General features: G+C 70.5%; 45 protein-coding genes and 3 pseudogenes (2 of these 48 only partly in view). 23 read left to right on the top strand and 25 right to left on the bottom strand.

Going from position 1 to position 57,182, the window contains the following annotated elements:
• Positions 1-1,252: the 3' portion of a polysaccharide lyase family 1 protein gene (locus ACFUPX_RS13570; protein WP_383320512.1), read on the top strand. 38 nt of this gene lie to the left of the window's left edge; only the last 1,252 of its 1,290 coding nucleotides appear in the window; the start codon falls outside the window, past its left edge; its stop codon occupies positions 1,250-1,252.
• Positions 1,253-1,309: 57 nt separating this feature from the next.
• A complete protein-coding gene (locus ACFUPX_RS13565) occupies positions 1,310-2,407 on the top strand; it encodes a pectinesterase family protein (protein ID WP_383320510.1) in 1,098 nt (365 codons plus the stop codon).
• On the opposite strand, the gene ACFUPX_RS13560 is transcribed toward ACFUPX_RS13565, so the two are convergent.
• The 4 genes from ACFUPX_RS13560 to ACFUPX_RS13545 form a co-directional block, all read right to left on the bottom strand.
• The gene (locus ACFUPX_RS13560; protein WP_383320508.1) at positions 2,328-3,551 is read right to left on the bottom strand and encodes an MFS transporter; all 1,224 of its coding nucleotides are present in this window, start codon (positions 3,549-3,551) and stop codon (positions 2,328-2,330) included. The genes ACFUPX_RS13565 and ACFUPX_RS13560 overlap by 80 nt on opposite strands.
• A gap of 127 nt (positions 3,552-3,678) precedes the next feature.
• The gene (locus tag ACFUPX_RS13555) at positions 3,679-4,539 is read right to left on the bottom strand and encodes a pectate lyase (RefSeq protein WP_383320506.1); all 861 of its coding nucleotides are present in this window, start codon (positions 4,537-4,539) and stop codon (positions 3,679-3,681) included.
• Positions 4,540-4,663: 124 nt separating this feature from the next.
• Positions 4,664-5,425: a hypothetical protein gene (locus tag ACFUPX_RS13550; protein WP_383320504.1), complete on the bottom strand. Its 762-nt coding sequence runs from the start codon at positions 5,423-5,425 to the stop codon at positions 4,664-4,666.
• Positions 5,425-5,958, bottom strand: a complete 534-nt coding sequence (locus ACFUPX_RS13545; RefSeq protein WP_383320502.1) for a SigE family RNA polymerase sigma factor — start codon at positions 5,956-5,958, stop codon at positions 5,425-5,427. The genes ACFUPX_RS13550 and ACFUPX_RS13545 overlap by 1 nt, the downstream gene beginning before the upstream one ends.
• A 291-nt stretch (positions 5,959-6,249) precedes the next feature.
• Between ACFUPX_RS13545 and ACFUPX_RS13540 the strand changes: the two genes are divergently transcribed.
• Complete coding sequence (locus ACFUPX_RS13540) at positions 6,250-8,172, top strand: rhamnogalacturonan lyase (RefSeq protein ID WP_383320500.1); 1,923 nt, start codon at positions 6,250-6,252, stop codon at positions 8,170-8,172.
• 111 nt (positions 8,173-8,283) lie between these two features.
• On the opposite strand, the gene ACFUPX_RS13535 is transcribed toward ACFUPX_RS13540, so the two are convergent.
• From ACFUPX_RS13535 to ACFUPX_RS13525, 3 genes and pseudogenes are all read right to left on the bottom strand, one after another.
• Complete coding sequence (locus ACFUPX_RS13535) at positions 8,284-9,378, bottom strand: LacI family DNA-binding transcriptional regulator (protein WP_383320498.1); 1,095 nt, start codon at positions 9,376-9,378, stop codon at positions 8,284-8,286.
• 41 nt (positions 9,379-9,419) lie between these two features.
• The gene (locus ACFUPX_RS13530; protein WP_383320496.1) at positions 9,420-11,744 is read right to left on the bottom strand and encodes a xyloglucanase; all 2,325 of its coding nucleotides are present in this window, start codon (positions 11,742-11,744) and stop codon (positions 9,420-9,422) included.
• Positions 11,741-13,624, bottom strand: a pseudogene (locus ACFUPX_RS13525) (glycoside hydrolase family 48 protein); the annotation flags it as partial. The gene ACFUPX_RS13530 and the pseudogene ACFUPX_RS13525, both read right to left, overlap by 4 nt.
• 421 nt (positions 13,625-14,045) lie before the next feature.
• Between ACFUPX_RS13525 and ACFUPX_RS13520 the strand changes: the two are divergent.
• The 4 genes from ACFUPX_RS13520 to ACFUPX_RS13505 all read left to right on the top strand — a co-directional run bounded on the left by ACFUPX_RS13520 (position 14,046) and on the right by ACFUPX_RS13505 (position 18,943).
• Complete coding sequence (locus ACFUPX_RS13520) at positions 14,046-15,236, top strand: glycoside hydrolase family 5 protein (protein WP_383320494.1); 1,191 nt, start codon at positions 14,046-14,048, stop codon at positions 15,234-15,236.
• Between the two features lie 68 nt (positions 15,237-15,304).
• Entirely contained in the window at positions 15,305-16,687 is a 1,383-nt protein-coding gene (locus ACFUPX_RS13515) for a glycoside hydrolase family 6 protein (protein WP_383320492.1), read from the top strand.
• A gap of 145 nt (positions 16,688-16,832) precedes the next feature.
• Positions 16,833-17,825 carry an arabinan endo-1,5-alpha-L-arabinosidase gene (locus ACFUPX_RS13510; RefSeq protein ID WP_383320565.1) on the top strand — a complete coding sequence of 331 codons (993 nt, stop codon included), beginning with the start codon at positions 16,833-16,835 and terminating at the stop codon, positions 17,823-17,825.
• A gap of 110 nt (positions 17,826-17,935) precedes the next feature.
• Positions 17,936-18,943, top strand: a complete 1,008-nt coding sequence (locus ACFUPX_RS13505) for a polysaccharide lyase family 1 protein (RefSeq protein WP_383320490.1) — start codon at positions 17,936-17,938, stop codon at positions 18,941-18,943.
• A gap of 10 nt (positions 18,944-18,953) precedes the next feature.
• On the opposite strand, the gene ACFUPX_RS13500 is transcribed toward ACFUPX_RS13505, so the two are convergent.
• The 6 genes from ACFUPX_RS13500 to ACFUPX_RS13475 form a co-directional block, all read right to left on the bottom strand.
• Positions 18,954-20,468, bottom strand: a complete 1,515-nt coding sequence (locus ACFUPX_RS13500; RefSeq protein ID WP_383320488.1) for an alpha-N-arabinofuranosidase — start codon at positions 20,466-20,468, stop codon at positions 18,954-18,956.
• Positions 20,469-20,579: 111 nt separating this feature from the next.
• Positions 20,580-21,614 (bottom strand): amidohydrolase family protein, encoded by a 1,035-nt coding sequence (locus tag ACFUPX_RS13495; RefSeq protein WP_383320486.1) that lies wholly within the window; start codon positions 21,612-21,614, stop codon positions 20,580-20,582.
• Complete coding sequence (locus ACFUPX_RS13490; RefSeq protein WP_383320484.1) at positions 21,611-22,366, bottom strand: ABC transporter permease; 756 nt, start codon at positions 22,364-22,366, stop codon at positions 21,611-21,613. The genes ACFUPX_RS13495 and ACFUPX_RS13490 overlap by 4 nt, the downstream gene beginning before the upstream one ends.
• Positions 22,363-23,160, bottom strand: a complete 798-nt coding sequence (locus tag ACFUPX_RS13485) for an ABC transporter ATP-binding protein (RefSeq protein ID WP_383320482.1) — start codon at positions 23,158-23,160, stop codon at positions 22,363-22,365. The genes ACFUPX_RS13490 and ACFUPX_RS13485 overlap by 4 nt, the downstream gene beginning before the upstream one ends.
• Positions 23,157-23,984: an ABC transporter permease gene (locus ACFUPX_RS13480; protein ID WP_383320480.1), complete on the bottom strand. Its 828-nt coding sequence runs from the start codon at positions 23,982-23,984 to the stop codon at positions 23,157-23,159. The genes ACFUPX_RS13485 and ACFUPX_RS13480 overlap by 4 nt, the downstream gene beginning before the upstream one ends.
• A complete protein-coding gene (locus ACFUPX_RS13475) occupies positions 23,981-24,970 on the bottom strand; it encodes an ABC transporter substrate-binding protein (RefSeq protein WP_383320478.1) in 990 nt (329 codons plus the stop codon). Before ACFUPX_RS13475 ends, ACFUPX_RS13480 begins: the two co-directional genes overlap by 4 nt.
• A gap of 255 nt (positions 24,971-25,225) precedes the next feature.
• On the opposite strand from ACFUPX_RS13475, the gene ACFUPX_RS13470 reads away from it, so the two are divergent.
• On the top strand, positions 25,226-26,251 hold the full coding sequence (locus ACFUPX_RS13470) for a LacI family DNA-binding transcriptional regulator (protein ID WP_383320476.1): 1,026 nt from the start codon (positions 25,226-25,228) through the stop codon (positions 26,249-26,251).
• Between the two features lie 37 nt (positions 26,252-26,288).
• Here ACFUPX_RS13470 and ACFUPX_RS13465 read toward each other — a convergent pair whose 3' ends face one another.
• From ACFUPX_RS13465 to ACFUPX_RS13455, 3 genes are read right to left on the bottom strand one after another with little or no spacing between them, the layout of a single operon-like run.
• Positions 26,289-27,149, bottom strand: a complete 861-nt coding sequence (locus ACFUPX_RS13465; RefSeq protein ID WP_383320474.1) for a carbohydrate ABC transporter permease — start codon at positions 27,147-27,149, stop codon at positions 26,289-26,291.
• A complete protein-coding gene (locus tag ACFUPX_RS13460; protein WP_383320472.1) occupies positions 27,146-28,093 on the bottom strand; it encodes a carbohydrate ABC transporter permease in 948 nt (315 codons plus the stop codon). The genes ACFUPX_RS13465 and ACFUPX_RS13460 overlap by 4 nt, the downstream gene beginning before the upstream one ends.
• The gene (locus ACFUPX_RS13455; RefSeq protein ID WP_383320470.1) at positions 28,090-29,442 is read right to left on the bottom strand and encodes an extracellular solute-binding protein; all 1,353 of its coding nucleotides are present in this window, start codon (positions 29,440-29,442) and stop codon (positions 28,090-28,092) included. Before ACFUPX_RS13455 ends, ACFUPX_RS13460 begins: the two co-directional genes overlap by 4 nt.
• 264 nt (positions 29,443-29,706) lie before the next feature.
• On the opposite strand from ACFUPX_RS13455, the gene ACFUPX_RS13450 reads away from it, so the two are divergent.
• The gene (locus ACFUPX_RS13450) at positions 29,707-32,196 is read left to right on the top strand and encodes an alpha-L-arabinofuranosidase C-terminal domain-containing protein (RefSeq protein ID WP_383320468.1); all 2,490 of its coding nucleotides are present in this window, start codon (positions 29,707-29,709) and stop codon (positions 32,194-32,196) included.
• A 127-nt stretch (positions 32,197-32,323) separates the two neighbouring features.
• Positions 32,324-32,821 (top strand): peptidylprolyl isomerase, encoded by a 498-nt coding sequence (locus ACFUPX_RS13445; RefSeq protein ID WP_383320466.1) that lies wholly within the window; start codon positions 32,324-32,326, stop codon positions 32,819-32,821.
• Between the two features lie 64 nt (positions 32,822-32,885).
• On the opposite strand, the gene ACFUPX_RS13440 is transcribed toward ACFUPX_RS13445, so the two are convergent.
• The gene (locus tag ACFUPX_RS13440) at positions 32,886-33,542 is read right to left on the bottom strand and encodes a ThuA domain-containing protein (protein WP_383320464.1); all 657 of its coding nucleotides are present in this window, start codon (positions 33,540-33,542) and stop codon (positions 32,886-32,888) included.
• Between the two features lie 127 nt (positions 33,543-33,669).
• On the opposite strand from ACFUPX_RS13440, the pseudogene ACFUPX_RS13435 reads away from it, so the two are divergent.
• The 3 genes and pseudogenes from ACFUPX_RS13435 to ACFUPX_RS13425 form a co-directional block, all read left to right on the top strand.
• A pseudogene (locus ACFUPX_RS13435) lies at positions 33,670-34,857 on the top strand (pyridoxal phosphate-dependent aminotransferase); the annotation flags it as partial.
• A 95-nt stretch (positions 34,858-34,952) separates the two neighbouring features.
• Positions 34,953-35,105 (top strand): annotated as a pseudogene (locus ACFUPX_RS13430) (ABC transporter permease subunit); the annotation flags it as partial.
• Between the two features lie 155 nt (positions 35,106-35,260).
• Positions 35,261-36,544 (top strand): D-arabinono-1,4-lactone oxidase, encoded by a 1,284-nt coding sequence (locus ACFUPX_RS13425; protein ID WP_383320462.1) that lies wholly within the window; start codon positions 35,261-35,263, stop codon positions 36,542-36,544.
• Here ACFUPX_RS13425 and ACFUPX_RS13420 read toward each other — a convergent pair.
• Positions 36,537-37,586 carry a family 43 glycosylhydrolase gene (locus tag ACFUPX_RS13420; protein WP_383320460.1) on the bottom strand — a complete coding sequence of 350 codons (1,050 nt, stop codon included), beginning with the start codon at positions 37,584-37,586 and terminating at the stop codon, positions 36,537-36,539. The two genes, ACFUPX_RS13425 and ACFUPX_RS13420, sit on opposite strands and share 8 nt — an antisense overlap.
• A gap of 185 nt (positions 37,587-37,771) precedes the next feature.
• Positions 37,772-38,695 (bottom strand): LysR family transcriptional regulator, encoded by a 924-nt coding sequence (locus ACFUPX_RS13415; protein ID WP_383320458.1) that lies wholly within the window; start codon positions 38,693-38,695, stop codon positions 37,772-37,774.
• 102 nt (positions 38,696-38,797) lie between these two features.
• Between ACFUPX_RS13415 and ACFUPX_RS13410 the strand changes: the two genes are divergently transcribed.
• Positions 38,798-39,628, top strand: a complete 831-nt coding sequence (locus ACFUPX_RS13410; protein WP_383320456.1) for an oxidoreductase — start codon at positions 38,798-38,800, stop codon at positions 39,626-39,628.
• Positions 39,629-39,647: 19 nt separating this feature from the next.
• On the opposite strand, the gene ACFUPX_RS13405 is transcribed toward ACFUPX_RS13410, so the two are convergent.
• Positions 39,648-40,835 carry a methyltransferase gene (locus tag ACFUPX_RS13405; protein WP_383320454.1) on the bottom strand — a complete coding sequence of 396 codons (1,188 nt, stop codon included), beginning with the start codon at positions 40,833-40,835 and terminating at the stop codon, positions 39,648-39,650.
• Between the two features lie 125 nt (positions 40,836-40,960).
• Here ACFUPX_RS13405 and ACFUPX_RS13400 point away from each other — a divergent pair, with 125 nt between their 5' ends.
• From ACFUPX_RS13400 to ACFUPX_RS13390, 3 genes are read left to right on the top strand one after another with little or no spacing between them, the layout of a single operon-like run.
• Positions 40,961-42,430: an aldehyde dehydrogenase family protein gene (locus ACFUPX_RS13400; protein WP_383320452.1), complete on the top strand. Its 1,470-nt coding sequence runs from the start codon at positions 40,961-40,963 to the stop codon at positions 42,428-42,430.
• Entirely contained in the window at positions 42,427-44,016 is a 1,590-nt protein-coding gene (locus ACFUPX_RS13395) for an APC family permease (RefSeq protein WP_383320450.1), read from the top strand. The genes ACFUPX_RS13400 and ACFUPX_RS13395 overlap by 4 nt, the downstream gene beginning before the upstream one ends.
• Before the next feature lie 22 nt (positions 44,017-44,038).
• Positions 44,039-45,601, top strand: a complete 1,563-nt coding sequence (locus ACFUPX_RS13390; RefSeq protein WP_383320448.1) for a GMC family oxidoreductase — start codon at positions 44,039-44,041, stop codon at positions 45,599-45,601.
• 18 nt (positions 45,602-45,619) lie between these two features.
• On the opposite strand, the gene ACFUPX_RS13385 is transcribed toward ACFUPX_RS13390, so the two are convergent.
• Positions 45,620-46,093 carry an NUDIX domain-containing protein gene (locus tag ACFUPX_RS13385; protein ID WP_383320446.1) on the bottom strand — a complete coding sequence of 158 codons (474 nt, stop codon included), beginning with the start codon at positions 46,091-46,093 and terminating at the stop codon, positions 45,620-45,622.
• Positions 46,094-46,103: 10 nt separating this feature from the next.
• Positions 46,104-47,711 carry an apolipoprotein N-acyltransferase gene (lnt, locus tag ACFUPX_RS13380; RefSeq protein WP_383320444.1) on the bottom strand — a complete coding sequence of 536 codons (1,608 nt, stop codon included), beginning with the start codon at positions 47,709-47,711 and terminating at the stop codon, positions 46,104-46,106.
• A gap of 254 nt (positions 47,712-47,965) precedes the next feature.
• Here lnt and ACFUPX_RS13375 point away from each other — a divergent pair, with 254 nt between their 5' ends.
• Positions 47,966-49,033, top strand: a complete 1,068-nt coding sequence (locus ACFUPX_RS13375) for an O-antigen ligase family protein (RefSeq protein WP_383320442.1) — start codon at positions 47,966-47,968, stop codon at positions 49,031-49,033.
• Here ACFUPX_RS13375 and ACFUPX_RS13370 read toward each other — a convergent pair.
• Together ACFUPX_RS13370 and ACFUPX_RS13365 are read right to left on the bottom strand one after the other, a co-directional pair.
• Positions 48,990-49,544 (bottom strand): hypothetical protein, encoded by a 555-nt coding sequence (locus tag ACFUPX_RS13370; RefSeq protein ID WP_383320440.1) that lies wholly within the window; start codon positions 49,542-49,544, stop codon positions 48,990-48,992. The genes ACFUPX_RS13375 and ACFUPX_RS13370 overlap by 44 nt on opposite strands.
• A gap of 129 nt (positions 49,545-49,673) precedes the next feature.
• The gene (locus tag ACFUPX_RS13365; RefSeq protein ID WP_383320438.1) at positions 49,674-50,459 is read right to left on the bottom strand and encodes a glutamate racemase; all 786 of its coding nucleotides are present in this window, start codon (positions 50,457-50,459) and stop codon (positions 49,674-49,676) included.
• Between the two features lie 58 nt (positions 50,460-50,517).
• Between ACFUPX_RS13365 and ACFUPX_RS13360 the strand changes: the two genes are divergently transcribed.
• Positions 50,518-51,693 carry a glycosyltransferase gene (locus ACFUPX_RS13360; protein ID WP_383320436.1) on the top strand — a complete coding sequence of 392 codons (1,176 nt, stop codon included), beginning with the start codon at positions 50,518-50,520 and terminating at the stop codon, positions 51,691-51,693.
• Positions 51,694-51,707: 14 nt separating this feature from the next.
• Here ACFUPX_RS13360 and ACFUPX_RS13355 read toward each other — a convergent pair whose 3' ends face one another.
• Positions 51,708-53,021, bottom strand: coding sequence for a TerD family protein (locus ACFUPX_RS13355; RefSeq protein WP_383320434.1), 1,314 nt, complete (start codon positions 53,019-53,021; stop codon positions 51,708-51,710).
• A 293-nt stretch (positions 53,022-53,314) separates the two neighbouring features.
• Between ACFUPX_RS13355 and ACFUPX_RS13350 the strand changes: the two genes are divergently transcribed.
• The 4 genes from ACFUPX_RS13350 to ACFUPX_RS13335 form a co-directional block, all read left to right on the top strand.
• On the top strand, positions 53,315-53,746 hold the full coding sequence (locus ACFUPX_RS13350) for a DUF6643 family protein (protein WP_383320432.1): 432 nt from the start codon (positions 53,315-53,317) through the stop codon (positions 53,744-53,746).
• A gap of 46 nt (positions 53,747-53,792) precedes the next feature.
• Positions 53,793-54,617 carry an MOSC domain-containing protein gene (locus ACFUPX_RS13345; RefSeq protein WP_383320430.1) on the top strand — a complete coding sequence of 275 codons (825 nt, stop codon included), beginning with the start codon at positions 53,793-53,795 and terminating at the stop codon, positions 54,615-54,617.
• A 141-nt stretch (positions 54,618-54,758) separates the two neighbouring features.
• On the top strand, positions 54,759-55,364 hold the full coding sequence (locus tag ACFUPX_RS13340) for a hypothetical protein (RefSeq protein ID WP_383320428.1): 606 nt from the start codon (positions 54,759-54,761) through the stop codon (positions 55,362-55,364).
• A gap of 175 nt (positions 55,365-55,539) precedes the next feature.
• Positions 55,540-57,182, top strand: the 5' portion of a protein-coding gene (locus ACFUPX_RS13335; protein ID WP_383320426.1) for a right-handed parallel beta-helix repeat-containing protein. Its footprint extends 793 nt past the window's final position; the window shows 1,643 of its 2,436 coding nt (coding positions 1-1,643); the start codon lies at positions 55,540-55,542; its stop codon lies beyond the right edge, outside the window.

The following is a 57,182-nucleotide window of genomic DNA, read 5'->3' as shown; positions in this document are numbered from 1 at the left end:
CGTACTGGCGGGCTGCACCGCCCTGGTCGTGGCCGTCACGAGCGCCCCGGCCTCGGCCGCCGCCACCCGTGACGTGCTGCCGCCCCGCGACGGCTGGGCGTCCGCCGGCGGTGGCACCACCGGCGGCGCCAAGGCCGACGCCGCCCACACCTACACGGTCACCACCTGGGAAGAGCTGCGGACCGCGCTCGCGGCGGACCCGGGTGCTCCTCGGATCATCAAGGTCAAGGGCACCCTGAACGCAACGGCGGCGGGCTGCCCCGCGTTCGAGGCCGACGGCTACGACTTCGAGCGGTACCTGGCCGACTACGACCCCGCGGTCTGGGGACACGACACACCGGTCAGCGGCGCCCAGGAGGACCTGCGGGCGGCGTCGGCGACGCGGCAGGGCGCGGCCATCAAGGCGTACGTACCGGCCGACACGACCATCGTGGGCGTCGGCAGGCAGGCCGGGATCGTCGGCGGCAGCCTGCAGATCCAGGGCGTGGACAACGTCGTCGTACGCGATCTCACCCTGGAGAGCCCGCTGGACTGCTTCCCGCAGTGGGATCCGACAGACGGTGCCACGGGCGCCTGGAACTCCGAGTACGACAGCATGGTGGTCCACGGCTCGACGCACGTATGGGTCGACCACAACACGTTCACGGACGGCGAGCACCCCGACAGTTCGCTGCCGTCCTACTACGGAGAGCTGTACCAGCAGCACGACGGCGAGCTGGACGTCGTACGCGGCGCCGATCTGGTCACCGTCTCCTGGAACGTCTTCGCCGACCACGACAAGACCCTGATGATCGGCAACAGCGACAGCGCGGGCGACACGGACCGCGGCAAGCTGCGGGTCACCCTGCACCACAACGTCTTCCGGGACATCGTCGAGCGGGCGCCGCGCGTCCGCTTCGGTCAGGTCGACGCCTACAACAACCACTACATCGTCCCCGCGGGCGGCTATCAGTACTCCTTCGGCATCGGCCAGGAGTCGCGGCTCGTCGCCCAGCGGAACGCGTTCACGCTTCCCGCCGGGGTCAGCGCCGCGAAGATCCTGAAGAAGTGGAAGGAAGCACCGGTCACCGCCGACGCCAACTACGTCAACGGCAAGCGCGTCGATCTCATCGCCGTGCACAACGCGGAGCTGCCCGGGGAGGTCCTCACGCCGGACGCGGGCTGGACTCCGAGCCTCCGGACGCGGGTGGACGACCCGCGCAGGCTGCCGGGACTGCTCCAGCGGCAGGCGGGCGCCGGCAAGCGCCACTGATCTCCCCGCAATCCCCCTCCCCTCCCCCTGACAGAGCCGCACAGCGAAGGATCAGCCATGCCCTCGCACCACTCTCGTACAGCCCTCAGCCGACGTACGTTGCTCGCGACGGGCGCAGGCGTCGGCGCCGCCCTGGCCTTGGGCACGACCGCCCACGCCACCGAGCCCCGCCCCGACCGCCGGACCCTGTACGTCGACCCGGCGGGCGGCGGCGACCACACCACCGTCCAGGCGGCCGTGAACGCGGCTTCCGGTACCGGCTGGACCCTGATCCTCGCCCCGGGCACGTACCGCGAGACGGTGACCGTGCCCGAGGCGAGCGCCGGGCTCACGCTCGTCGGCGCGAGCGGCGATCCGCGCGACACGGTGATCGTGTACGACAACGCGGCGGGCACCCCGAAGCCCGACGGGTCCGGCACCTACGGCACCAGCGGCTCGGCCACCACGACCGTGCGGGGCGCCGGTTTCACCGCCCACGCCATCACCTTCGCCAACGACTGGCTGCGCTCCGACCACCCCGACTACACCGGAACCCAGGCCGTCGCCCTCAAGGTCACGGGCGACCGCTCGGCGTTCTTCCGCTGCCGCTTCCTGGGCCACCAGGACACCCTGTACGCCGACACCGCGGACCTGGGTGCCTTCGCCCGCCAGTACTTCCGTGACTGCTACGTGGAGGGTGACGTCGACTTCGTCTTCGGCCGGGCCACCGCGGTCTTCGAGCACTGCCGCTTCCACACGCTGACCCGCAGCGACCTGGCGGCGGCGCCGTACGGCTTCGTCTTCGCGCCCTCCACCGCCGTCGCCAATCGGCGCGGCTACCTGGTCACCCGCAGCCGGGTGACGAGCGGCGCCCCGGACGCGTACTACAAGCTGGCCCGCCCCTGGGTCCCCAGCTCGGACACGACGGCCCGCCCCATGCTGACGGTGCGCGACACCCACCTCGGGCCCGGCATCGACGCGGTGAGCCCGTACGCGAACATGCGCGACGCCTATCCCTGGCAGGACCAGCGGTTCACCGAGTACCGCAACGAGGGTCCCGGCGCGGTCGTGACCGTCCCGCAGAACCGTCCCCAACTCACGCTTTCCCAGGCCCGGTTCGCGACGCGCGCCGACTATCTGACCGACTGGACTCCGCCGAAGGCGGTCCGCCCCTGAGCCGCAGCCACAGCACGGCACCCACGAACTGGAACGCGGCGATACCCAGCACCAGTCCGTCCGCGCCCAGCTTCCCGGCGAGCACCCCGGTCAGGGCGGCGCCGCCCGCGGACGCACCGATCTTCAGGCTGCCGCCGGTGGTGTTGACCTGGCCGAGGCGGTCCGGCGGCGATTCGCGCTGACGGAGCATCAGCGTCGCGGCGAAGAGCGGTCCCTCGGCCAGGCCGGCCCCCGCACAGACGACCCACGCCCAGGGCAGTGACGGCACCACGGCCAGAGCCGCGAGCGCCGCCCCGAAACCCAACAGGCCTGCGACAACTGCCCGTTCGGACCGTTCGGGCGTCAGCCACCGGGACGACGCCAGTGCCCCCAGGAGGGATCCAAGGGCGAAGAAGGCGAGGAGCTGCCCGCCCGCCGCGGGTCCGGCCCCGATGTCCTGGCCGAGCAGGACCGCCGCCACGGCGAAGCCGCCGTATCCGAACCAGGCGAACATCGTCGACACGGTCAGGGCGCGCAGCACCCGGTTGGTTCCGAGGACCGAGAGCCCGCCCGTGACGACCTGCGCGACCCCCGTCTTCGTCCGCTCCGGCGGGGTCTTCGGAGGCGGGATCCGCAGCAGGGGAAGGACGAGCAGACCGAGCAGGGCGGCGGCCACCGTCACGATCCCGGTGTGCCCGCCGCCCGCGAACGCGGCGACCATCGCGGCGAGGCCAGGTCCGGCGATGGCGGCGACGTTGTAGCTCGACGCCTCCAGACCGTACGCACGCGAGAGCCGCTCAGGAGGAACGAACCTCGGCAGCAGGCTGGTGAGCGCCGCCACGACCGGTTCGACGCAGCCGACCACGGCGGCCACCATCAGCACGAGCACCAGCGGCGAGCGCCCCGCCGACATCATGAGCAGGGCGATCGCCACGGCGTACCCGCCGGCCAGCGCGACCACGAGGCGGCGCGGCCGGTCCGTGCGGTCCAGTGCGTGTCCGATGACCGGCCCGCTCACCACGTACGGGAGCGTCATGGCGGTCTGCACGAATCCGGCGCTCGCCGCGTCCCCGGTGCGCGCCTGCACCGTGAGCACCAGCGCGGTGGCGGCCCCTTCGGCGGAGACCCTCAGCAGCGTGGCGGCCGTCAGATGCGCGCGGAGCAACCGGGGCCTCCTGAGCGCTCGTTCGCGGACGTGTACCGACTCAACCACTTTCCCGCGCGCGTCGCCTACCGTTAACCGTTGGGCGTCTACCGGTAGCCGTCTACTGGTGGTCGTCTACTGGTGACCTTTACTGGTAACTGACGTCCGACGCACTGTACTTGCAGTACGTCCCGTCAGGGCCGCTGCCCGTCTCGGTGGGCTCGTCACCCGAGCTGTTGCCCGTGTAGCGGATGCACGGCTTGATCTTCTTGCTCGCGTCGCCGTGGATTCGGACCTTGCGGAGGGTCGCCGTGTCGCCGTAGTTCGTGTTGATGCCGACCAGGGACTTGCCGGGCGCGGTCACGTCCACGTCGTTGATGGAGATCGTGCGCTTGTACTGCTTGGAGCAGTTGCCGCAGGAGCGGACCAGCTTGCCGAAGTCCGAGACCTGGAATCCGGAGATGTTCAGCTTGCCCGCGCCGTTGAACTGGAGGACCTTGTCGTCGGCCTTCCTGGCACCGCCGCCGGTCACGGTGTACACCGAGCCGGTCGAGGTGCCCTTGAAGCTGGCCGCGTCCTCGCCGACGTCCTCCCACCACACGTTCTGGATGGTGCAGCTGCCCGAGCAGTGCACGCCGTCGGCGGCAGGCTTGCCGAGCACGACGTTCTTCAGGACCGCGCCGTCCTTCAGCTTGAAGATCGGGTCCTGGCCCTCCTCCTGGCCGTCGCCGCCGAGGTCTCCGCTGCCGTAGAAGCGCTGGAGTCCGCCGTCGTAGGTGCCGGACACCTCGATGGTCTTGGTGACGGGCTTGTCGCCGGTGGGGGTCGGCCAGGCGGCCGCCGTGGTCGCCGCTCCCGCCGGGGAGAGCAGCACGTTCGCGCCGAGGGTGGCGCCGGTCAGCAGGAGCGCGCCGCCCGCCGCGCCCACGGCCCGGCGGCGGGTGAGGCGGCGCTTGCGGCTCTTGCGCGATGCGGCTCGTTCGGCTCGTTCGGCTCGTTGCGTGGTCATGGGGACCGCTCTTTCGCTGGGGGGGATGACCTTGCGACTGCTGGTCTCCGCCCGGGTGCGGAAGGTTGCCGCCCTGTCGGAAGATTCTTCCGAGGCCTGGTCCCGCACCTCCTGGCCCCGAGGCCTAGGAGGTGCGGGCGAAGTCCCCTCGTACGGACGCCTTCTGGCCCGACGCGGTCGCCTGCGCCGCGTACGTGTCGTCGCCCGCGTCCCTGCCGCCCTCGGCGTGGTTGTACTGGCCCGCGAAGACGTGCTCCCCCGCGGGGACGCTCCGGCCCGCCTTGAGCGTCCAGCGGTAGACCAGCTCGCCGCCCCGCTCGCCCACGGAGACGGTGAAGTCGTCGGCGGGCAGGGAGCGCCAGTTGCCCGTGTCGGCGACGCCGCCGGTCTGCGCCACGCGCAGTTCGACGGTGAGCGCGGTGAGCGGCTTCCCGGTCTTGAAGGTGAGGGTGCTCTGCGCCCAGAAGTCGTTGCTCTGCGGGTCGACGGAGCCGTCGCTCCAGAGGTAGCCGTCCTGGATGCCCTCGGCGTGCTCGGCCGGTGAGCTCGGCCCGGCGTTCTGGCCGTCCGGCGCGGGCGCGGAGGGGCTCGGCGCCGAGGAGGAGTCGGGAGCGGGGGGCGGGGTGCCCACCGTGCTGGGCGGCGGTTCCTCGGCCTGGACGACGGAGGCGACGGCGTAACCGCCGAGCGCGAGGACTCCGGCCACGGCGGCCGTCGCGCCCGCGACGCGCAGCCAGGGGGCGGGCCGTGGCGGCCTGCCGCGGCGCGCGGCAACGAAGTCGACGGCGTCGCGCTCCCTGCCGCGCTCGACCCGGGCGAGCATCCGCTCCCGGTCGGGCCGGTGCTCGGCCGCGGCATCGCGCAGCTGCTTGCGTACGTCGTCCATCACTGCCTCCCTCCCACGAGTTGCGACGCGGCCCGGTCGCCCAGGAGCCGTTGCAGCTCCGCCATTCCCTTGGACGTCTGGCTCTTCACCGTACCGACCGATATGCCGAGAGTGAGAGCGGTGTCCTTCTCCGACAGATCGAAGGCGTGCCGCAGGACCACACAGGCCCGCTTGCGGAACGGCAGCGTACGCAGCGCTTCCTGGACGTCGACGACCGCCGGTATGTCGGGGTCGTCGACTCCCTCCGCGCGCGGCCCCCAGAACAGGGCCACGCGGCGGCGCTCACGGACGGCGCTGCGGATGCGGCTGCGCGCCATGTTGGCGACGACGCCTCGGGCGTACGCGGCCGGATGATCGGCTGCGCGCACCCGGTCCCAGCGGTGCCAGAGCGCGACCAGGGCATCCGCCGCCAGGTCGTCGGCGGCGTCCTTCTCGCCGGTCAACATGTGGGCGAGGCGGGCGAGTTCGGCGTAGTGCCGCTCGAAGAAGTCATGGAACTCCGCGGCGGCCGCGCCGTCGACAGCTGTTCCCACGGGTGACCTCTTTCTGTGCTTGCGCGGCTCTGCCCGCGCGCCGGTGGCCCCCGTGCCGCCAAGTGCGGTGCGCGAGCATAGCAACGTCTGTGCGAGACATCGAACAACGTCCGGGATTCCAGGCAGGTCTGGGCCAATCAGCAGGGAGCCGGCCCTCCAGCCCCTCCGAGTACTTCCCACGCGAAGAGTTCGTACAAGCGGCAACCTTCCCGCGCCCCGCGGCGACTGAGTCGAAGCACGCCAACTCACCTCGCATCCACGCCCACATCTACACCCCCGCAGGAGCACGCCATGCCCCAGCACCCCGACACCGATAGTCCCCGCCGCAGAGGCCGCAGAAGCCGTGGAGGCCGCAGAGGGCGGCGGACCCGCGCCCGCGTCCTGATCACCGCCGTCGTCGCGGGCGCCCTCGCAGCCGGTGGGCTGATCGCCCTGTCGTCCACCTCGTCCGCGGCGGCGACCACCCGCCAGGCCGAAGCGCTGGACCGGGGTGCGGTCAGCGTGCACACCGACGCCGGGAACCTGGTCAGCTGGCGCTGGCTCGGCACCGATGACGACGACGTGGCCTTCAACGTCTACCGAGGCGGTGCGAAGGTCAACTCCTCGCCGGTCACCGGCTCGACGAACTACTTCCACGCGGGCGCCCCGAACAGCGCCGACTACACCGTGCGCGCGGTGGTCGACGGCGCAGAGCAGGGCGACTCCGTGCACGCGGTGCAGTTCCGCGCCGGGTACAAGGACGTGCCGATCACCCCGCCCGCCGGGGGCACGACCCCGGACGGCGTGGCGTACACGTACGAGGCGAACGACGCGTCCGTCGGCGATCTGGACGGGGACGGCGCCCTGGACTTCGTACTGAAGTGGCAGCCCACCAACGCCAAGGACAACTCCCAGTCCGGCTACACCGGCAACACGGTCGTCGACGGCATCAGGCTGGACGGCACCCGGCTCTGGCGGATCGACCTGGGCAGGAACATCCGCTCGGGCGCGCACTACACGCAGTTCCAGGTGTACGACTACGACGGCGACGGCAGGGCCGAGGTCGCCCTGAAGACGGCGGACGGCACGAAGGACGGCGCGGGCACGGTGATCGGCAGCCCGTCCGCCGACCACCGCAACTCCGGCGGCTACGTCCTGGCAGGACCCGAGTACCTGACCATGTTCGACGGCCGCTCCGGAGCCGCGCTCGACACGGTCGACTACGTCCCGGCGCGCGGCAACGTCGCCTCCTGGGGCGACAGTTACGGCAACCGCGTGGACCGCTTCCTCGCGGGGACGGCCTACCTCGACGGCAGCAGACCCTCCCTGATCATGGCGCGCGGCTACTACACGCGGTCCGTCATCGCCGCATGGGACTGGCGGGGCGGCGCCTTCACCCGGCGCTGGACCTTCGACACCACCTCATCGACGAACACCGGCAAGGGCTACGACGGTCAGGGCAACCACAGCCTGTCGGTCGCGGACGTGGACGCCGACGGCAAGGACGAGATCGTCTACGGCGCGATGACGGTCGACGACAACGGCAACGGCCTGTGGACGACCAAGCTCGGACACGGCGACGCCGGTCACGTCGGCGATCTCGACCCCTCGCGCGCGGGCCTGGAGTACTTCAAGGTGTCCGAGGACAGCTCGAAGCCGGGCTCCTGGATGGCCGACGCCCGCAGGGGCCGGCGCCTGTGGACCACGGCGTCCGGCTCCGACAACGGCCGTGGGGTGTCCGCCGACATCTACGCGGGCTCGGCGGGCGCCGAGTCATGGTCCGCGGCGGACAACACCCTGCGCTCGCCGTCCGGAGCCTCGGTCGGCCGCGAGCCCTCCAGCATCAACTTCGTGAACTGGTGGGACGGCGACACCACCCGCGAACTCCTCGACGGCACCCGCATCGACAAGTACGGCACGAGCGGCGAGACCCGTCTCCTGACCGGCACCTCGGTAGCGTCCAACAACGGCACGAAGGCGACCCCGGCGCTCTCCGGCGACATACTCGGCGACTGGCGAGAGGAGGTCGTGTGGCGCACCACGGACAACAAGGCGCTACGGATCTACTCCACCCCGCACGAAACGACCACAAAGATCACCACCCTGCTCCACGACACCCAGTACCGCACGGCACTGACCTGGCAAAACACGGCATACAACCAGCCCCCACACCCAAGCTTCTTCATCGGCACGGGCATGGCGAGGGCGCCACGTCCGGCGGTGTCCACTCCCTGAGCTGGAAGGCTCACTTTCCAGTCACAGTTTCGCCACTTGAATCGCACAGAGCACAACTACCGGCGGTGACCGGCGCCTGGGAGTAGGGCCGAGCAGCACTGCGCCCACTCGCTACGCCGGCGCCGGCCCCGAGCTGGCTCGCACCGTCAACTGCGGTGCCAGCAGTGCCACTTCGTCCACGACCCGTCCTCGCAGCTTCGCGACGACCCGTTCCACCGCCTGGCGGCCCATCTCCTGAGCGGGGATGGCCACCGAGGTGAGGCGTACCGAGGCCTGGGTGGCTACCTGGTCGGGGCAGATGGCTACGACGGAGACGTCTTCCGGTATGGCGCGGCCCTGCTGGCGCAGGAGGCTCAGGAGGGGTTCCACGGCGGACTCGTTCTGTACGACGAAACCCGTGGTGCCGGGGCGTTCGTCGAAGATCCGGGCGAGCGTCGAGGCGAGTGTGTCGTACGTCCCCTCGCAGGGCCGGTGCAGCACCCGCACGCCGAGCTCCCGGGCCCGCACGCGCAGCCCGTCCAGGGTGCGCTCGGCGAACCCGGTGTGCCGCTCGTACACGGCGGGCGCCTCGCCGATGACGGCGATCTCCCGGTGGCCGAGTTCCGAGAGGTGTTCCACGCACTGGGCGCCGGTCGCCACGAAGTCGAGGTCGACGCAGGTCAGGCCCGTGGGGTCGGCGGGGAGGCCGATGAGGACCGCGGGCCGGTCGGTCTCGCGGATCAGCACGAGCCGCTCGTCGTGCAGCTCCACGTCCATCAGGATCATCGCGTCGGCGAGCGCGCTGCCCTCGATCCGGCGGACCGCCTCGGGGCCCTCCTCGCCGGTCAGGAGCAGCACGTCGTACCCGTGGGTGCGCGCGGTGGTGGCGACGGCGATGGCTATCTCCATCATCACCGGCACGTACATGTCGGTGCGCAGCGGCACCATCAGCGCGATGATGTTGGACCTGCTGCTGGCCAGGGCGCGGGCGCCGGCGTTCGGGTGGTAGCCGAGCTCCCGGATGGACTGTTCGACGCGGTCCTTGGTGGAGGCGGAGATGGACCGCTTGCCGCTGAGTACATAGCTCACCGTGCTGGCCGACACTCCGGCGTGGTGGGCTACCTCGGCAAGGGTGACCATGCGGCTCTCCCGGACAGATCGACAGGTCGTGAGGCGGTGGCGAAGCGCTTCGACGTGGGGCCACCTCGACCCTAGAGGGACACTCATGCACTGTCCATAGGTGTGTCGAAGCGCTTCGACTGCCCGTGTCAGTCAGGAGAGTTGTCGTCCCCGTAAACAATGCCACGGCCGTTCGTGGACACGTACACCCGCCCGTAGATCCGCGGATCGCCGGTGATGGCCGCGCCGGTCCAGCCCCACCGGTGGGCGTCGTCGTTGATACGCACCCAGCTCTCACCGGCGTCCGTGGAACGGAAGATGCCACGCACCCCGTCGATCTTCGCGCTGGTGTAGAGCGTCTGGTGTCCGGAGCCCGGCGCGGCCTTGCCGAAGCCGATCGTGTCGGCCTCCTCGACACCCTGGACGCGGGTGAAGTTCGCGCCGGAGTCCGTCGAGTGCCACAGGCCGTACGTCCCGCCGCTCTTGCCGCCCGCGAGCCAGATGTCTCCCTCGGAGCCGGGCATCGCCTTGAAGCGCACGGGCCCCTCCGCCGGAAGACCGGTGGACGCCTTCGCGGTGAAGGTCGCCCCGCCGTCCGTGCTGACGTAGAAGGTCCCGGACTTGTAGCCGTAGAACGTCTTCGGATCGGCTCGGTCGGACTCGACGTCCGCGCCTTGCGGGATGCCGGTGGACGCCGTCCACGACGCGCCCCGGTCATCGCTGGTGTGCACGCCCGTGCCGTCCGGGCTCCACACGAAGCGGCTGCCGTCGGCGGACGCCGCGACCGTTCCACCCCCGGAGACACCCGAAGGCTCCTTGCCCGCGCTCCAGTTGGCGCCGTTGTCGCGGGAGAAGGCGATGCGCGGCCCGCTGTCGAGCTGGCCGACCCGCACCACCGTGTCCGGGTCGGACTCGGCGTGGTCGATGCTGGTCGTGGTGGTGAAGTTGGGCCCGGTGTACATCAGGGGCGGCACCTTGGTGACGTCCGTGTGCCGGAAGCCGCCGATGTCGCCCAGCGCGCTGAGCAGCGGCGCTCCGGAGGCCGGCGCCGCGAGGTCGTTCACGGCGGTCTCCTCGAGCCCCTTCACCATCGGCGTGACGGTGAACTTGCCGCCGCTGTCCCACTGTCGGAGGTTCTGCGTGCCGTAGACGGTGGCCCCGGTGCCATACATCATCCGGTCGGAGTCGAAGGGGTCGATCTCCAGGGCCTCGGTCATCCAGCCCAGCTTCGGGGCCTGTTCGGGCGGGGCCGGACGCGCGCCCCAGGACAGCCACGGCACGGACGAGACGTCCATGGTGTAGCGGCTGTCGCGCTCGGGATAGGCGGTGTAGCTCCAGGCCCCGGTCCAGCTGCCGCCGCTGTCGGAGGAGCGGAAGATCTGGGTGTCGGGGAACCAGGAGCTGTAGCCGGTGACCATGACGGTGCCCGGATGCTGCCGGTCGACGCTCAGCCCGCTGTAGCCGTAGTAGGTGTCGGCGTCGGTGGCGGGGCTGATGTTCTTCCACTCACCGGTCCGCGTCGCGTACCGCCACACCTGGCCCTTGCCGCCGTCGTAGGGGCCGCCCTTGTCGCTGTAGGCGAGAAAGAGATAGCCGTTCTTGGCGTCGAGCACGCCCTTGTGGGCGAGGTGACCCGTGGGCTGACCCGCCAGACGCGACCAGGTGGCGCCCGCGTCCGTCGAGCGGTAGACGGCGTTCTCCTTGTCGGCGACGCCCACGTAGACGGTCTTGGTGCGCGAGCCGGACCCACCCGTGGACTCGTCGAAGGTGACCCAGGCGATGCCCTGGTTGTCGGAGGCGTAGCCCGTCGAGTCCCCGGGATCCTGCCGGTAGTTGCCGGGGTTGGGGAACGCGCCGACCTGCGACCAGGTGGCGCCGGAGTCGGTGGAGCGCCACAGGCCGTGGCCGCTGGGCGCCCCGAGGTAGAGCACGCGGTTGTCGTGCGGGTCCACGGCGAGCCGTTCACCCATGCCGCGGCCCGGCATGTTGCCGCCGAGCTTGAAGGGCAGGTCGGTCTTCTTCCAGGTCCGGCCCCGGTCGGCCGAGCGCATGACGGCGCCCTTACCGGGGTCCCAGTCGTTGGTGTAGGTCCCCACAGCCGCGTACACCTTGTCCGGTTCCACGGTGTCGGACGCGATGCTGACGACCCCCGTGTGGCCCCAGTCGTCCCAGCCCACCGAGTCCAGGAGTGGGGTCCAGGTCCGGGACTTCTCCTGCCAGCGGTAGGCGCCGCCGATGTCGGTGCGGGCGTACGCGAGGTTCTTCTCGGTCCGGTTGAAGACGATGCCGGGGACGAAGCCGCCGCCGTCGATGCGCACGTTCTTCCAGGTGTACGGGGCTGACGCCTTCTCCTTGGCGTCCTTCTTGGCGGCATCGTCGGCCCCGGAGGACGGGGCGGCGGCCACGAGCAGCAGCCCCGGGATCAGGCAGAGGGCGCCGAGCAGCCTCCCGCCGCGTGCCGAACGGCCGGTCACCGCGATCCCGGCCCCGGTTCGATGAGCTCCGCGTACGTCCCCATGGCGAGCGCGATGTCCGCCTGCGCCCAGAAGCGGTGGTACGTGAACTGGGGCGCCGCTCCCCCGTCGAGATAGGCCTCGACCTTCGGCCAGTCGGGGTCGTCGCGGTAGAAGGAGCGGATGGAGGTGAAGTCGGATCCGGAGGTGATGGTGTCGCCGTTCGGCATGGTGCCGGTCCAGCCGTTCGGGACGTACACCGCGTCGCCGAACCGGTCGTAGTCGGCCCGGGTCTCGGGCACGGCGATGCCGAGGGGGTCCTGGTGGTGCTTCCACATGCCGTCGAGGAGTGCCTTGGCCGTGGTGGCGGCTTCGGTGTGGTTCGTGGCGGCGGCGTAGTACGTGAGGGTCTTGGCGTAGGCGGCGGCCACGCCCACGTCGTTGGTGCGGTCGACGACCGTGACGTGAAGTCCCGTGTTGGCACCCGGACTTGACGGGGCCCAGGTGTCCGGCTGACCGGACCACTTCAGGGTCGAGGGGAACGTGTACGTGCCGTCGGCGGCGATCTTCGTCTCGGCCAGCGCCCACGTCACCCACTTGTCCATGACCGTCCTGGCCGCCGGGTCATCGGTCTCGTGGAGGTACTCGGCGACCCGCTCCATCGACCAGGCCTGGAAGCCGAACCACTGGTTGGACGGCGGGTCGTGGTAGACGGGCTTCTCGTCGTAGGCCATGCCGTAGAAGGTGGAGGTGCCGGCCGGTGGTTTCGCGTAGCGGCCCTGCCAGCTGTTGGTGGCGCCGCCCGCGATGGCGCCCTCCGCGGACTGCAGCCAGCGGTAGAACTCGATCTGCCGGGTCAGGCTCTTGGCCCAGTCCGCCTTGCCCGACGCCGACTTGGGGGCGAGCGGGGCGTAGGCGCTGAGGGCGAAGGCGGCCAGCGGGTTCTGGTAGCCGCCGTGACTGTGGCTCGATCCGATGCGCCAGGCCCAGCCCGCTGAGGTGTCGGTGGCGCCGCCCCAGGCGTAGTACCAGGACAACAGGTAGTGCGAGCTGTTCTTGCCGCTGCCCGGAGCGCAGCCGGCGGGGTCGATGCAGTCGCCGACGGCCTTGAAGTACTTGTCGAACAGGGCGTAGCGCAGGTAGTCGCCCATCTTGGCCGCCTTGGCGACCGTGGCAGCGACGTCGGCCTGCTGGCCCTGGGCCGAGGCCCAGACGTGGGCCCAGTAGGCGGCCTGGACGGCGCGGGCGTCGGCGTCCGGGGCGTTGGTGTACTTCCACTGCCTGGCGTAGGAGGCGTCGCCGGTGAACAGGTCGAGGTAGCCGTTGCGCCCGCCGTGGGTGAACTCGTCGCGGGTGGGGTGCGGGACGGTCTCCCAGACCGACTCCTGCGGGCCGCGCTGGAAGGTGTTGATGTAGACGGGACCGGCGGCGCCGCCGCCGTAGCCGTAGACGTCGTCGACGTCCTGGAGCCAGTGCATGCCGTAGATGTCGTCGGTTCCGTACGCGCTCTTCAGCTCGGCCGCGATCGGGTCGGCGCCGGCCTGGATCGCGGGGTCGAGCCGGGCGGGATACTGCGCGGGCTGGTCGTGTTCCGGGGCGTACGTGGCCGGTTTCGCCGCATTGTAGAAACTGTTCGTCGGCTGGTCGGCATGGGACGGGATCATGAATTTCTCCATGGTTTCCCAGGCCGCGTTGAAACGCGTCCAGTCGCCGCTGACCTTGCCGTACATGGCCTGTAGCCAGAGCAGATAGCTGTATGCCTCGGATGTCGTCTCGTGCCCGTGGTCGGGGGCTTCGACAATGAGGGTTTCGACCGAGTGGTACGGAATACCGTCCGGCGAGAAATAGCCGTTCGCGGAACGGGTGATCTTCGCGTAGAGGTCGAGGAAGCGCTGTTCGTACTCGGTGGCTGCGGGTGCGGCATATGCGCCCTGAGCTGCGGGGTTGAGGGCCACGATGGCGGGGGCCAGGGCAGCTCCGGCGCCGAGGGCGAGCAGGTTGCGGCGGCTGATTTCCGGTCTGGAGGAGCCGGAACGGGGGGAATGGGGGAATGCGGACATGCGGGGGTGTCTCCTGACGGCTCGATGGGGGGGCGAGCTCCGCTCGGGGAGCGAGGGGGAACCAGTGGGAGCGCTCCCAAAATTCAGCGGTGCGGGCCCGATGTCAAGAGCCCGCACACGAAAGGGAGTTGTCGAATTAATTCGACAGCGGCGATCCGGGAAATCTGAGAAACACGCCAACCTTTCTGTTCTCGGCGGCGACTTCCTGCTAGCTTCCACGGCACCAGTGGGAGCGATTCCGGTTCAATCCGAGGAGTCGCTCATGCCCCGTCCCCCGCGTCCCCTGCGTCTGCCGCGTCTGCCCCGTCCGCCGCGTGCCCCGCGTCTGCCGCGGACCTTGGCCGTCCTTGCGGGCGCCCTTCTCATCGCCACCGGACTCGCGATGCCCTCCGCCCTGCCGACGGCGGGCGCCGCATCCGCCGCGTCCGCCGCTCCACCGTCACCACCCGTACTGCACGCCGAGGGCAACCGGCTCGTCGACGCCGAGGGCGCCACGCACCGGCTGCTCGGAGTCAACCGCTCCGGCGGCGAGTTCGCGTGTGTCCAGGGCTACGGCATCTTCGACGGCCCCGTCGACGACGCCTCCGTCCGGGCCATCGCGGACTGGAAGGCCAACACCGTACGCATCCCGCTGAACGAGGAGTGCTGGCTGGGAACCGACAACATCGACCCGCGCTACGCGGGCGCCAACTACACATCCGCCGTCGAGGACCTCGTCCGGCGTGTCCAGGACCACGGCATGACCCCGATCGTCGAACTGCACTGGTCCCACGGCCAGTACACCGGCAACTCATCGGGCTGCCCGGACGTGCACGCGAGCTGCCAGAAGCCGATGCCTAACGCGCGGTACACCCCTGCGTTCTGGACCTCGGTCGCCGACACCTTCAAGGACGATCCGGCCGTCGTCCTCGACCTGTTCAACGAGCCCTACCCGGACCGGGCGACACCCACCACCGCGCAGGCCTGGGACTGCTGGCGGGACGGCGGCACCTGTCCCGGCATCGGCTACGAGGTCGCCGGCATGCAGGACCTGCTCGACGCGGTGCGCGGGACGGGCGCCAAGAACCTCGTGCTCGCTGCGGGCATCGCGTACTCGAACGATCTCAGCGGCTGGCTGGAGCACGCGCCCACGGATCCGGCGGGCAATCTCGCCGCGGCCTGGCACGTCTACAACTTCAACACCTGCTCCACCGTGAGCTGTTGGGACGCCCAGCTGGCCCCTGTCGCCGCCGAGGTGCCGCTCGTGGCGGGCGAGATCGGCGAGAACACCTGCTCCCACGGCTTCATCGGCTCCGTCATGAAGTGGCTCGACGCACACCAGGCCTCCTACCTCGGCTGGACCTGGAACACCTGGAACTGCGCGTCGGGGCCCGCCCTGATCAGTTCGTACGACGGCACGCCCACGGCGTTCGGCGCCGGGCTCCGTGACCACCTGACGGCGCTCGCCAGCTGAGCCGCCGGCCCGTCCAGCCCCCAGCTCCGTCCATCCCGCAGTCCATCCCACACCCGAAAGGACCCACCATGAGCCGCACACACACCAGGCACCGCAGATCCCGCACCCTCTTCCTTGCCGCACTCGCCACCGTCCTCGCCACGAGCGGCGGCACCGCTCTCGCCGTGGGCGACAGCTCGGGCGGCTCGGCGGCGACCCGGGCGGCTGCGGCCCGCGTCGACAATCCGTACGCGGGTGCCAAGCCTTATGTGAACCCGGAGTGGTCGGCGAAGGCCGCCGCCGAACCGGGCGGCAGCGCCATCGCGAAGCAGCCCACCGGCGTCTGGCTGGACCGGATCGCCGCGATCGAGGGCTCGGGCGACTCGATGGGACTGCGCGACCACCTCGACGCGGCGCTCCAACAAGGCGCGGGAGTGGTCCAGTTGGTCATCTACAACCTGCCCGGCCGGGACTGTGCCGCGCTCGCCTCCAACGGTGAGCTCGGCCCGACCGAGATCGGCAAGTACCAGAGCGACTACATCGACCCCATCGCCGCGATCCTGGCCGACTCCAAGTACGCGAACCTGCGCATCGTCACGACCGTCGAGATCGACTCGCTGCCCAACCTGGTCACCAACACCGGCGGTCGCCCCACGGCGACGCCCGAGTGTGACGTGATGAAGGCCAACGGCAACTACGTGAAGGGCGTCGGCTACGCCCTGCGCAAGCTCGGCGCGGTCCCGAACGTCTACAACTACGTGGACGCGGGTCACCACGGCTGGATCGGCTGGGACGACAACTTCGCCGCGTCCGCCCAGGTCATGTACCAGGCGGCGACCGCCGACGGCGGCAGCGTCGACAACGTGCACGGCTTCATCACCAACACGGCCAACTACAGCGCCCTGAAGGAGAACAACTTCAAGATCGGCGACAACGTGAACGGCCGGTCGGTCCGCGAGTCCACATGGGTCGACTGGAACCGCTCCGTCGACGAGCTCTCCTTCGCCCAGTCGTTCCGAAACCAGCTCGTCTCGACCGGCTTCAGCTCCGGCATAGGCATGCTCATCGACACCTCGCGCAACGGCTGGGGCGGGACGGCGCGGCCCGCGGGCCCCGGGGCCACGACGGACGTGAACACCTATGTGGAGGGCGGCCGTTACGACCGGCGCATCCACATAGGCAACTGGTGCAACCAGTCGGGTGCGGGCCTCGGCGAACGACCGCGGACCGCCCCGGAGGCCGGCATCGACGCCTATGTGTGGATCAAGCCGCCGGGCGAGTCCGACGGGTCGAGCAAGGAGATCCCGAACGACGAGGGCAAGGGCTTCGACCGCATGTGTGACCCGACGTACGGAGGCAACCCCCGCAACGGCTACAACCTCTCCGGCGCCCTCCCGGACGCGCCGGTCTCAGGGAAGTGGTTCTCGGCCCAGTTCCGGGAGCTCCTGAAGAACGCGTATCCGGCGCTGTAGTACACGCGCGGTCGGCAACCTCGCGGGGGCGGGCGGCAACCATCTGTCGCACCGCCCCCGTACAACTCCCCTGTAGACATGGGGAGTTACGCCTCCACACAAGGAGCCCGGAGTGAGCCGCACCCCCAGCCGCACCCTCAGCCGCATTCCCAGCCGCGCCCCCGGCCGCACCGTCTTTCGGCGCAGAGCCCTGGTCGCCCTGCCCGCAGCCGCCCTGTTCGCCCTCGTCCCGAGCAGCGCCACCGCCTACCCCAACCCCGGCCGGGTGACCGGTGACATCGTCGTGCACGACCCGACCCTGGCGCGCACCTCCGCCGGCAAGTACCTGCTCTACTCGACCGGCGACGGCCTGCAACTGCGCACCTCCACCGACCGGATCACTTTCGGCCGCAGCGGCTCCGCCTTCCCCACCCGGCCGAGCTGGTGGAACACCTACAACTCCACCGGGGACGTCTGGGCCCCCGACATCTCGTACCACGGCGGCAAGTACCTGATGTACTACTCCGTCTCGTCGTTCGGCTCGAACAAGTCGGCCATCGGCCTCGCGGCGTCCACTACCGGTGAGCCCGGTTCCTGGACCGACTACGGCGCCGTGTACGCCTCGACCACGTCCAGCGACTACAACGCCATCGACCCGAACCTCTTCGTCGACGACGACGGCACGTGGTGGCTGTCCTTCGGCTCCTGGTGGACCGGGATCAAGATGATCAGGCTCGACCCCTCGACGGGCAAGCAGTACGCGGGCGACACCGCCCGGCGTTCGCTCGCGTCGCGCCCCACCGGCACCAAGGCCGTCGAAGCGCCCTCCATCGTCAAACGCGGCGGCCACTACTACCTGTTCGCCTCGTACGACACATGCTGCGCGGGCACCAGCTCCACGTACAAGATCAAGGTCGGCCGCTCCGCCGGCGTCACCGGGCCGTACATCGACAAGAACGGCGTCGGCTTGATGAACAACGGCGGCACCCCGGTCCAGGAGAGCCACGGCCGCTACATAGGCCCCGGCGGCCAGTCGGTCATGAAGGACACCGACGGCGACCTGCTCGTCTACCACTACTACGACGGCCAGGACAGCGGCACCCCGAAGCTCGGCGTCAACCTCCTGGACTGGAGCTCCGGATGGCCCGTCGCCCGCTGACCCCGCGCACGGCCCGACGGACACGGCCAGGGCGGCAACGTCCGGCGTGTCGGCGGAGACAGGAAGGGGGGCGGGATCGACCCGCCCCCCGAGTGACCGGAGGACAACTCATGCACAGAGCGCGCAGGACGAGCGCGGGGCGCGTCGCAGGGGCGGCGGTGGCCGGGGCCGCGATCATCGGGGCGGCGGCCTGGAGCGGGAACGCCGCGGAGCCCGACGCCGCCACGGCCGAACGCGGGACCACGGCGGCAGCGGCGGCGCCGGTCGGCTTCGGGGCGGGTACGACGGGCGGCGGCAGCGCCACCGCCACCACCGTGAAGTCGCTGGCGGCCTTCAAGACCGCGGTCGGCGGTGACGGCGCCAAGGTGGTGAAGGTGGACGGTCTGATCTCGCTGTCCGGCCAGGTCGACATCGGCTCCAACACGACGGTGCTCGGCGTCGGTTCGGCGTCCGGGTTCACCGGTGGCGGCCTGCGCATCAAGGAGGCCACCAACGTCGTCGTACAGAACCTCAACATCAGCAAGCCGCTCGCGCCGTCCGACGGCATCACGGTCCAGGAGTCCACGAAGGTGTGGATCGACCACAACTCGTTCTCCGCGGACCGCCAGCACGACAAGGACTACTACGACGGCCTGCTCGACATCACGCACGCCTCCGACGACGTCACCGTGTCCTGGAACACCTTCAAGGACCACTTCAAGGGCTCGCTGGTCGGGCACAGCGACAACAACGGCGGCGAGGACACCGGCCATCTGAAGGTGACCTACCACCACAACCACTTCAGCAACGTGTACTCGCGCATCCCGAGCCTGCGCTTCGGCACCGGGCACTTCTACGACAACTACGTCCAGGGCGCCGACACCGGGGCGCACTCGCGGATGGGCGCGCGGATGCTGGTCGAGAACAACGTCTTCCGTGACACGAAGATCGCCGTCACGACCAGCCGCAGCAGCGACGAGGACGGCTTCGCGGTCGTGCGCGGCAACGACCTGGGCGGCGCGGCCACCGAGATCTCCCAGGTGGGCGACTTCACCAAGCCGCCCTACGCCTACACGGCCGAGCCCGCCTCTTCCGTCGTCGGCTCCGTGACGGCAGGGGCGGGCGCGGGCAAGCTCTAGCCGCCGGTCCCTACCCCAGCCGGATCACGTTCCATGACAGCGGCTCCAGGACGGCGCTCAAGGTGCCGTCCTGGAGTGCGGTCCCCGCGACGGCGTGCGGGGTGACGCGCTCGGGCTCCGCGAGGGTGTTGCGGGCGTCCGGATCGGCGTCGGCGAGGGCACTGTGCTCGATGACGGCACTCAACTCCACACCCTGGAGCGCGACTTCGACCGGCAGCGACTCACTCTGACTGCGGTTGACGGCGAAGACGGTGACGGTACCGTCATCGGCGCGGACGGCCGTGGCGTGCAGCAGGGGCACATCGCCGAACTTCGCCGTCTCGTGCACGGGTGAGTCCACGCGTACGTCGAGGACCTCGCCCCGGCCGTACCGCGAGGCCTGCGCGAAGGGGAAGAAGGACGTCTGGCGCCAGGCAGGACCGCCCGGCTCGGTCATGATCGGCGCGATGACGTTGACCAGCTGGGCCAGGCACGCGACGGCAACCCGGTCGGCATGCCGGAGCAGGGCGATCAGGAGCGAGCCGACGACGACCGCGTCGGTGACGGTGTAGTTGTCCTCCAGGAGGCGCGGCGCCTCGGGCCAGTCGCGCAGGCTCTCCTCGACCTCGGGGTGCGGCCGGGACTGGTACCACACGTTCCACTCGTCGAAGGAGAGGTTGATCCTCTTCTCGGACTTCAGACGGGCGCCCACGTGGTCGCAGGTGGCGACGACGCTCTCGATGAAGGACTCCATGTCGACGGCGGAGGCCAGGAACGAGTCCCGGTCGCCGTCGGTCTCTTCGTAGTAGGCGTGCAGGGAGATGTGGTCGACGAGGTCGTAGGTCTCGGCGAGGACCGTGGCCTCCCACTCGGCGAAGGTCGCCATGGACCGGCCGGAGCTGCCGCAGGCGACCAGCTCGACGTCCGGGTCGATCTGGCGCATGGCGCGGGCGGTCTCGGCGGCCAGGCGCCCGTACTCCTTCGCGGTCTTGTGGCCGGTCTGCCACGGCCCGTCCATCTCGTTGCCCAGGCACCACAGGCGGATGCCGAAGGGGCTCTTGTCGCCGTGGGCGCCGCGCAGGTCGGACAGGGCGGTTCCGGCGGGGTGGTTGGCGTACTCCTGTAGTTCCAGGGCCTCTTGGACACCGCGCGTGCCGAGGTTCACGGCCATCATCGGCTGGGCCTGCGGGCCGATCTTGCGCAGGAAGGCGATGTACTCGCTGAGCCCGAAGCGGTTGGTCTCCGTCGAGTGCCAGGCGAGGTCGAGACGGCGTGGCCGCTCGTCGAGTGGGCCGACGGAGTCCTCCCATTTGTACCCCGACACGAAGTTCCCGCCGGGGTAGCGCACGGCCGTCACGCCGAGTTCGCGGATCAGTCCGAGCACGTCGGTGCGCAGCCCCGCTTCGTCGGCCGAGGGGTGGCCCGGTTCGTGGATGCCGGTGTAGACGCAGCGCCCGAGGTGTTCGACGAAGGAGCCGAAGAGCCGGGGGTCGACGTCGCCGACGGCGAAGGCGGGGTCGAGCGTGAAGCGGGCGGTGCGAGTCATGATCCCCTCAACTTGGTTCGAGATACCGGACGTTGAACGAATTCCCGGACAGACCGTAGGACGAGCGCCGCCGCGGGTCAATGGGTTCGACGAGCCCGCGGCGGCGGTATGTCACACCCTTTCGTCGGGCATCCGCATCAGGCGCCGGATGTTGTGGTGGTAGATCCGCTCGCGTGCGGCGTCCGTGAGGTCGAGCGCGTCGATGACGCGGATCGTCTCGCGGACGTACAGAGGGCCTCCCTCGGGATCGAAGGGGCAGTCGGTGCCGAACAGGACGTGATCGGCGCCGAAGAAGTCCAGGCCGCAGCGGGTGCCGATGGCGGAACCCGACAGGGCGGTGTCGGCGTAGAAGCGGCGGAAGTAGTCCAGGGGCCGGCGCGGCAACCGCTGGCGGCGCAGCCGTTCGTAGTCGTCACCGGCCGTGCGGCTGCCGAGCTGGTCGCTCCAGCCCAGGCCGATCCTGCCTTCCAGGTAGGGGATCATCGCCCCCAGGTGATGGGTGATGATCTTGATGTCCGGGTGGCGCTCCAACAGTCCGGAGAAGACGAGCCGGGCCATGGCGACGCTGGTCTCGTAGGGCCAGCCGAGCGCCCACCAGATCTCGTACGCGGAGGTGTCCTCGGTGGCGTAGTCGGCGAAGGCCGCGCTGCGGGTCGGGTGCATCCAGACCGGCAGGTCCCGCGCCGCCATCTCGGCGAACACGGGCCCGAAGGCCGGGTCGTCCAGCGGCCTGCCGTTGACGTTGGTGAACACCTGAACGCCACGCGCACCCAACTCGTCGATGGTGAAGATGAGTTCGGCGACCGCGGCATCGGGATCGTTCATCGGCAGGGCGGCCACGAACGCCGGGAACCTGTCGGGGTGACGCACGCACAGCTCGTGCAGGGAGATGTTGGCGAGCCGGGCGAGGGCCGGGGAATCGGACGGTCCCGCGAGCCGTTCGATCGGCGGCGACGACAGGGTGAGCACCTGCTGGTAGCCGTCGCCGAACTCGTCCATCATCCGCAGCCGCGCGTCGAGATCGTGCAGCGCGGACAGTTCGAGCCACCGCTTGAGGGCGCCCGTGTCGACGGCGAGCTCGCGCATGCGCGCGAAGTACGGTGCGGGCAGGATGTGGCTGTACGCGTCCACCTTCCGGACGGTCATCGGTATCCCCTCGACGTCTGCGGAACCCAGCGGGTGACCCTGCGGTCGACGGCCTGGACCAGTGCGGTCGCTGCGAGCGCGACCGTGATCACGACCAGGAGCACGGCGAGGACACCGGCGCTGTCGAAGCGCCCGCCCGCCTCGGTGACGACGTGCCCCAGACCGACGACGGCGATGAACATCTCGCCGTTGATCATCCCGGTGACGGCGCGGCCGACGCCGAGCCGCACCCCGGCCATGATCATGGGGGCGGCGGCCGGCAGGACGACGCGCAGCAGCACCTGCCCCTCGCCCGCGCCGTAGGAGCGCGCCATCTCCACCAGGTGCGCGGGGGCGGACCGCACCGCCGATGCGGTGTTCACGATGATGACGAACATCGCGTACATGACCACCACCGCGACGATCGATGCGCGACCCGCGCCCAGCAGGGCGAAGAAGACCGGCGCGAAGACCAGCGACGGGGCCGTGAGCAGCGCGTACACATACACGCCGAGCGCGGCTTCGACCTTGCGCCAGTGGCCCATCGCCATGCCGATGCCCAGTCCCGCGACCAGCGAGATGGCGAACCCCAGGGCCAGGTTGACCAGGCTGTCGCGCAGACTGGCGTAGATCAGTCCGTCGGCCGCGAGGTCGCGCAGCCGGGCCAGGACCGTGCTCAGCGGCGGGAAGTACGAGGCGTCCGCCAGGCGCCCGGTCAGTTCCCAGGCCGCGGCGCCGACCGCGAGGCCGATCGGTGCGGCGGGCGCCCTCACCGCGCCGCCGCCTTCGCCGGGCGGTGCTCCGCGTGCATCTCGCGCAGCCGCTCCCACAGGTACGCCGTGATCTCGGTGTACCGGCCGGAGCGCTCCAGGGAGCCGACGTCACCGGAGCGCGGCCGGGGCAGGTCCACGGGCACGATGTCCGCGATCCGTCCGGGCCGGGCGCTCATCAGGGCGACGCGGTCCCCGAGGAGCACGGCCTCCGCCATGCTGTGGGTGATGAACACGACGGTGAGCCGGTGTTCCTCCCAGATCGACAGGAGTTCCTCCTGCAACAGGCGCCGGGTCTGTTCGTCCACCGCTCCGAACGGCTCGTCCATGAGCAGGACCCGGGGTTCCACCGCCAGCGCCCTGGCGATTCCCACGCGTTGCTGCATGCCCCCGGACAGCTCGCCGGGCAGCTTGCTCTCGAAGCCCGCGAGGCCCACCGTCCCGATCAGCGAGCGGGCGCGTTCCTCGCGTTCGGCCCGTCCCGCTCCGCGCATCCGCAGGCCGAAGGCCACGTTGTCCAGAACGGTCGCCCAGGGCAGCAGTGCGAAGTTCTGGAAGACCACGCTGCGGTCGGGGCCGGGGCCGCGCACGGGGGCGCCGTCGATGAGGATGTCGCCCGCGTCCCAGGGGGCAAGACCGGCGATCGCCTTGAGCAGGGTGGTCTTGCCGCAGCCGCTGGGGCCAAGGACGGTCAGGAACTCGTTCGCGCCCACCTCCAGGTCGACGCCCCGCAGCGCGTGGACGGTGGCGCCGTCCTGGCCGACGAAGCTCTTGCCGAGGCCTTGGATCGTGATCATCGAGCGCCTCCTGCCGTCTGTGTCCGTGCCCATCGGGTCACCTTGTTCTCGCCCCACCGCGCGAGGGAGATCAGGAACAGCGCCTCCGCCAGGATGATCACGACGGTTCCGTAGAGCTCCGGCGCCTTGAGCAGGCCGCGGTACTTCAGGATCAGTCCGCCAAGACCGTCGGAGACCATGAGCAGTTCGACGATGACCATGCCGGTGACCGCGCGGCCGATGCCGAGCCGTGCGCCGGTCATGATCGCGGGGAGGGCTCCTGGGAGCAGGATCCGGGTCCAGATCTGCCGTTCGCGTGCCCCGAAGGAGCGGGCCATCTCGATCAGCGAGGGATCCACCTGCCGTACGCCGGTCCGGCAGTTCACGATCACCATCACCACCGAGAAGACCGTGACCAGGAGGATCCGCGAGGTCAGGCCCACGCCCACCGACATCACGAGCAGCGGGATGATCGCCGCCATCGGCGTGACGAGGAGGATGTTGAGGTAGACGTCCGCGTACCGCTCGATGAGCCGGAACCGGCCGAGGACGATGCCCGCCGGGACGCCTACGAGGAGGGCGAGGGCGAAGCCGAGCACGAGCGCCTGGTTGCTGACGGCCAGCGCATGCCACAGCTCGGCGTCGGCGAGGAGTCCCGCCGTGGCCCGGACCGTCTGTGCGAAGCCCGGCAGGAGAAGGCCGCCCCGTTCACGGGCGTAGAGCTCCCAGCCCGCGGCGAAGACGGCGAACGTGAGAAGTTGATAGGGCCAGTTGGCGTCCAGGAGCCGCCTGCGTACCGCCACGGCCTTCACCGCCGTGACCGCGCCCGCCTGACGCGCCGTCATGACGCCTCCCTGATGAAGCTGAGATCGGCCGCGTCCCGCGTGGTCATCCCCCGTTCGATCACGCCGGCGCGGGCGAAGAAGTCGATGGTCCCCTGCACGTTGCGCCGCGTCAGGGCTGCCGCGTCGAAGAGCTTCGCGTCGCGGTAGCGCCGGGCGGTGGTGGCCACCTCCTCCTGGTCCTCCTCCGGCAGGTATTTCTTCACCAGTTCCACCAGATGCCGCGGATCGGCGTTGATCCTGCGGTGCTCCCGCACCAGGGCGGTGACGAACTCCTGGGCCACCGCACGGTGTTCGGTGAGGAACGCGCCGTTCGCGTACACGGTCTGCGGGTGCAGGTCCGGCAGGCTCTCGGCGAAGTCGACGACCTTGGTGAGCCCGGAGGCGCCGGACGACTCCAGGGCGACCGCGTCGGAGACCTCCAGCGGCGTCGCGTCGATCTCCCCCGAGGCGAGCGCCTGTGCCCGCACGTCCGAGCCGCCGATCGTCAGGTAGTCGGGGCGCTTGCCGGCGCCGCACTCGGCGGCCACCCAGTCCTTGGCGATGGCGGTCGCCACCGCGCCTTCGCTGAAGATCCCGAACGGGCGCCCGCTCAGGTCGTCACAGGACGAGACGGCGGAACTTCCGTACAACGCCCACTGGTTGCCGACCACATCGGCGATGATCTTGATGGGGGCGTCCTGTTCGATGGCGCTCAACGCCGGGCCGGTGGCCTCGGCAGAGATCGCGTAATCGCCCTTGGCGAGCCCCTCGACGGCCAGTTCAGGTTCTGCGAGCTCCACGACGTCGACCTCGTGGCCCTGGTCGCGGAGAGCGTCGACGGCCGCCAGGAGCGGCACGGTCGTGAGGTCCGGTTCGATGAGCGCCACGGTGAACGAGAGTGTCCCGTCCCCGCGGATCTGGGTGCCTTGGCCGCCGCAGGCGGTCGCGGTGACGAGGGACAGGAGCGCGACGGCAGCGAGCCGTTTCGCGCGAGTCCAGGCATGCATGTTCTCCCCCTCTGGTTCCTCCACTTGCTTGGGTCACTTGCCTCGGTCGCTTGCTTCGACCGACTGCTCGTTCTCGTACGTTCCCCAAGGTCATCGCCTAGGAAAACGTCTTCCTTTCTCGGATGGTAGCGAGCAGGTGCAGGCAACCGTCAAGGGGTCAACTCAGGCCATACAGCCGGTAGTTATGTGCTGTCATTGCGAACAGGTCGCGTCCTGTGCCATGTTGAGGCAAACGTTTCCCGCGCGGAGGTGGCCGTGAGCTCACTGGTGGATGTCGCCCGGGTGGCGGGCGTGGCCGTGGCCACCGCGTCACGGGTCCTGAGCGGGTCCGACCATCCCGTCTCGGCCAGGACACGCGCCAAGGTCATCGCGGCCGCCGAGAAGCTGGACTACTCGCCGAGCGCCCTCGCGCGGGCCATGGTCTCGCCCAACAGCCGTCTCGTGGGCGTTCTGGTGAGCGACATCGTCAACCCGTACTTCTCCGTGATCGCCCGCGGGGTGGACGACGTGGCGACCCGGGCCGGATATGTGACCATGCTGTCCAACGTCGACCGGAGCACCACGACGGAGATCAGCCGCCTCCAGGCCATGCGGGACTACCGCGCCGCGGGAGTGGTCTTCGCGGGCAGCGGTTACGTCGACGACCCCCAGCGGCCGGCCCTGCTCAAGGCCGTCCGCCAGGCGCGGGAGCAGGGCATCCGTGCCGTGTCACTCGCCGACCGCGACCTCGGCTGCCCGACGATCACCGTCGACAACCACGCCGCCGCCCATGACGTCGCGGACCACCTCCTCGCGCTCGGCCACCGCCGGATCGCGTTCGTGGAGGGGCCGCCCGGCATGACCGTCACCCGGCTGCGCAGGGAGGGATTCCTCGCCCGCATGCGCGACGCAGGCCTCGGCAGGAGCGCGTACTGCGTGCCGGGCGGCTTCGACCACGAGGCCGGTCACACCGCGGCCCTGCGGCTCATCGCACGCCGGCCGCTCCCCGATGCCGTCCTCGCGGCCAACGACGAGGTCGCGGTCGGTGCGCTCGGCGCCTTGCGTCAGGCAGGCATCGACGTACCGGGCGAGATCTCCGTCGCCGGCATCAACGACCTCAGGATCGCCCGGCACGTCGGACTGACCACGGTGAGCCTCCCGCTGTACGAGATGGGCTCCATGGCCGCCCGCCGCATCATCGAGTCCGCGCCGGACTCGGCCGCCGGCAGCGGGGCGACCACCACCCTCAGCCATCGGCTGGTACCCCGGGAGACGACCGCCCGGCGGCCGTCCGAGCGGTGAGGACCGGCGCGGCGATGACCGCAGTGCCGAGGTCCCGCTACTGCCCCGCCAGCCCCGTATGGGCCACGCCGCTGACGATCTGCCGTTGGAAGAAGACGAAGACGACGATCAGGGGCAGGCCCGCCATGAGGCCGCCCGCCATCAGCTGCGCCCACTGGATCCCGTAGGAGTTCATGACGGTCGCGATGCCGTTCGGCATGGTCATCAGGTCGGGGTTGTTGGTCACCATGTAGGGCCACAGGAAGTTGTTCCAGGACGCGATGAACGTGAAGATCCCGACGGCGGAGAGCGAGGGCCTGGAGAGTGGCAGGACGATGGTGAAGAAGACCCGCCAGCGTCCGGCGCCGTCGATGTAGGCGGCCTCCTCCAACTCGTGCGGGATCGACTGGAAGAACTTGTAGAGGATGTAGACCATCGCGGCGGGCGCGCACTGCGGCAGGATCATGCCCCAGTAGGTGTCGACCATCCCCATGGACTGGACGGTCGTGAAGAGCGGAACGCCCAGCACGGCCGGCGACACCATCAGGCCCGCCATCACGAGACCCAGCAGCGCGTTCTTGCCCCGGAACTCGGTGCGCGCGAAGCCGTACCCGGCCAGTGCGCTGACCACCACCACGATGAAGGTGACGCAGACCGAGACGATGACGGAGTTCACGAACCAGTTGGTGATGTTGCCGCTGTCGAAGAGCGCCTTCCACGCCTGGCCCGTCCACTCGTCCGGCACCCAGTGGGTGGGTACTTCGACGGCTTCGGTCTCCGACTTCAGGGACGTGAACAGGGCCCACAGGAGCGGCGTCATCCACAGGGCGGAGACGGCGACGCCTAGGGCGGTGAGCACGATCTGGCCCGGGGTCCACTTCCTCTTGCGTCCGGTCTTGCCCAGGGCGGTGGTGCTCATCGCACGCCCTCCTCACGCTTGCGAAGGAGCCACATCCGGCCGAGGGCGACGGCCGCGATGAGCACGAAGAAGATGATGGAGATCGCGGAGGCGTAGCCCACGCGGTAGGCGGTGAAGCCCTCTTCGAGGGTGTACTGGACGAAGGTCCGGGTGCTCTCCTCCGGTCCTGGACCGAAGTCCTGCATCACCACGGCCTGGTCGAAGACCTGGAGCGAGGCGAGGATCTGGAGCGTGATCACGAGGCCGGTGATGTTGCGCAGCATCGGCAGGGTGATGTGCACCATCCGCTGCCAGGCGCCCGCGCCGTCCAGCTCCGCGGCCTCGTACAGATGGCTCGGGATGTTCTGCAGGGCCGCGAGGAAGAGCAGGAAACTGAAGCCGACCGTCCACCACAGGGTGGTGATCACGACGGCGAGCATGGCGGTGGACTTCTGGGTCAGCCACGGCGTGTCGAGGCCGAAGACGTGGTTGATCATCCCGGTGCCGGGGTTGAACAGCCACTGCCACAGGTTCCCGGCGACCGTCGACGGCAGCAGGAAGGGGGCGAAGAAGCACAGCCGCCAGAGCCACTTGGCGCGCTCGATGTGGTGGGCGAGCATCGCGAGGAGGAACGCCAGGACGACGATGCAGGGCACCACGAGCAGCGTGAAGTAGGCGCTGTGGCCCAGGGAGTCCCACAGGAGCGGGCTGTCGAGGGCCTCGCGGTAGTTGTCGAGTCCGACGAAGCGTTCGCCCGTGCCGGAGATGTTGGCGTCGGTGAAGCTCAGCCACAGGCCGCGGCCGATCGGGAACAGCACGAACAGCGCGAACAGGATGAGGAAGGGGGCGACGAACCAGCCGCCGTGCTGTACGCGACGGGTCAGCCGGGCCCGCAGGGAATCGGTCTTCGCCGCAGGGGCGGTCCGTACGGCGGCCGGTGCGACGGCTGTGTCGACGGCGCTCACGAGGCGGTCCCTCCCCCGGTCGCGGACCGGCCTTCCATCGGGTTCTTCATGGCGACCAGCTCTTCGAGTACGCCCTTCATGCGGTGGGCCGTGGCGGCGGGCTCGGCGGAGCCGACGTTCGACGAGGCGATGACGGGTCCGATGCGCTGGGCGAGGAGTCCGGTGGATCCCGCGAACCAGGCGGGCGGCTCGACCGCCATGTGGTCCATCGCCGAGACGTACTCGGACTGCGGTTCGAGGGCCAGGTACTTCTTGTCGTCGAGGGTCGGCAGGTAGGCGGGGATGTGGCCGCCGCGCGCCCAGGCCGTGGCGTTCTTGACGACGTACGCGGCCAGCCGGTGCGCGCCCTCGTCGGTGGCGCCGCCGCGCCGCGACTGGTGCGGCAGGACGAAGCAGTGGGACTCGGTGTGGGTGGCGGGTGCGCCGAAGACGGGTGGCAGCGGGGTCGCGCCGTACTCGAGCTTCGCGCCGCTGAAGACGGGCACCGACCAGTTGCCCTCCCAGGTGAAGGCGGAGCCGTTCACGAAGGCCTCGGCGTCGGCGATGCCGATCGCGGTGGAGTAGCCGTCGGTCAGGTGCCGGCGCAGGAATTCCAGGACCTGGGTGGCCTTGTCGGTGTCGAGGGTGACGCCCTGGCCGTCGGCGCTGAGGCAGGTGCCGCCGAGCTGGGTGTAGAAGGTGAGGAAGAACCACCAGGAGAAGTTCGGCTCGTCGGCCTTGATGCCGATGGTGTGGACGTCCCCCTTGACGGCCTTCTTGGCGGCCTTGAGCACCTTGAACCAGTCCTCGGTCGACGTGACCTTCGCCAGGTCGCCGTCCGGGCCGAGCAGTCCCGCCTTCCCGCATACGTCGCGGCGGTAGAAGCAGAGCTGGGCGTGGATGTCGAGGGGAAGGCCGTAGAGCTTGCCGTCGACCACGGCGCGCTTCCACAGCACCGGGTCGAAGTCCGCCTCGCGCACACCGTGCCGCGCGAGCAGCCGCACGTCCCAGGGGTCGAGCAGCTGTCCGGGCGCGAAGCCGGGGATCCGGCCCAGGTGCATCACGGCGAGGTCGGGGGCGCGGTTCCCCGAGGCGGCCATGGCCAGCTTGGTGTAGTACGGGTTTCCCCACTGGAGGGTCGAGTCCTTGACGTCGACCTCGGGGTTCGCGGCACGGAAGGCGTCCAGCATGGCGATCATGTTGGCGCCGTCGCCGCCGGAGAACAGATTCCAGTAGCGGACCCGTACGTCCGCGTCCGACGCCAGCGCGGAGGCGCTGCGGTTCGCGGCGGCGAGTCCGAAGCTGCCCGCTACGGCGAGCGCTCCGATACCGCCGAGCACACCTCGTCGGCTCGGGAGGGGTGGTGGCATTGCGGCTCACTTCTGTTCGATATTTCGAATGCTGCTCGCAACTTCGAACGGGACCGTAGGGTCGAACGCCGGGCGCGTCAACGGTTCGGACAGAGCCGGCGCCGAAGTCTCAGGAATTTCCCGGTAGTTGTTCGACATCACGAACCCCGGGAACCACCTCGGCCACTTCCTGCGCAATGCGTTGACGTGCCACTTCTGGCTGCCTAAGTTTCCGTTCGACCTGCTGATCGTCGTTCGACATACCGCACACAGACTGGGGTACGCATGGCACGCAGACGCTGGAGGATCGGGCTCACCCTGGGAGCCCTGCTCGCCGGGACGCTCGCCGCGGGGCCCACCGCCACGGCCGAACCCACCGACTACACGATCGACGTCGACCCGACCCGCACCGGCGCGAAGATCGACGACTCGATGTACGGCGTCTTCTACGAGGACATCAACCGCGCGGCGGACGGCGGCCTCTACGCCGAGCTCGTCCAGAACCGCTCCTTCGAGTACTCCACCGCCGACAACGCCTCCTACAAGCCGCTCACTTCATGGGACACGTCCGGCACCGCGAAGGTGGTGGACGACGACGGACGCCTCAACGCACGTAACCGCAACTACCTGTCCCTGGGGAGCGGTTCGTCCGTCACCAACACGGGCTACAACACCGGAATCGCGGTCACCAAGGGCAAGCGCTACGACCTCTCGGTCTGGGCCCGGGGCGGCACGCGGAAGGCGCCGCTGACCCTCACCCTGCGCGACGCCTCCGGCGACCTCGCCCCCGCCCGCCGCGTCACCACGCGCGGCGGCTGGGCGAAGTACGAGGCCTCGTTCACGGCGGGGCGCACCTCCGCCACCGGCCGGCTCACGGTCGCCTCGGACACAGCCGCAGCCCCCGTCGCGCTCGACGAGATATCCCTCTTCCCCCGCGACACCTTCAAGGGCCGCGCGAACGGCCTGCGCAAGGACCTCGCCCAGAAGATCGCCGACCTGAACCCCGGCTTCCTGCGCTTCCCCGGCGGCTGCCTGGTCAACACCGGCTCCCACGAGGCGTACGAGGAGCGGTCCGGCTGGCAGCGCAAGCGCTCCTACCAGTGGAAGGACACCATCGGGCCCGTGGAGCAGCGGGCCACGAACGCCAACTTCTGGGGCTACAACCAGAGTTACGGCCTGGGCTACTACGAGTACTTCCAGTTCGCCGAGGACACCGGCGCCATGCCGCTGCCCGTGGTCCCCGCCCTGGTGACGGGCTGCGGCCAGAACAAGGCCACCGACGACCCGGCCCTGCTCAAGCGGCACATCCAGGACACCCTGGACCTGATCGAGTTCGCCAACGGCCCGGCGACGAGCGAGTGGGGCAAGAAGCGCGCGGCGATGGGCCACCCCAAGCCCTTCCGCCTCACCCATCTGGAAGTCGGCAACGAAGAGAACCTCCCCGAGGAGTTCTTCGCCCGCTTCAAGGAGTTCCGCGCGGCCATCGAGGCGAAGCACCCGGACATCACCGTCATCTCCAACTCCGGCCCCGACGACAGCGGTTCGATCTTCGACAAGGCCTGGCAACTAAGCCGCGACGCGGACGTGGCCATGGTCGACGAGCACTACTACAACAGCCCGCAGTGGTTCCTGGAGAACAACGACCGCTACGACTCCTACGACCGCCAAGGCCCGAAGGTCTTCCTCGGCGAGTACGCCTCGCAGGGCAACACGTTCTCCAACGCGCTCTCCGAAGCGGCCTTCATGACCGGCCTTGAACGCAACGCCGACGTCGTCAAGCTCGCCTCGTACGCCCCGCTGCTCGCCAACGAGGACTACGTGCAGTGGAAGCCGAACATGATCTGGTACGACAACGACCAGTCATGGGGCTCGGCCAATTACGAGACGCAGAAGCTCTTCATGCGCAACGTCGGCGACGAGGTCGTGCCCTCCACCGCCTCCGGCACCCCCGCCACGTCCGGGCCCATCACCGGCGCCGTCGGCCTGTCCACCTGGGCCACCAGCGCCGCGTACGACGACGTGAAGGTCACCGGCGAGGACGGCAGCACTCTCCTGGCCGACGATTTCTCCGGCGGGGACGGCCGGTGGAGCAAGGCGGCCGGAAAGGGCAGCTGGGCCGTCCAGGACGGCGCGTACGTCCAGTCCGACGAGGCCGCCGAGAACACCCTGGTCACGGCGGGTGACAAGAGCTGGCAGAACTACGACCTGAACGTGCAGGCCACCAAGAAATCCGGCAAGGAAGGCTTCATGGTCGCCTTCGGGGTCAAGGACTCCGGCAACCACTACTGGTGGAACCTGGGCGGCTGGAACAACAGTCAGTCGGCCGTCGAGAAGTCCGTCGACGGGGCGAAGCAGACCATGATCCAGGACACGACGACCATCGAGACGGGCCGCAGCTACGACCTGCGCGTGGAGGTCCGCGGCCGTCAGGTGACGCTCTTCCTGGACGGCAAGAAGTGGGGCTCCTTCACGGACGACAAGCCCGCCGAGCCGTTCCGCCAGGTCGTCACCCGCGACAAGGCCACCGGTGACCTCATCGTCAAGGTCGTCAACGCTCAGGGGGCTCAAGCGCGCACCGAGGTGGATCTCGGCTCGGCCACGAAGGTGGGGCGGACCGCGAAGGTGACCACGCTCGCCGCCGCCCCGGCCGCGGAGAACACGAAGGACGCGACCCCGGTGAAGCCCGTGACCTCGACGTTCAAGGGTGTGTCCGACACCTTCTCGTACACCTTCCCGGCGAACTCGATCACTTTCCTGAGGCTCAGAACGGGCTGACCGCACCGGAACACCGACTGCCATGGACTGAATGCCGAAGACATCATGCCTGGTCAGGTGGGGTGCGGGTAGGTCAGCGGGGGGTTCGGTTGGCGGGTGGGGACAGGGCAATGACAGGATGAGGACCATGACAATCAAGGCTTATTTCGACATCACCATCGACGGCAAGCCCGAAGGCCGCATCACGTTCAACCTCTTCGACGACGTCGTGCCGAAGACGGCGGAGAACTTCCGCGCGCTCGCCACCGGCGAGAAGGGCTTCGGTTACGCGGGCTCGAAGTTCCACCGCGTCATCCCGGACTTCATGCTCCAGGGCGGCGACTTCACCGCCGGTAACGGCACGGGCGGCAAGAGCATCTACGGCGACAAGTTCCCCGACGAGAACTTCCAGCTCAAGCACACCAAGCCCGGTCAGCTGTCTATGGCCAACGCGGGACCGAACTCCAACGGCTCGCAGTTCTTCATCACCACGATCGCCACCACGTGGCTCGACGGCAAGCACGTGGTCTTCGGTGAGGTCGCGGACGAGGAGAGCCTGGCCCTCGTCAAGAAGATCGAGAGCTTCGGCTCGCAGTCGGGCGCCACCAAGGCCGAGGTCGCCATCTCCGCCTCCGGCACCCTCTAGCACCTGGCACGGGCCCCCGCCGCACCCGGCGGGGGCTCACCCATGTCCGGTCCGCTTCGTCGCCTCAGGCGAGGCCGGTCACGTACCGCAGGCCGCCCAGCAGGTGGGCGCGGAAATCCGGGTCCGCGTAGGCCTCCTCGGCGTGGCCGAGCGCCGTGTAGAACATCGGGCCGCCCTCGCGCTCGTGGCACCACACCAAGGGGTGGTCGGCGCCCATGCCGCCTCCTTCGTACGAGGCTTCGTCGGCGGACGCCAGGACGCGCACCTCGCCGCGCGGCGAGGTCCGGAAGTCGTACCACTCGTCCGTGAACTCCCAGACGGCGGGGAGGTGTTCGGTGGCCGGGTGCGTGTGGTCCTCGACGCTCAGGCGGCCGGGCTGGTAGGCGGGATGGCGGGCGAAGCGCGCGCCGAGGAGCTCGCCGTAGTACGGCCAGTCGTACTCCGTGCAGGCCGCGGCGTGGATGCCCATGAAGCCGCCGCCCGCCGACCGGTGGGCGCGCAGGGACTCCCGTCCGGCAGGGGTGAGGACGTCGCCGCTGGTGGAGAGGAAGACGATCGCCGCGTAGCCGGACAGGTCCCGCTCGAAGGCGGCCGGGTCCTCGGTCGCGTCGGCGCACCAGCCGCTCCCGGCGGCGAGCCCGCTCAGGGCGGCGACTCCCGCGGGGATCGACGCATGGCGGTAGGCGGTCGTTCGGCTGTAGATCAGCAGGCGGGGGCTCATGGCCCCGATCGTAGGATCCGCGGCCACCACCTCGCCTCGACCACCCCGCGCACCCCACCGGTTGAGCAGGCCCGCCCCCGCGTACGTATGTACGGGAGACACCACCTTCACCATCCGGAGTGCTCCCATGGCAGACGCGGGCAACGTCACCGCCCTCTTTCGCGCGTCGACCGCGCACACCCCCTCGTACTCCGCGCTGAACAGGGCGGCGGCGGACAGCGGGCGGCCGCTCGTCGACTTCTGCATCCCGTGCAATCCGTACTTCCCGACACCCGAGATGTACGAGGAGCTCGGCGGGCGGCTGCGGGACATCCTCACCTACTACCCGAGCGGCGCCGACACCATCGCGGCCGAGCTCAGCGCCGTGCTCGGGCTCAATCCGCAGACCGTCGTGATGGGCAACGGCTCGACCGAACTCATCACCTGGATCGACCACTTGCTGGTGCGCGACGCGCTCGCCGTGCCGGTGCCGACGTTCGGGCGATGGACCGATCAGTCGATGGAGACCGGCAAGCGGGTGGACATGTTCCTGCTTCCGGAGGCCGACGGCTTCGCGCTCGACCCGGTGGCCTACGTCGACTTCGTACGCGCCAGAGGTTCCCGCACGGCCGTCATCTGCAACCCCAACAACCCGGACGGAGGCCTGCTCCCGCGCCGCTCCGTGCTCGCGCTGCTCGACGCGCTCCAGGACCTCGACCTGGTCGTCGTCGACGAGTCGTTCCTGGAGTTCGCCGACGCGGGACCGGAGCAGAGCGTCGCCGACGAGGCGGTGCTGCGCCCCAACGTCATCGTGCTGCGCAGTCTCGGCAAGAACTTCGGGCTGCACGGCGTGCGCTTCGGCTATCTCGTCGCCAATCCGGGCCTGGCCGGCCGGGTGCGCGCGGCGCTGCCGAAGTGGAACCTCAACTCCTTCGCGGAGACGGTGGTGTTCATGCTGAAACAGCACCGCCACGCCTATGACCTGAGCCTGCGTCAGGTGCGCCGTGACCGGCAGGAGATGATCTGGCACCTGGGGCGGCTCCCCGGGCTCACCAGCTATCCCTCGCAGGGCAACTTCGTGTACGTGCGGCTGCCGGACGGCGTCGACGGGGCGCTCCTGCGGGACCGGCTGCTCGCTGAGCACGGCATCCTGGTCCGTGAGTGCGGCAACAAGATCGGCAGCTCAAGCCGCTTCCTGCGCCTGGTCGTGCGTCCGCCGGTCGACGTGGAGCATCTGGTGAGCGGTCTCGAACAGGCGCTGTACGCGACCGGTGGCGCCGCCGGGCTCCTGCCGGTCCCCTACGGCTCGGGGAACCCGGCGGTGGACCGCCTGGTGATGCGGGCCTGAGTCATGTCACCGGTGCGCGAAGCCGCTCATCGCCCGGCCGGGTCGGCCCGCACGCGCGGGCGGGCGTAGTTCATCCCCGCCGAGCCGTGCACGGCGATCGCGTGGAGGCGGGGCGGATGGACGGCGCGAGCGAGTGGCGGATCTTCACGCGGATCGCGCTGTCGATGATGGTGCCCGGTCTCGTGACGGTGTCCCTCTTCCAGTCCGTGGCGGTGGGGAACAACTTCCTGCTGCCCGGAGCCGTAAAGTCGTGACCATGAACGCGGCTTCGACGACTCACCCACGCCGCCCTGCGGGTGCTGCTGGGCGGGGAGGACGGCCGCGGTCATCCTGGAAGGACGAGGCCACGGGGTGGGCTCCTCCCCCGCAGCCGTGAGGGAGGGACCCGAACATGACCGACATCCTGTCCACCGGGCGGAACGGCGCCGTGACCAACTGGGCCGGGAACATCACCTTCTCGGCCCGGGAGCTGCACCTGCCCGCGTCGCAGGCCGCCCTGCGGTCCCTCGTCGCGGAGAACCGCCAGGTGCGCGTGCTCGGCAGCGGCCACTCCTTCAACCGGATCGCCGACGTGGACGGCGACGGCGCGGACACCGCCCTGCTCTCCCTCGCCGCCCTTGAGCCGTCCATCGACGTGGACACCACGGCGCGGACCGTGCGTGTGGCAGGTGGTGTGCGGTATGCCGACCTCGCCACGCGGGTGGCTTCGTGCGGTCTCGCCCTGCCCAACATGGCCTCGCTGCCGCACATCTCGGTGGCCGGTTCGGTCGCCACCGGGACACATGGCTCGGGCAACGGCAACCAGTCGCTGGCGGAGATCGTGCGCACGGTGGAGCTGGTGACCGCCGACGGGGGGACGCGCGTACTGAACCGTGGCGACGACGGTTTCGACGGCGCCGTGGTCTCGCTCGGAGCGCTCGGCGTCGTCCTCGCCCTCACGCTCGACCTGGTGCCGGACTTCACGGTGAGCCAGCACGTGTTCGGCGAACTTCCCCTGGTCGGCCTTGACTTCGATGCGGTGACGTCGGCGGCGTACAGCGTGAGCCTGTTCACGGACTGGCGCGGGCCGCGCTTCAACCAGGTGTGGCTCAAGCAGCGCGGCGATACCGCCGTCGACTTCCCCTGGGCGGCGCCCGTGAGTGAGCCCCGGCATCCGGTGCCGGGCATGCCCGCCGTCAACTGCACCCAACAGCTTGGTGTCCCGGGGCCGTGGCACGAGCGACTCCCGCATTTCCGGGCCGAGTTCACGCCGAGCAGCGGGGCCGAGCTCCAGTCGGAGTACCTGCTGCCGCGCGAGCACGCCCTCTCCGCGCTGAACGCCCTGGATGCCGTCAGGGACGAGGTGGCGCCCGTTCTCCAGGTGTGCGAGGTGCGCACCGTCGCCGCCGACACCCAGTGGCTCAGCCCCGCGCACGCTCGGGACACCGTGGCGTTCCACTTCACGTGGGTGCCGGACGCGGCGGCCGTGCGCCCGGTGGTCAGGCTCGTCGAGGAGTGTCTGACGCCGTTCGCGCCCCGCCCGCACTGGGGCAAGGTGTTCGGCGCCGAGCCCGCCGCGCTCGGCGCCCGCTATCCGCACGCCGCCGACTTCGCCGCCCTGAGCCAACGCCTGGACCCTCAGGGCAAATTCCGCAACGCCTTCGTACGCTCCTTCGTGCGTCCGTTCCTCAGCTGACCCACGTGGCAACGCCATCGGCGACGGGCACCCCGAAGTCGGGTGTGCCGTCCGGCTTCCAGCCGAACGTCTGGACGCGGGTGTGGCGGTTGGGGTCGTGCAGGGGGTCGCCGGCGATGTCCTTGTACTGGCGGGCGTGGTAGACGAGGACGTCGGTGCGGCCGTCCTCGGCGACGGTGAAGCAGTTGTGGCCCGGACCGTACTGCTTGGTCGTGTCGTTGCTGGTGAAGGCGGGGGTCGGCGACTTGGACCAGGATGCGGGGTCCATGAGGTCGCTGCGGGTGTCGGCGGTGAGTAGTCCCATGCAGTAGTTGAAGTCGGTCGCGGACGCCGAGTACGAGAGGAAGACGCGGCCGTTGCGCTGGATGACGGAGGGGCCCTCGTTCACCTTGAAGCCGACGCACTCCCAGTCGTACTCGGGTGTGGTCAGGCGTATCTGAGGTCCCGTCAGAGTCCAGGGATTCGCCATCCGCGACAGGAAGACACCGGTGTTGTTGTCCATGCCGGGCTCGTACTGCGCCCAGGCCAGGTAGCGGCCGCCCCGGTGCGTGAAGGTGGTGGCATCGAGGGAGAAGGTGTCCCAGGCCGTGGTGAGCTGCCCCTTCTCCCGCCACCTCCCCTTGAACGGATCGGCGTTGGCGTTCTCCAGGACCCAGATGCGGATCTTCCATACGTCGTCGGCGGGCGCCGCGGCGAAGTAGATGTACCACTTGCCGTTGATGTGGTGGAGTTCCGGCGCCCAGATGTGCGAGGCCATGTCGCCGCTCGTGTGCCGCCGCCAGATGACGGACTCGTCCGCCCGCGCCAGGCCCCGCAGCGTGCGGGAGCGGCGCAGGATGATGCGGTCGTACTCGGGGGAGGTCGCCGTGAAGTAGTAGTGGCCGTCGGTGTGGCGGCCGATGTGCGGGTCGGCGCGCTGCTCGACGAGCGGGTTGCGGTAGGCGGCGGGTGCCCGGGACGTGGCGTGGGCGGGCGCCTGGGATGCCGCGTGGGCGGGCGCCTGCGCGAGGACCGGCGCGGCGGCGAGTGCCCCGGCGGCCATGCTTCCCCTCAACACGCTTCTACGACTGGGTACTTCGCCGTGACTCATGCGACCTCCTTGGTGGGCGAGTGACCCCTCACCCTTGTGTTCGTTATTTCGAACGCCATCTGATACTCCGAACGCCGAAACGGTAAGGGGGTGTTGGGGCAAGGTCAACGGTTGCGACGAGATGGGCCGACGGACTCCTACTGGACCCGACCGAGCGCCTCCCCGCACGCCGTGACGTACGCGCTCACCAGCGGGCGGCGGTCTTCGCCCGCACGCCAGGCCAGGGCGAACCGGCTGGGCGTGATGCCGCGGACCGGGCGCGTGACGACGCCGCCGAGCGTGATGAGGGGCGCGTTGCCCGCGGCCACCAGGCAGATGCCACGGCCGTCCACCAGCGCCTCGTACGTCTCGTCGGTACTGGCGATCTCCGCGCCGATGCGGGGCGTGCCGCCCTCGCGGGCGTCCAGGGCGAGCCAGTAGTCCCGCAGCGCGCCCGCGCTGCGGGGCAGCGCGAGGAAGGGTTCGTCGACGAGGTCCGCGAAGTCGACCTCGCTCCGGTCCGCGAGGCGATGCGTCTCGGGCAGGGCGACGAGACGCGGCTCCTCGGCGACCACCACCCACTGGTAGCGCTCCAGGTCGGGCAGCGGCAGCCAGATGAAGGCCACGTCCGCCGTGCCGTCCGCGAGGCCCGCGCTCGCGTCCTCCCAACTCACCTGCCGCAGCCGGATCGTGGCCGCCGGCCGGGCCTCGCTGAAGCGGGAGCGCACCGCCGGAAGGAGCCCGCCGCGGGCCGGTCGCGTACTCATGCCCACGGTGAGCGTGGCCCGCTCCTCGGTCTTCGCGCGCTCCACGGCGCCGACCGCCGACTGCCAGTCGTCGAGCACCTGTTGGGCGGGGGCCAGCAGCGCCGCACCCACGGAGGTGAGCCGCACGCCACGCTGGTCCCGCACGAACAGCTCCGCGCCCAGCTGCCGTTCCAGCGCCCGTATCTGCTTGCTCAGCGCGGGCTGCGAGACGAAGAGCCGCTCGGCGGCCCGCGTGAAGTGCAACTCCTGCGCCACCGCGACGAAGTAGCGCAGATCCCTGCTGTGTACGTCCCTGCCGTGAAGGTCCATAACCATCAGCTATCACGTCAAGTCTTGGACGGGCCAGCCACTTCTGCCACAGGATGATCCACAGAGCCGGGGACAGATCAACCGGCGCAGACAACAGGGGAGTTCGTGATGACGAAGGTATGGCTCGTGACCGGCGCGAACAGCGGCTTCGGCCGGGCGTTCACCGAGGCCGCCGTCGCCGAGGGCGGCGTGGTCGTGGCCACCGCACGCAACGCCTCGTCCCTGCACGACCTGGTCGCCGCGCACCCCGACCAGGTCGAGGCGCTCGCCCTGGACGTGACCGACACGGCCGGCATCGAGGCCGCCGTGAGCGACGTCGTCGACCGGCACGGCCGCATCGACGTCCTGGTGAACAACGCGGGCCGCAGCCACGTCGGCGCCCTGGAGGAGGACTCGGACGCCGACCTGCGCGCCCTGTTCGACGTGCACGTCTTCGGTCCCGCCGCGCTGACCCGGGCCGTGCTGCCGCACATGCGGGAGCGGCGCTCGGGAGCGATCGTGCAGATGAGCAGCATGGGCGGGCAGATGTCGTTCGCGGGGTTCTCGGCGTACAGCGGCACGAAGTTCGCCCTGGAGGGGATGTCGGAGGCGCTGGCCGCGGAGGTGGGGCCGCTCGGCATCAAGGTCCTGGTCGTGGAGCCCGGCGCCTTCCGCACCAACCTGTTCGGCAACACCAGCGCCAGCCCCGTCGAGATCCCGGACTACGCCCGGACGGCGGGCGCCACCCGCACGATGGTCGCGGGCGGCGACGGCGAGCAGCCCGGCGACCCGGCGAAGGCCGCCGCCGCGATCATCACCGCGCTGAACGCGCAGGAGACTCCGCTGCGCCTGCCGCTGGGGGACGACGCGGTGGACGCGGTCGTCGGCCACCTCGACGCGGTCCGTGCGGAGATCGCCACGTGGGAGAAGGTGACGCGGGCGACGGCCTTCGACGCCTGAGCCGGCGCCCGGGACCGTGTCAGCGGTCGCGCTTGACCGCCCGCAGGATCACGAACTTCGGGTTGCCCGCGACGACTTGGGAGTTGCCGAAGAGCTTTCGCAGCTTCACGTGGTAGTCGAGGTGGCGATTGCCGACGACCCAGAGTTCGCCGCCGGGGCGCAGCGCGGCGCGGGCTCCGCTGAACATCCGCCAGGCGGTCGCCCCGGAGGTCGCCTGGTGGGTGTGGAAGGGCGGGTTGTTCAGGACCAGGTCCACCGAACCCGCGGGGACGCCTGCCAGCGCGTCGCCCGCGATGAACTCCGCCCGCGTGGCCTCGGCGGCGTTCGCGCGGAAGGTGTCCCGCGCCGAGGCCATGGCGGGATACGACTCGTCGATGAAGGTGACCGTGGCCGAGGGGTCGGCGACGGCTGCGGCCGTGCCGAGCACGCCGTTGCCGCAGCCCAGGTCCACGACGTGCGCGGCTCCCCGGCCGGTCGGCAGGTGCTGCAGCAGGAAGCGGGTGCCGATGTCGAGGCGCTCGGCGCAGAACACACCCGCGTGGTTGACGGCGGTGAGACCCGCGCCCGCTCCGGAGTCGCTGTCGAGGACATAGCTGCGCGGCCAGGAACTGGGGCCCGCATCGCGCTCCGGATCCGGCGTGCTGAAGATGAGCCGCGCCTTCTGCCGGGCCAGCGACGTCCTCGTAGGGCCGATGATCCGCTCGAAGAGGTCGAGCGTCGAGGTGTGGATCTCGGTGACCATGCCGGTGCCGACGACGACCGTGCCCGCGTGCAGGGCGGGCGCGAGCCGGTGCAGCTGGTCCTCCAGGAGCGCGAGGCTCTTCGGCACCCGGATCAGGAGTACGTCGATGCGGCTCGGCGGGGTGTCGGCGGTCGTCGAGAGCCGCACGGCGTCCGGTGCGAAACCGGCGCGTGCCACGTTGGCGCGCGCCGCCTCCCGCGCGAGGAAGGAGTCGGTGATCAGGGTCGGCCCGTGCTCGGCGAGCGAGGTGGTCAGCGCGCCCCAGCGGTCGCCGACGACGGCGACGGTGCCGGAGAGGTCGACGGGCTCGGCCTTCTCCTGGGTCTCGCCCGCGGGTTCCCTCTCGCCCGCGAGGTGTCGCAGCAGGTAGGCGTCGGCCGCGGACCAGGCGCGCAGCGGGTCGCGAGGGTCTTCGGGAAATCGTGTGAGGTCGTACGCGCCCCATGACGTGCTCAGCCGGTTCATCGTGCCCTCAGGCTAACGGAGTGGCGCCACTGCCCCGATCAGCGGCTCCCGCGGTGCGGGCGCGGCCCGATCTCCATAGCGTCCCTTCGTGGAGCACCCGCGCATCCCATCCACGAGGAGCCGTCATGCCGGAGCTGTTCATCGGCGGAACATGGACCACTGCCGTGGACGGGCAGGTACGGGAAATCCGCTGCCCCGCGGACAACACCCTGGTCGCGACCGTCGACGAGGCCGGGCCCAAGGACGCCGCCGCGGCCATCGCCGCCGCGCGTGAGGCCTTCGACCGCGGCCCGTGGCCCGCCACCCCGGCGGCCGACCGCGGCCGGCTGCTGCTGCGCGTGGCCGACCTCCTGGAACGCGACAAGGACGCACTCGCCCGCGCCGAATCCCTGGACACCGGGAAACGGCTCGTGGAGAGCGAGTACGACATGGACGACATCGCGAACTGCTTCCGCTACTTCGGCAACCTGACGGCGGCGGGCGGCACCGACCGGGTCGTCGACGCGGGCAGCCCGGAGGTGGACAGCCGGGTGGTGCACGAGCCGGTCGGGGTGTGCGCGCTGATCACCCCCTGGAACTATCCGCTGCTCCAGACCGCCTGGAAGGTCGCCCCCGCGATCGGCGCCGGCAACACCTTCGTCCTCAAGCCCAGCGAGCTGACGCCGCACACCTCCATCATCCTGATGCGGCTGCTCACCGAGGCCGGGCTCCCCGCCGGGGCCGCCAACCTGATCCTCGGCGCGGGCCCCACCGCGGGCGCCCCGCTCAGCGAGGACCCGCGGGTCGACATGGTGTCGTTCACCGGCGGTCTCGTCACCGGACGGCGCATCATGGCCGCCGCGGCCCCCACGGTGAAGAAGGTCGCCCTGGAACTGGGCGGCAAGAACCCGAACATCGTCTTCGCCGACGCCGACTTCGAGGCAGCCGTCGACTACGCCCTGATGGCGATCTTCCTGCACTCGGGGCAGGTCTGTTCGGCCGGGGCGCGGCTCCTGGTCGAGGACTCGCTGCACGACGCGTTCGTCGACGAGGTGGTCGACCGCGCGCGGCAGATCCGGCTCGGCGGGCCCTTCGACGACAACGCCCGCACGGGTCCGCTGATCTCCGCCGCCCACCGCGACAAGGTCGAGGCGTACGTGGCGGCCGGCATCGCCGAGGGCGCGGTTCTGCGCTGCGGCGGCGCGCGACCCGACGACCCGGCGCTGAAGGACGGCTACTACTACCCGCCGACCGTGCTCGACGAGTGCACGCCCGGCATGTCCGTGGTCACCGACGAGTCGTTCGGCCCGGTGCTCACCGTCGAGCGGTTCCGGACCGAGGACGAGGCGGTCGCGCTCGCCAACGACACCGTCTACGGACTCGCGGGCGCCGTCTGGACCCAGGACACCGGCAAGGGCCAGCGTGTGGCGGACCGGATGCGCGCCGGAACGGTCTGGATCAACGACTTCCACCCCTACGTGCCGCAGGCGGAGTGGGGCGGCATGAAGCAGTCCGGCTTCGGCCGCGAACTGGGCCCGGCGGGTCTTGCCGAGTACCAAGAGGCCAAGCACATCTGGCGCAATCTTGCAGCGACACCACAGAGGTGGTTCGAATGAGCAGGGATCCCGGCAAGGCCTCCGAGGCAGCCGACGCCGCGCACCAGCAGGGCCAGGACGACGACGCCGCGCTCGGCAAGCTCGGCTACCGCCCCGAGCTCAAGCGCACCCTGGGCAACTTCCACACCTTCGCCGCCGGGATCAGCTACATCTCGATCCTCACCGGCACCTTCCAGCTCTTCTACTTCGGCGTCAGCTTCGGCGGTCCCGCCTACTGGTGGTCGTGGCCGATGGTCTTCCTCGGTCAGCTGATGGTGGCCCTCTGCTTCTGCGAGCTCGCCGCCCGCTTCCCGGTAGCGGGGTCCGTCTACAACTGGGCCAAGCAGCTCGGCGGCCCGCACGTCGGCTGGCTCGGCGGCTGGATGATGCTGACCGCCACCATGGTGTCGCTTGCCGCGGTCGCGCTCGCGTACCAGATCACGCTGCCGCAGATCTCCGAGGTGTTCCAGTTCATCGGGGACGGCAGCGGGGACACCGACGCGGCGAAGAACGCCGTCCTGCTCGGTTCCGTGCTGATCCTGTTCACCACCCTGGTCAACGCCTTCGGCGTCAAGCTGATGGCGCGCATCAACTCGGCGGGCGTGCTGATCGAGCTGATCGCGGCCGTCGCCCTGATCGTGCTCCTCGCCGCGAACATCACCCGCGGCCCCAGCGCCATCACGGAGACCGGCGGCCTCGGCAAGGGCCAGGACCTCGGCTACCTGGGCGCCTTCCTGACCGCCTCGCTGGCATCGGCGTACGTGATGTACGGCTTCGACACCGCGTCCTCGCTGGGCGAGGAGTCCCTCGACCCGAGCCGCAACGCCCCGCGGGCGATCCTGCGGGCGCTCGTCTTCTCCTTCCTCATCGGCGGGCTCATCCTGCTGTTCGCGCTGCTTGCCGTGCCGGACCTGCACGCCAAGGAACTGTCCGTGGACGGCCTGCAGTACGTGGTCCTCAGTGCGCTCGGTGACACGATCGGCGAGATCGTGCTGTGGTGCGTGGTCATCGCCATCACCGTCTGCGAGCTCGCCGTGCAGGCCGCAGGCATCCGCCTCGCGTTCGCCATGGCCCGCGACGGCTGCCTGCCCGCGTCCTCGTTCCTCGCCAAGGTCAGCCCGCGCTTCAAGACGCCCGTGCTGCCCGCCATCATCATCGGGCTCGTCGGTGTCGGCATCCTCGTCATCAACATCAACCAGCCGCAGATCTTCTCGGTGATCACCAGCATCGCGATCATCATGATCTACGTTGCCTATCTGCTGGTCACCCTGCCGATGCTGATCAGGCGGCTGCGCGGCCAGTGGGAGCCCGCCGAGGGCAAGTTCTCGCTCGGCAGGTTCGGCCTGCCCGTCAACATCATCGCCGTGCTCTGGGGCGCTGCCATGTCCCTCAACCTGGCCTGGCCGCGCGCCGAGGTCTACAACGCGACCGGACCCCAGCACTGGTACCTGCGCTGGGGCGCGTTCCTCTTCATCGGCATCGTCGCGTGCGGCGGCTTCGCCTACTACTGGTTCGTGCAGCGCCACAAGGCGGGCGTCCTCGCCGAGCACCGCTTCGAAGAGGCCGAGGACCCCACCACTCCCCCGTCGCCCCCGGCCGCCCCCTGAACCCCGCTGATCTGGAGCCGTCATGCCCGCAGAGAGTCCCCAGGCCGAGTTCGACTACGTGGTGGTCGGCGGCGGCACGGCAGGCGCCGTCGTCGCCGCGCGGCTGACCGAGGACCCGGACGTCAGCGTCTGCGTCCTGGAGGCGGGGCCTTCGGACGTCGGTGACGACAACATCCTCCAACTGACCAAGTGGATGGCCCTGTTGGAGTCAGGCTACGACTGGGACTACCCGGTGGAACCGCAGGAGAACGGCAACAGCTTCATGCGGCACGCCCGCGCCAAGGTGCTCGGCGGCTGTTCCTCGCACAACTCCTGCATCGCCTTCTGGGCCCCCGCCGAGGACCTCGACGAATGGGGCTCGCTGGGCTGCACCGGCTGGAGCGCCGCGGACTGCTTCCCGCTCTACCAGCGCCTGGAGACCAACGACGCGCCCGGCGACCACCACGGCCGCTCGGGCCCGGTGAACATCATGAGCGTCCCGCCGAACGACCCGTGCGGATCGGCCCTGTTGGAGGCGTGCGCGGCGGCGGACATCCCCACCACCCCGTTCAACACCGGCAGGACGGTGAAGCGCGGCGCCCACTGGTTCCAGATCAACTCCCGCCCCGACGGGACCCGTTCCTCCGCGTCGGTGTCGTATCTGCACCCGATCCTCGGCAAGCGACCCAACCTCGAAGTACGCACGGGCCTTCAGGCCAAGCGGTTGCTGTTCGACGAGAACCGGCGCTGCACGGGCGTCGAGTACCTGGAACCCGACACCGTGCACAGCGGTACGGTCTCGGCACGCCGCGAGGTGATCGTGTCCTGCGGGGCCATCGACTCGCCGAAGCTCCTGATGCTGTCCGGGATCGGCCCTGCCGCGCATCTGCGGGAGTGCGGCGTGGACGTGCTCGCGGACTCCCCCGGCGTCGGCGAGCACCTCCAGGACCACCCCGAGGGCGTGATCATGTGGGAGGCGAAGCAGCCGATGGTCACCTCCTCCACCCAGTGGTGGGAGATCGGCATCTTCGCGGACACCGAACCGGGCCTGGACCGCCCGGACCTGATGTTCCACTACGGCTCGGTGCCCTTCGACATGAACACCTACCGGCGCGGCTACCCGACCACCGACAACGCCTTCTGCCTGACCCCGAACGTCACCCGGGCCCGCTCCATGGGCACGGTGCGGCTGCGCACCCGCGACTTCCGCGACAAGCCGGCGGTCGACCCGCGCTACTTCACGCACGAGCACGACATCCGCGTGATGACGTACGGGCTCCGGCTCGCCCGCGAGATCGCCGCGCAGGCCCCGATGGCGGCCTGGGCGGGCGCCGAACTCGCCCCGGGACCTGACGCCACGACCGACGACGAGCTCTTCGCCTACATCCGCCAGACCCACAACACCGTCTACCACCCGGCGGGCACCGTACGGATGGGCGCGCGGGACGACGCGGACTCGCCGCTCGACCCGGAACTGCGCGTCAAGGGCGTCACGGGGCTGCGCGTCGCCGACGCCTCCGTCATGCCGTTCCTGCCCGCGGTCAATCCGTGCATCACCACGATGATGATCGGCGAGAAGTGCGCGGACATGATCAAGGCGACCTGAGCCGCCCCGCGCCGCCCCTCAGCTCCGGTCGAACCAGGTGGGCTGTTCCTCCGCCATGGCCTGCTTGATCCGGAAGAGCCCGAACTCGTGCAGGTCGGGCAGCTGGTCCATGGCGAACCAGCCCACTTCGAGCGACTCGTCGTCGTTGACCCTGGCCTCGCCGCCGACGGCGCGGCAGCGCAGGGTGGTGTCCATGAACTGGCAGGTGTCGCCGTTCGGGTACGTCACCGGCTCCAGGGCCTCGACGAGCACGACGCGCTCGACCACGCAAGTCACCGCGGTCTCCTCGAACACCTCGCGCACGGCGCATGCGGCGGGCTGCTCCCCCGGGTCCGGGATGCCGCCGATGACCGACCACTTGCCGTTGTCGGAACGCCGCCCGAGCAGGACTCTGCCCTCGTCGTCGAAGACGATGGCGGTGACCCCGGGGAGCCACATCAACTGGTGGCCGGCGTCGGCCCGGATCGTGCGGATGAAGTCAGGAGTTGCCATGCCATCGACCCTAACGGGCCCGCCTGGCCCGGACCGCGCCCGTCACCGCCCAGCCGAGGCCACCCGCGGCGATCAGCACGAGGATGCCCTCGGGCAGGACGCCGTACCGGGTGGCCGGCGTCTGCGAGGAGCGCAGCGGCACCTCCTCGACGAGTGAGTCGGCGGTGAACCACTTCGTCTTCTGCGAGACCCTGCCGTCCGGCATGATGATCGCGCTCACGCCGCTGGTCACCGGGACGGTGACGGTGCGGCTGTGCTCGACGGCGCGGATCCGCGACATGGCCAGCTGCTGGTAGGTCATCTCGCTGCGGTCGAACGTGGCGTTGTTGCTGGGCACGGAGATCAGCTGCGCGCCGTGGGTGACCGTGTCCCGCACGGCCCAGTCGAAGGCGGCTTCGTAGCAGGTGGCGAGGCCGACCTTGGTGCCCGCCATGGTGAAGACGCCGGGCTTCATGCCACGGCTGAAGTCCTGGCGCACCATGCCGACGTCACTGCTGAAGAAGCCGACGACGTCGCGCAGCGGGATGTACTCGCCGAAAGGCTGGATCTGCCGCTTGTCGTAGGTGTCCGTGGGGCCCTTCTCCGGGTCCCACAGGATCTGTTCGTTGAAGAGCCTGCCGTCCTTGGCCTCGACGACTCCGCCGACCGAGATGGGGGCGCCGATCGCCTTGACGGCGCGCTCGATCGCCTCGCGGGCGTCGGGGTTGGTGAACGGGTCGATGTCGGAGGAGTTCTCCGGCCACAGGACGAAGTCCGGCTGCTTCGCCTTGCCCGCCTTCACCCGGTCCGCGAGCCGCTCGGTCTCGCGCACGTGGTGGTCGAGCACGGCGCGGCGCTGGGCGTTGAACTCCAGGCCCGCCTGCGGGACGTTGCCCTGGATGGCCGCGACGGTCGCGGTGCCGTCCTCGGCGTCGTCGCTGACGAGCGGACGCGCGGCGAAGGCACCGGCGACCGGGACGAGGACGCTGAGCACGGCCGCTGCCACCGCACCACGGCGTACGGAGCCGCTGCCGCGTGCCCCCATGGCCTGCCGGACGACCTCGTACAGACCGAAGCCGCACAGGACCACCGCGAACCCGAGCACCGGGGTGCCGCCCAGCGCGGCCAGCGGCAGGAAGACGCCGTCCGCCTGCCCGAAGGCGATCTTCCCCCACGGGAATCCGCTGAACGGCACACGCGCGCGTGCCGCCTCACCGGCGACCCAGAGTGCCGCCGCCCAGAGCGGATATCCGGGCAGCCGGGAGACGGCGGCGACGCCCGCTCCGACGAGGGCGACGACCATCGCCTCGATGGCGGCCAGCGCGAGCCAGGGACCTGGACCGACCTCGACGCCGGTCCACACCAGGAGCGGCAGCAGGAAGCCGAGGCCGAAGAGATAGCCGAGCCCCAGGCCCGCCTTCCAACTGCGGCCGTGCAGACACCAGGCGAACACCGCGAAGGCGGGCAGGGCCAGCCACCACAGGGTGCGTGGCGGAAAGCTGACGTACAGGAGCACTCCGGAGAGTGCCGCCGCGGCGGCCGGGACGAGCGCGCGCAGGAGACGGGCCTTGCGCGAGGCGGGCGCGGGCCGCGGTCCGAGCTGGTCCGACTCGTCTACGGGGGTGGTGGTGGCGGTCACTCGGGGAGTGTACGGCGCGTCACGTGGACACGGACAGGACGGTCGTGCCCGGCCACGGCGGCCGGGTCCCGCCATGCGGCGACAGGCCTCGGGAGCCCTCGTCCCCCCGCATTGCCGGATCGTTCCTGCGCAAGACGTCCACAATTCACGGTCCCAGCGGCTACGGTGTGCCCGAGTCCCTGACCTGCGGCGGATCAAGCCACGGCGTTCGGGGCCCGCACACAGCGGGGGGCGACGGGGTGGGGACAGCGGGGATGGCGGCGACGGCCGGGCCGCCGGGGGCGTACGAACGACGCAGCGCGTCCGACGCGACGGGCTGCGCGCTGCTCGGGGTGTGCGCGGCCTGGAGTCTGATCACGGCAGCGGTGCACGGCGGCCAGCCCGAGGGCGTGCTCCTCGCGGTGCTCGCCGTGGCCGCGGGGTACGCGGGCGGCCGGATCTGCGGCGCGCTCCTGCCGGTCGCGGCGCCCTGTGCCGGTGCGCTGGCCGGGATCGGCCTCGCGGCGGCGGCCCCGCACCTTTCGCCGGGGCACGTCAGCGCGGCGCCCCTGGGCCACACCGGTGCCACGGCCGCGCTCCTGATCCTGGCGTCGGGGGCGGCCTGCTGCGCGGCCTGGGCGGCCCGCAGGCCCTCGGCGCGGCTCGCGATGCGGCTGCTCGCCGTGGGGATCGTGGTGGCCGCCGTCGCGCTCGGCTCGATGGCCGGTTTCATCGCGTGCACCGGGATCCTGCTCTGCTCGCTGGCGACCGCCCTGATGCGGCGCCGGGTGCTCGGCCTCGCGGGTCTCGCCCTGGCGACCGCGGTGGTGACCGGCCTGACCTGGGCGATCGCCGACGACGTACTCCCGGAGGGCCTGAGCGCGTCCCTGGCGGGCCAGCTCGACGGATTCCGCGTCCAGCTGTGGCACGACGCGCTCGCGCTCGCGAGCCAGGAACCGGCGCTCGGGGTGGGCCCGGGGCGGTTCGCCGACTCCAGCCCCACGGTGGCCGAGCATCTCCTCACGGACGGCCGGCCCCATTCGGCGCCGTTGCAGCAGGCGGCCGAGCAGGGTCTCGTGGGTGTGGTCCTGCTCGCGGCGGTGTTCTGCTGGCTTCTGTACACGCTGTACCGCTCGCCGCGCTCCACCCAGGTCGTCCTGTCGGCGGGCGCGGCCCTGACGGCGCTGGCCGCGGTGGCCTCGGTCGGCAACGCGCTGAGCGTCACGGCGGTGACGACGGGCGCGGGGTATCTCGCGGGCATCGCCACGGCGCGACCGCTGGGCGACGAGCCGACGCAGATCAGGCCGCCGGGCTCTCCTTCACACCAAGACGCTCACGGATGATCCGTACGGCCGCTTCGGCGTCGTCGACGGTGACCGTGAACGTGCGGCCGTCGCCCAGGCTGAGCACCAGGCCCTCACCGCGTCGGACCACGACGGCGGTGCCGATGTCGGGCCGCGAGCGGTAGCCCCAGCCGCCCCACTGCCGGGGGCTGACGGCCTGCGCGAAGTCGGCGCCCACCACGTGGGCGAGCAGGATGCGGCGGCGCGGGAGTCCCATGTGGCCGCAGCGCACTTCCAGGGAGTCCTTGTCGACCTTCACGGCGACATGGACGAAGGCGAGGGTGCCGAACAGGATCAGCAGCCCGGCGGCGATGCACCCGACGACGGACATGGCCAGGGCCGCGATACCGGACGTCCACATGTTGTCGACGGCCAGTTCGATGCCCAGTGCCAGGCAGAGGGCGCCGCCCAGTGCCAGCAGCCACTGCACGCGGTTGGTCGCGCTACCGGTCCAGACTTCCGGCGGGGCGTCGGCCGTGCTGCCCCGCTCGCCGTGGGTGTGGTCCCTCATGCGTTGAGACTACTCATGTTCCGGAGGGAAGGCACCGCGTCGCGGAGCGTTACCGCTCCGGGGAGGCGCCCACCCGCGGGTTTCAGGCCTCCGGCCGGGTCACCAGCCCTCCAGGGGCGTCACCGGGGCTCAGCGCGCGGGAGTGACCGCCGCGAGCAGCCTGCCTTCGGCGTACGTGTGGGCGGCGACGGGCAGCTCGGCGGCGCGACCGCTGAGGATCACCGTGAGGCCGCCTTCCGTGCCGGTGCCCGGCCCAGGGAGCTCGCCGGTCCTGCGCAGCGCCTGGGCGGCGACGGCTCCCGCGGAACCGTGCAGGACCAGGGGCGGCAGCTCGGGCTGCTGGAGGGCGGCGCGGATGCGCTCTCCGACCAGCTCGTAATGGGTGCAGCCCAGGACGACGGCCGTTACATCACGGGGGGTCAGGGCCGCAGCGGCGGCGACCGCCCTGTCGATGGCCGCCTCGTCGGCGTGCTGCACGGCGTCCGCGAGGCCGGGGCAGGGCACCTCGGTGACGCTCACACCGCCGGCGAACTCCTCGATGAGGCCGCGCTGGTAGGGGCTTCCCGTGGTGGCGGGGGTGGCCCAGATGGCGATGGGGCCGCCGCCCGCCGCGGCCGGCTTGATCGCCGGTACGGTCCCGATGATGGGCAGCTCGGGCTCGAACCGGGCGCGCAGGGCGGGCAGCGCGGACACGGACGAGGTGTTGCAGGCCACGATCAGCGCCTGCGGGTGGTGCGCGGCGGCCGCCTCCGCGATGGCGAGCGAGCGCTGCGTGACGTCCTCGGCGGAACGCGGTCCCCAGGGCAGTCCGTCGGGGTCGGAGGAGAGGATGAGATCGGCGTCCGGGCGCAGGCGACGTACCGCCACAGCGGCGGGAAGCAGGCCGATACCGGAGTCAATGAGCGCGATCTTCACCCGGTCACCATAGTCGATGGGCCTCCCGGGCCCGATGGCGTGGGGCAGACTGCGGCGGATGAGCGCCGTTGTGTGGACCGCTGCCGCATCACTCGCCGCCTGGCTGTGGCTGCTGTTGGGCCAGGGCTTCTTCTGGCGCACGGACCTGCGCCTGCCGTCGCGCCGCGAGCCGGACACCTGGCCCTCGGTCTGCGTCGTCGTCCCCGCCCGTGACGAGGCCGCCGTGCTGCCGATGAGCCTGCCCTCGCTGCTCGCCCAGGACTATCCCGGGCGAGCGGAGATCTTCCTTGTCGACGACGGGAGTTCGGACGGCACCGGGACGCTGGCCCGCGCGCTGGCCGACCGGCACGGAGGACTGCCGCTGACCGTCGGTTCACCGGGTGAGCCGCCGCCGGGCTGGACCGGCAAGCTCTGGGCCGTACGGCACGGAATCGGCCTGGCACGCGCGCGTGAGCCCCGGTATCTGCTCCTGACCGATGCGGACATCGCCCATGAGCCGGACAGCCTGCGGGAGTTGGTCGCCGCGGCGGAGACGGCCGGTTTTGAGCTCGTCTCGCTGATGGCCCGGCTGCGCGTCGCGAGCATGTGGGAGCGCCTTGTCGTCCCGGCGTTCGTGTACTTCTTCGCGCAGCTGTATCCGTTCCGCTGGATCGCGAGGAAGGACTCGCGCACGGCGGCGGCCGCGGGCGGCTGCGTCCTGCTGAGCACGGCGGCCGCCGAACGCGCGGGGATCCCCGACTCCATCCGGCACGCGGTGATCGACGACGTGACGCTCGCCAAGGCGGTGAAGCGCTCGGGCGGCCGCATCTGGCTGGGGCTCGCGGAGCGCGTCGACAGCGTGCGCCCCTACCCCGGCCTCGGCGACCTCTGGCGGATGGTCTCGCGCAGCGCCTACGCCCAACTGCGGCACAATCCCCTGGTCCTGTTCGGTACGGTCCTGGGGCTCGCCCTGATCTATCTGGTGCCGCCGGTCGCGCTGCTCGGCGGCCTGGCCACCGGCAGCGTCCTGCCCGCCGTGCTCGGTGGGCTGGCGTGGCTGGTGATGACGGCGACGTACATCCCGATGCTGCGCTACTACCGCCAGAGCCGCTGGCTCGCTCCCCTCCTGCCGTTCACCGCTTTCCTTTATCTCCTCATGACGGTGGATTCGGCGGTGCAGCACTACAGGGGTCGCGGAGCCGCGTGGAAGGGGCGGACCTACGCCCGCCCCGATCCCGCTTCCGACCGGCACTGATCACCCGCGGGGGATCACTTCCTGCCGGGCGTCCAGTTCATGCCCCAGCCGTAGGCGTAGTCGATGGTGCGCTGCGGGCTCACGCCGCGCTCGGGCACCAGATAGCGGGCCTCGCGCTGGACGAAGAGGTCGCCGTTGTTGTTCGTGATCAGCGCGAGCGCGCACACCGTGGAGGGCACCGTGCACTCGTCGAGCGAGAAGTCGATGGAGGCGCCGTGCTGGGGCTGCAGGGTCACGGTGGCGTTCAGGTCGGCGAAGCTGCGCGCGCCTTCGTAGATCGTCACGAAGATGACGATGCGCTTGAAGTCCTTGATGTGGTCGAGGTTGACCGTGAGGTTCTCGCCGCTGGCCACCGCTCCGGTGCGGTCGTCGCCGTCGAGCAGGAGGTACGGAGGCTGGTCCAGCGCCCCGAAGGCGTTGCCGAGCGCCTGGACGACTCCCTTGCGGCCGTCGGCCAGTTCGTACAGGGCGCACAGGTCCAGGTCGAGGTCCGCGTGCATCGCCACGGCCCGGCCGAGCTTGCTGGCCCAGCCCTTGAACTGCTTGCGCACCTCCCAGTTGAGGTTCACGCGCATCGCCCCGGAGGTGCCGCCCTGCTTGGTCAGCGAGACGGAGGGCGCCTCCTTGGTGAGCGTGACCTTGGAGAGGCGCACGGGCTGAGCCGCGGGAGCGGCGGGCGTCCGCGGGGGCGGCGGCGGGGCTTGGACGGGGGCTGCGGGGGCCGGGGTAGGGGTCTGGGTCGGAGGAGGCTGCACCGCGGCCGGGGCGGGCGTCGGCGGTGCCTGCTGCGGCTCGTCCACCGAGATGCCGTAGTCCGTGGCCAGACCCTCGAGACCGCTGCGGTAACCCTGGCCGACGGCGCGGAACTTCCACGCGCCCTGGCGGCGGTAGAGCTCGCCGAGGACGAACGCCGTCTCCACCGTCGCGTCCTCGCTGTCGTAGCGCGCGATCTCGGCGCCGCTCGCCGCGTCGACGACCCGGATGAAGAGGCCGGGCACCTGGCCGAAGGCGCCGCCGTCCGTCGAGGCGGCGAGCACCACGGTCTCGACGGCGGGCTCCACGCGCGCGAGGTCGACCACGAGCGCGTCGGTCACCAGGCCGCCCTCGGTCTTCTTGCCCTCGTGGCGCACCGCGCCCGAGGCGTGGACCGCCTGGTTGTAGAAGATGAAGTCCTCGTCCGAGCGGACCTTCCCGGAATTGGCGAGCAACAGGGCCGACGCGTCGGCGTCCGGCACCCCGGCCCCTGAAGACCACCCCAGTTCGACGCGCACGGCAGGCGCCGGCACGGGAACATTCGATCCTTTAGGCATTGTCATGTCCGCCCCCATCGCAAGTCACCACGTCCGGCAGGCCCGCCGTCCCGTTCATGACCAATCTATTACCCGGACCCCCGGGAGGCCCATGGCCACCGCGGACACCCCGTCGAACGGCCTCCCCGTCAACCGTGCGTCAACCGCCGGTAACCCGCACGGAGCTTGGCTTTTACACGATCTGTACGCCGTTGTGCGACCGATTTTTCCTAAGTTCGCTCGCATTGGGGATGTGGAGTCACTACCGACACGTAAATCAACCCTCTTATCGGTCTCCCCAACCAGCACATCAAGGGCTTAACTTATGTGTCATGACCTCCCCCCGCTCCACCTATGGCGGCGGTTACTACTCCGCGCCGTCCTTCCCGGACACTCCGATCTACGACTCCCTTGTCGCCGAGCGGGGTACTCCTCAGATCGCCCCGATCCGGGTCCCCTCCGCGTACGACACGGGCAGTCACCTGCCCGCGCTCCCGGTAGCAGCCCTGCCCGCTCTGCCGGCGGCCCCGTCCCACCACAACCCGGCGTACGGCTACGCGCAGCAGCCCGCGCCGCTGCAACAGGCGCCCGCGCCGTACATCCCGCAGCAGCCTTCGGCGCCCCGCGGCTACCCGGGCCCGCAGCAACAGCAGCAGCAGCGTCCGCCGGCCGGAACGGGCTACGAGGCCATGCGCCCCGCGGCACCCCGCCCCGCCCCGGCGACGTACGAGGATCCGTACAACCGGCCCTACCGCGGCTACTGATTCGCCCGCATGCGCCCCTGTCAGTGGCTGCTGGCAGGATGACCGCATGCCGAATCCAGCGCTGCACTCGATCCACTACTACCCGCTCAAGGCGGCCGGGGGACACGCTCCGCGTGAGGCCGTCGTCGAGCCCTGGGGACTCGCGGGTGACCGGCGGTGGATGCTGGTGGACAGTGCTGGACGGATCGTCACGCAACGGCCGCATCCGCGCCTCGCGTTGGCCGCCGCCGAGCTCCTGCCCGGCGGCGGCATACGCATGTCCGCTCCCGGCCGGGAGCCGCTGACGGCCGCCGTGCCGCCCTCCGGCGAGAGCGTCATGGTGGAGATCTGGAAGGACAAGGTCGAGGCCGTCCCCGCCGAAGCGGCGGCGCACGCGTGGTTCAGCGCCTATCTCGGCACGGACGTCCGGCTCGTCCACCTCGACGACCCCGCGACCCGGCGCCCCATCGATCCCGCGTACGCCAAGGACGGCGAGACCGTCTCCTTCGCCGACGGGTATCCGCTGCTCCTGACCACCCTCTCCTCCCTCGATGCCCTGAACTCGCTCATCGCCCAGGGCGACCACTCCGACGAGGGACCGCTCCCCATGAACCGTTTCCGGCCGAATGTGGTCGTGGACGGGACGGCGCCCTGGGCCGAGGACGACTGGTCGCGCGTCGCGATCGGCGAGGTCACCTTCCGGGTGGCCAAGATGTGCGGCCGCTGTGTCGTGACCACCACCGACCAGCGCAGCGCGGAGCGCGGCAAGGAGCCGCTGCGGACGCTCGCCAAGCACCGCCGCTTCGGCGACCAGCTGGTCTTCGGCCAGAATCTGGTGCCGGAGACGACCGGATCGCTCCGGCTCGGCGACCCGTTCACGGTCCTCGATTGAAGGTCTTCGACACGGGAACTCGAAGGCCCGGCACGGTCGTTGAGCATGGATGAGAAGGGTGATTTCCCTCTCTCTTCATCCCGCCGAAGCGTGGGCCGTGCCGTTCGCGGTTATGACGGACGCGGAAGGGGGTGCAGGACTGTGCGAGCACTCGTCGGACTCTGGCGCTGGCGGCACAATCCGCTGCGCCGGAAGACCGATCTCGTCGAGGCCTGGGTGGCCTGCGCGGCCGTGCTGCTCATCGTCGTCGCCGCGCCGCTGGCCGGTTTCGCCGTCGGCGGCCTCTCGCAGGACGCCCTGCGGCAGTCGGTGCGGGAACAGCGCGAGATGCGCCACGAAGTGGCGGGCACGGTGGTCAAGAAGGTCTCCAGACCCCCCGTCGATCCCGACCCCGAGACGTCGTCCGCACGGGACAGGCACAGCCGTGTGCTCGCCGAATGGACCGCTCCGGACGGCACGCCGCGCTCCGGCACGGTGCTCGCCGACCTCCGGTCCCCCGACCCGGGCGACCACTTCCGCCTCTGGACGGACGAGCACGGCCAGGTCGTCGGCCGCCCACTGGACGACGCGACCGCGGCCACGCATGCGGCGCTCGCCGGATTCGGCACCGCGGCGGCGGTCACCGGACTCGTCGAGGGAGTCAGGCGGATCGTCCTCTGGCGCATCGTCCTGCGGCGTTATGACCGCTGGGACCAGGCCTGGGACAAGGCAGGACCGGACTGGGGACGCACCGGCACCGGCTCCTGAGAGACCGGCGCCGGCCTCCGGAGCCGGTGAGAGACCGGCGATGACCAGGTGAGAGCCTGGCGATCGGGTCAACTCGCCCTCGCCGCGCGCGCTACGGTGGACCGGCCGAACTCTTCGGCTCCTTGCGCGAGGTCGCGAGGTCCCGCGTACGACAAGGTGGGGGCAGAGCAACTCCATGGCACAGGGCACGGTCCAGGTGACGCACACCGGTACCTCGCGGTGGCGGCGCCGCACGGGTGAGTACGGATCGCTCGCTGCCGCTTTGGAGGCCGCGAGCGACGGGGACGTCCTCACCATCGCCCCCGGCACGTACCGCGAGAACCTCGTCATACAGCGGGCGGTGACGCTGCGCGGCCCCGAGGGCTCCCCCGGCTCCGTACGCATCGCGCCCTCGGACGGGGTGCCCCTCACCGTCCGGTCGTCCGCAGTCGTGCAGGACCTCCACATCGAGGGTCAGGACTCGGCGGCGCCCGCGCTGCTCGTCGAGGACGGAGCGCCCGAGCTCGTCGACGTACGCGTGGTGACGCGTTCGGCGAGCGGCATCGAGGTGCGCGGCGGGGCGCGCCCCACCGTGCGGCGCTGCACGGTCGACAACCCCGGCGGCATCGGCATCGCCGTGCTCGACGGCGGGGGCGGTGTCTTCGAGGAGTGCGAGGTCATGTCGGCCGGTCAGTCGGGCATCGCCGTGCGCGGCGGCGCGCACCCGCGCCTGGAGCGCTGCCGGGTGCACCACGCCTCCGGCGCGGGGCTCTCGGTGACCGGTGAGCACTCGGGGCTCGAGGCGATCGGCTGCGAGGTGTACGAGGTCAAGGGCTCCGGGGTGCAGATCACCGGGCGGGCGGTGGCCCATCTGACCGACTGCGACGTGCACCGCACGACGTCGGACGGCGTCACGCTCGACACGGACGCCGTGCTCACCCTCGCAGACTGCCGGATCCACGACATCCCGGAGAACGCGATCGATCTGCGTTCCCGCTCGGTTCTGACCCTGACGCGTTCCACCGTGCGGCAGTTCGGGCGCAACGGCCTCTCGGTGTGGGACCCGGGCACACGGGTCGACGCCAACCAGTGCGAGATCCACGACAGCACGGGCGACTATCCCGCGGTGTGGGTGAGCGACGGGGCGACGGTCGTCCTGGAGTCCTGCCGGGTGCACGACGTGCCGGACGCGCTGTTCGTCCTGGACCGCGGCTCGCGCGCCGACGTCGTCGACAGCGATCTCTCCCAGGTGCGCAACACGGCGGTCTCCGTGAGCGACGGCGCGACGGCGCAGCTGGACGACTGCCGCATCCGCGAGGCGGCCACCGGCGCGTGGTTCCGCGACCACGGCAGCGGCGGCACCCTGGCCAACTGCACGGTGGACGGCGTCCAGACGGGCGTCATCGTCACCAAGGGCGCCGACCCCACCATCGAGCGCTGCACGGTCACTTCACCCGCGGAGGCGGGTTTCTACGTGTCGGCGGGCGGCCGCGGCAGCCTGCACGGCTGCCGGGTGACCGACAGCGGCGGGTACGGCTTCCACGTCATCGACGGATGTCGTACGACGCTGAAGAAGTGCCGCACCGAGCGGTGCGCGCGCGGCGGCTTCGAGTTCGCCGAGGACGGGCCGCTCGTCGAGGACTGCACCAGCGACGAGAGCGGCGGGGCTCGGACCTCGGCGTCCACGGCGTCCACGGCATCCGCGGCGAAGGAGTCCGCACCGCAGACGGCCACGCAGTCCGTGGGCCTGCTCGGCGCGATCCCCGGGCAGCGCACCACGGACCCGGCGGCCGATGTGAACGCGGCCCCCGAGCCGTCGTCACGCTCGTCGAAGGACGT

This window comes from Streptomyces sp. NPDC057302 (genome assembly GCF_042667685.1).
Lineage (GTDB): Bacteria > Actinomycetota > Actinomycetes > Streptomycetales > Streptomycetaceae > Streptomyces.
This window is presented reverse-complemented; position numbering and strand designations above follow the sequence as displayed.

What these genes read in the sequence shown, in the direction of transcription:
- ACFUPX_RS13565 (WP_383320510.1), top strand. Translation starts at nt 1,310, where the DNA reads ATGCCCTCGCACCACTCTCGTACAGCCCTCAGCCGACGTACGTTGCTC.
- ACFUPX_RS13555 (WP_383320506.1), bottom strand. Translation starts at nt 4,539, where the DNA reads ATGACCACGCAACGAGCCGAACGAGCCGAACGAGCCGCATCGCGCAAG.
- ACFUPX_RS13550 (WP_383320504.1), bottom strand. Translation starts at nt 5,425, where the DNA reads ATGGACGACGTACGCAAGCAGCTGCGCGATGCCGCGGCCGAGCACCGG.
- ACFUPX_RS13540 (WP_383320500.1), top strand. Translation starts at nt 6,250, where the DNA reads ATGCCCCAGCACCCCGACACCGATAGTCCCCGCCGCAGAGGCCGCAGA.
- ACFUPX_RS13535 (WP_383320498.1), bottom strand. Translation starts at nt 9,378, where the DNA reads ATGAGTGTCCCTCTAGGGTCGAGGTGGCCCCACGTCGAAGCGCTTCGC.
- ACFUPX_RS13520 (WP_383320494.1), top strand. Translation starts at nt 14,046, where the DNA reads ATGCCCCGTCCCCCGCGTCCCCTGCGTCTGCCGCGTCTGCCCCGTCCG.
- ACFUPX_RS13515 (WP_383320492.1), top strand. Translation starts at nt 15,305, where the DNA reads ATGAGCCGCACACACACCAGGCACCGCAGATCCCGCACCCTCTTCCTT.
- ACFUPX_RS13505 (WP_383320490.1), top strand. Translation starts at nt 17,936, where the DNA reads ATGCACAGAGCGCGCAGGACGAGCGCGGGGCGCGTCGCAGGGGCGGCG.
- ACFUPX_RS13500 (WP_383320488.1), bottom strand. Translation starts at nt 20,468, where the DNA reads ATGACTCGCACCGCCCGCTTCACGCTCGACCCCGCCTTCGCCGTCGGC.
- ACFUPX_RS13495 (WP_383320486.1), bottom strand. Translation starts at nt 21,614, where the DNA reads ATGACCGTCCGGAAGGTGGACGCGTACAGCCACATCCTGCCCGCACCG.
- ACFUPX_RS13485 (WP_383320482.1), bottom strand. Translation starts at nt 23,160, where the DNA reads ATGATCACGATCCAAGGCCTCGGCAAGAGCTTCGTCGGCCAGGACGGC.
- ACFUPX_RS13480 (WP_383320480.1), bottom strand. Translation starts at nt 23,984, where the DNA reads ATGACGGCGCGTCAGGCGGGCGCGGTCACGGCGGTGAAGGCCGTGGCG.
- ACFUPX_RS13475 (WP_383320478.1), bottom strand. Translation starts at nt 24,970, where the DNA reads ATGCATGCCTGGACTCGCGCGAAACGGCTCGCTGCCGTCGCGCTCCTG.
- ACFUPX_RS13465 (WP_383320474.1), bottom strand. Translation starts at nt 27,149, where the DNA reads ATGAGCACCACCGCCCTGGGCAAGACCGGACGCAAGAGGAAGTGGACC.
- ACFUPX_RS13455 (WP_383320470.1), bottom strand. Translation starts at nt 29,442, where the DNA reads ATGCCACCACCCCTCCCGAGCCGACGAGGTGTGCTCGGCGGTATCGGA.
- ACFUPX_RS13450 (WP_383320468.1), top strand. Translation starts at nt 29,707, where the DNA reads ATGGCACGCAGACGCTGGAGGATCGGGCTCACCCTGGGAGCCCTGCTC.
- ACFUPX_RS13445 (WP_383320466.1), top strand. Translation starts at nt 32,324, where the DNA reads ATGACAATCAAGGCTTATTTCGACATCACCATCGACGGCAAGCCCGAA.
- ACFUPX_RS13440 (WP_383320464.1), bottom strand. Translation starts at nt 33,542, where the DNA reads ATGAGCCCCCGCCTGCTGATCTACAGCCGAACGACCGCCTACCGCCAT.
- ACFUPX_RS13425 (WP_383320462.1), top strand. Translation starts at nt 35,261, where the DNA reads ATGACCGACATCCTGTCCACCGGGCGGAACGGCGCCGTGACCAACTGG.
- ACFUPX_RS13420 (WP_383320460.1), bottom strand. Translation starts at nt 37,586, where the DNA reads ATGGCCGCCGGGGCACTCGCCGCCGCGCCGGTCCTCGCGCAGGCGCCC.
- ACFUPX_RS13415 (WP_383320458.1), bottom strand. Translation starts at nt 38,695, where the DNA reads ATGGTTATGGACCTTCACGGCAGGGACGTACACAGCAGGGATCTGCGC.
- ACFUPX_RS13410 (WP_383320456.1), top strand. Translation starts at nt 38,798, where the DNA reads ATGACGAAGGTATGGCTCGTGACCGGCGCGAACAGCGGCTTCGGCCGG.
- ACFUPX_RS13405 (WP_383320454.1), bottom strand. Translation starts at nt 40,835, where the DNA reads ATGAACCGGCTGAGCACGTCATGGGGCGCGTACGACCTCACACGATTT.
- ACFUPX_RS13400 (WP_383320452.1), top strand. Translation starts at nt 40,961, where the DNA reads ATGCCGGAGCTGTTCATCGGCGGAACATGGACCACTGCCGTGGACGGG.
- ACFUPX_RS13395 (WP_383320450.1), top strand. Translation starts at nt 42,427, where the DNA reads ATGAGCAGGGATCCCGGCAAGGCCTCCGAGGCAGCCGACGCCGCGCAC.
- ACFUPX_RS13390 (WP_383320448.1), top strand. Translation starts at nt 44,039, where the DNA reads ATGCCCGCAGAGAGTCCCCAGGCCGAGTTCGACTACGTGGTGGTCGGC.
- ACFUPX_RS13385 (WP_383320446.1), bottom strand. Translation starts at nt 46,093, where the DNA reads ATGGCAACTCCTGACTTCATCCGCACGATCCGGGCCGACGCCGGCCAC.
- ACFUPX_RS13375 (WP_383320442.1), top strand. Translation starts at nt 47,966, where the DNA reads ATGGCGGCGACGGCCGGGCCGCCGGGGGCGTACGAACGACGCAGCGCG.
- ACFUPX_RS13370 (WP_383320440.1), bottom strand. Translation starts at nt 49,544, where the DNA reads ATGAGGGACCACACCCACGGCGAGCGGGGCAGCACGGCCGACGCCCCG.
- ACFUPX_RS13360 (WP_383320436.1), top strand. Translation starts at nt 50,518, where the DNA reads ATGAGCGCCGTTGTGTGGACCGCTGCCGCATCACTCGCCGCCTGGCTG.
- ACFUPX_RS13355 (WP_383320434.1), bottom strand. Translation starts at nt 53,021, where the DNA reads ATGGGGGCGGACATGACAATGCCTAAAGGATCGAATGTTCCCGTGCCG.
- ACFUPX_RS13350 (WP_383320432.1), top strand. Translation starts at nt 53,315, where the DNA reads ATGACCTCCCCCCGCTCCACCTATGGCGGCGGTTACTACTCCGCGCCG.
- ACFUPX_RS13345 (WP_383320430.1), top strand. Translation starts at nt 53,793, where the DNA reads ATGCCGAATCCAGCGCTGCACTCGATCCACTACTACCCGCTCAAGGCG.